This is a genomic window from Bacteroides sp. D1 (assembly GCF_000157095.2).
Taxonomy (GTDB): domain Bacteria; phylum Bacteroidota; class Bacteroidia; order Bacteroidales; family Bacteroidaceae; genus Bacteroides; species Bacteroides xylanisolvens.
Map to the genome: position 1 here is coordinate 384,100 of NZ_JH114344.1, position 57,332 is coordinate 441,431.

General features: G+C 44.1%; 34 protein-coding genes and 1 pseudogene. 9 read left to right on the forward strand and 26 right to left on the reverse strand.

Annotated features, from left to right (window positions below):
* Positions 1–373: 373 nt before the first annotated feature.
* Positions 374–562 (forward strand): hypothetical protein, encoded by a 189-nt coding sequence (locus BSAG_RS0223340; protein WP_008770498.1) that lies wholly within the window; start codon positions 374–376, stop codon positions 560–562.
* Between the two features lie 48 nt (positions 563–610).
* Here the strand turns inward: BSAG_RS0223340 and BSAG_RS07070 are convergent, their stop codons facing one another.
* Both BSAG_RS07070 and BSAG_RS07065 read right to left on the reverse strand, forming a co-directional pair.
* Entirely contained in the window at positions 611–2,368 is a 1,758-nt protein-coding gene (locus BSAG_RS07070; RefSeq protein ID WP_004313780.1) for an AAA family ATPase, read from the reverse strand.
* Positions 2,369–2,504: 136 nt separating this feature from the next.
* Entirely contained in the window at positions 2,505–2,753 is a 249-nt protein-coding gene (locus tag BSAG_RS07065) for a hypothetical protein (protein WP_232286455.1), read from the reverse strand.
* A 142-nt stretch (positions 2,754–2,895) separates the two neighbouring features.
* Between BSAG_RS07065 and BSAG_RS07060 the strand changes: the two genes are divergently transcribed.
* Both BSAG_RS07060 and BSAG_RS07055 read left to right on the forward strand, forming a co-directional pair.
* The gene (locus tag BSAG_RS07060; protein ID WP_004313779.1) at positions 2,896–5,343 is read left to right on the forward strand and encodes a glycosyl hydrolase family 95 catalytic domain-containing protein; all 2,448 of its coding nucleotides are present in this window, start codon (positions 2,896–2,898) and stop codon (positions 5,341–5,343) included.
* 36 nt (positions 5,344–5,379) lie between these two features.
* Positions 5,380–9,324 (forward strand): hybrid sensor histidine kinase/response regulator transcription factor, encoded by a 3,945-nt coding sequence (locus BSAG_RS07055; protein WP_004313777.1) that lies wholly within the window; start codon positions 5,380–5,382, stop codon positions 9,322–9,324.
* Between the two features lie 157 nt (positions 9,325–9,481).
* On the opposite strand, the gene BSAG_RS07050 is transcribed toward BSAG_RS07055, so the two are convergent.
* The 3 genes from BSAG_RS07050 to BSAG_RS07040 are packed head-to-tail and all read right to left on the reverse strand — an operon-like array spanning position 9,482 to position 15,159.
* On the reverse strand, positions 9,482–10,846 hold the full coding sequence (locus tag BSAG_RS07050; protein ID WP_004313775.1) for an efflux transporter outer membrane subunit: 1,365 nt from the start codon (positions 10,844–10,846) through the stop codon (positions 9,482–9,484).
* 12 nt (positions 10,847–10,858) lie between these two features.
* Positions 10,859–14,038 (reverse strand): efflux RND transporter permease subunit, encoded by a 3,180-nt coding sequence (locus BSAG_RS07045; RefSeq protein WP_004313773.1) that lies wholly within the window; start codon positions 14,036–14,038, stop codon positions 10,859–10,861.
* 14 nt (positions 14,039–14,052) lie between these two features.
* Positions 14,053–15,159, reverse strand: coding sequence for an efflux RND transporter periplasmic adaptor subunit (locus BSAG_RS07040; RefSeq protein ID WP_004313771.1), 1,107 nt, complete (start codon positions 15,157–15,159; stop codon positions 14,053–14,055).
* A 223-nt stretch (positions 15,160–15,382) separates the two neighbouring features.
* Here BSAG_RS07040 and BSAG_RS07035 point away from each other — a divergent pair, with 223 nt between their 5' ends.
* On the forward strand, positions 15,383–16,294 hold the full coding sequence (locus tag BSAG_RS07035) for a helix-turn-helix domain-containing protein (RefSeq protein ID WP_004313768.1): 912 nt from the start codon (positions 15,383–15,385) through the stop codon (positions 16,292–16,294).
* A gap of 87 nt (positions 16,295–16,381) precedes the next feature.
* On the opposite strand, the gene BSAG_RS07030 is transcribed toward BSAG_RS07035, so the two are convergent.
* The 10 genes from BSAG_RS07030 to BSAG_RS06985 form a co-directional block, all read right to left on the reverse strand.
* Complete coding sequence (locus BSAG_RS07030; protein ID WP_004313766.1) at positions 16,382–17,392, reverse strand: type II toxin-antitoxin system HipA family toxin; 1,011 nt, start codon at positions 17,390–17,392, stop codon at positions 16,382–16,384.
* A gap of 2 nt (positions 17,393–17,394) precedes the next feature.
* On the reverse strand, positions 17,395–17,718 hold the full coding sequence (locus tag BSAG_RS07025) for a HipA N-terminal domain-containing protein (RefSeq protein WP_008016571.1): 324 nt from the start codon (positions 17,716–17,718) through the stop codon (positions 17,395–17,397).
* Positions 17,719–17,729: 11 nt separating this feature from the next.
* On the reverse strand, positions 17,730–17,924 hold the full coding sequence (locus BSAG_RS07020) for a helix-turn-helix domain-containing protein (protein ID WP_004316118.1): 195 nt from the start codon (positions 17,922–17,924) through the stop codon (positions 17,730–17,732).
* Positions 17,925–18,732: 808 nt separating this feature from the next.
* The gene (locus BSAG_RS07015) at positions 18,733–20,772 is read right to left on the reverse strand and encodes a fimbrillin family protein (protein ID WP_008016568.1); all 2,040 of its coding nucleotides are present in this window, start codon (positions 20,770–20,772) and stop codon (positions 18,733–18,735) included.
* Positions 20,773–20,802: 30 nt separating this feature from the next.
* A complete protein-coding gene (locus BSAG_RS07010; protein ID WP_004316116.1) occupies positions 20,803–21,276 on the reverse strand; it encodes a hypothetical protein in 474 nt (157 codons plus the stop codon).
* A gap of 12 nt (positions 21,277–21,288) precedes the next feature.
* On the reverse strand, positions 21,289–22,470 hold the full coding sequence (locus BSAG_RS07005; RefSeq protein ID WP_008997653.1) for a glycoside hydrolase family 88 protein: 1,182 nt from the start codon (positions 22,468–22,470) through the stop codon (positions 21,289–21,291).
* Positions 22,471–22,485: 15 nt separating this feature from the next.
* A complete protein-coding gene (locus tag BSAG_RS07000) occupies positions 22,486–24,417 on the reverse strand; it encodes a heparinase II/III family protein (protein WP_004316114.1) in 1,932 nt (643 codons plus the stop codon).
* A gap of 24 nt (positions 24,418–24,441) precedes the next feature.
* Positions 24,442–26,256, reverse strand: a complete 1,815-nt coding sequence (locus BSAG_RS06995; RefSeq protein WP_004316113.1) for a heparinase II/III family protein — start codon at positions 26,254–26,256, stop codon at positions 24,442–24,444.
* 20 nt (positions 26,257–26,276) lie between these two features.
* Complete coding sequence (locus BSAG_RS06990) at positions 26,277–28,088, reverse strand: RagB/SusD family nutrient uptake outer membrane protein (RefSeq protein ID WP_004316112.1); 1,812 nt, start codon at positions 28,086–28,088, stop codon at positions 26,277–26,279.
* A 29-nt stretch (positions 28,089–28,117) separates the two neighbouring features.
* Positions 28,118–31,390, reverse strand: coding sequence for a SusC/RagA family TonB-linked outer membrane protein (locus tag BSAG_RS06985; protein ID WP_004316111.1), 3,273 nt, complete (start codon positions 31,388–31,390; stop codon positions 28,118–28,120).
* A 267-nt stretch (positions 31,391–31,657) separates the two neighbouring features.
* Between BSAG_RS06985 and BSAG_RS06980 the strand changes: the two genes are divergently transcribed.
* Both BSAG_RS06980 and BSAG_RS06975 read left to right on the forward strand, forming a co-directional pair.
* Positions 31,658–33,091, forward strand: a complete 1,434-nt coding sequence (locus tag BSAG_RS06980) for a sialate O-acetylesterase (RefSeq protein WP_004316110.1) — start codon at positions 31,658–31,660, stop codon at positions 33,089–33,091.
* An 8-nt stretch (positions 33,092–33,099) separates the two neighbouring features.
* A complete protein-coding gene (locus tag BSAG_RS06975; protein ID WP_008770503.1) occupies positions 33,100–37,128 on the forward strand; it encodes a hybrid sensor histidine kinase/response regulator transcription factor in 4,029 nt (1,342 codons plus the stop codon).
* Between the two features lie 213 nt (positions 37,129–37,341).
* Here BSAG_RS06975 and BSAG_RS06970 read toward each other — a convergent pair whose 3' ends face one another.
* The 10 genes from BSAG_RS06970 to BSAG_RS06925 form a co-directional block, all read right to left on the reverse strand.
* Positions 37,342–38,115, reverse strand: a complete 774-nt coding sequence (locus BSAG_RS06970; protein ID WP_004298756.1) for a radical SAM protein — start codon at positions 38,113–38,115, stop codon at positions 37,342–37,344.
* A gap of 115 nt (positions 38,116–38,230) precedes the next feature.
* The gene (locus BSAG_RS06965) at positions 38,231–40,342 is read right to left on the reverse strand and encodes a DUF5117 domain-containing protein (RefSeq protein WP_004316108.1); all 2,112 of its coding nucleotides are present in this window, start codon (positions 40,340–40,342) and stop codon (positions 38,231–38,233) included.
* Positions 40,343–40,367: 25 nt separating this feature from the next.
* Complete coding sequence (locus tag BSAG_RS06960; RefSeq protein WP_008016560.1) at positions 40,368–42,716, reverse strand: zinc-dependent metalloprotease; 2,349 nt, start codon at positions 42,714–42,716, stop codon at positions 40,368–40,370.
* Positions 42,717–42,731: 15 nt separating this feature from the next.
* Positions 42,732–44,405: a PKD-like family lipoprotein gene (locus BSAG_RS06955; RefSeq protein WP_008770504.1), complete on the reverse strand. Its 1,674-nt coding sequence runs from the start codon at positions 44,403–44,405 to the stop codon at positions 42,732–42,734.
* Positions 44,406–44,422: 17 nt separating this feature from the next.
* Positions 44,423–45,106 (reverse strand): DUF4843 domain-containing protein, encoded by a 684-nt coding sequence (locus BSAG_RS06950; RefSeq protein ID WP_004316104.1) that lies wholly within the window; start codon positions 45,104–45,106, stop codon positions 44,423–44,425.
* 9 nt (positions 45,107–45,115) lie between these two features.
* A complete protein-coding gene (locus BSAG_RS06945) occupies positions 45,116–46,639 on the reverse strand; it encodes a RagB/SusD family nutrient uptake outer membrane protein (RefSeq protein WP_004316103.1) in 1,524 nt (507 codons plus the stop codon).
* 16 nt (positions 46,640–46,655) lie between these two features.
* Positions 46,656–50,009 (reverse strand): SusC/RagA family TonB-linked outer membrane protein, encoded by a 3,354-nt coding sequence (locus BSAG_RS06940; RefSeq protein ID WP_004316102.1) that lies wholly within the window; start codon positions 50,007–50,009, stop codon positions 46,656–46,658.
* Positions 50,010–50,142: 133 nt separating this feature from the next.
* On the reverse strand, positions 50,143–51,321 hold the full coding sequence (locus tag BSAG_RS06935; protein WP_004316101.1) for a FecR family protein: 1,179 nt from the start codon (positions 51,319–51,321) through the stop codon (positions 50,143–50,145).
* 31 nt (positions 51,322–51,352) lie between these two features.
* Positions 51,353–51,862 carry a sigma-70 family RNA polymerase sigma factor gene (locus BSAG_RS06930; RefSeq protein ID WP_004316100.1) on the reverse strand — a complete coding sequence of 170 codons (510 nt, stop codon included), beginning with the start codon at positions 51,860–51,862 and terminating at the stop codon, positions 51,353–51,355.
* A gap of 43 nt (positions 51,863–51,905) precedes the next feature.
* Positions 51,906–53,954, reverse strand: coding sequence for a helix-hairpin-helix domain-containing protein (locus BSAG_RS06925; RefSeq protein ID WP_004316099.1), 2,049 nt, complete (start codon positions 53,952–53,954; stop codon positions 51,906–51,908).
* Positions 53,955–54,098: 144 nt separating this feature from the next.
* On the opposite strand from BSAG_RS06925, the gene BSAG_RS06920 reads away from it, so the two are divergent.
* Positions 54,099–54,677, forward strand: coding sequence for a DUF4294 domain-containing protein (locus tag BSAG_RS06920; RefSeq protein ID WP_004308443.1), 579 nt, complete (start codon positions 54,099–54,101; stop codon positions 54,675–54,677).
* A gap of 360 nt (positions 54,678–55,037) precedes the next feature.
* Here the strand turns inward: BSAG_RS06920 and BSAG_RS06915 are convergent, their stop codons facing one another.
* Positions 55,038–55,565, reverse strand: a complete 528-nt coding sequence (locus BSAG_RS06915; RefSeq protein ID WP_004298728.1) for an RNA methyltransferase — start codon at positions 55,563–55,565, stop codon at positions 55,038–55,040.
* 500 nt (positions 55,566–56,065) lie between these two features.
* On the opposite strand from BSAG_RS06915, the gene nadA reads away from it, so the two are divergent.
* Together nadA and BSAG_RS26080 are read left to right on the forward strand one after the other, a co-directional pair.
* Positions 56,066–57,004: a quinolinate synthase NadA gene (gene nadA, locus BSAG_RS06910; protein WP_004316098.1), complete on the forward strand. Its 939-nt coding sequence runs from the start codon at positions 56,066–56,068 to the stop codon at positions 57,002–57,004.
* 215 nt (positions 57,005–57,219) lie between these two features.
* A pseudogene (locus tag BSAG_RS26080) lies at positions 57,220–57,332 on the forward strand (transposase); the annotation flags it as partial.

A 57,332-nucleotide genomic window follows, 5' to 3' on the forward strand; every position in this document is an offset into this window, starting at 1 on the left:
TGCATACCGGAAGGGGAAGTGGGGTTAGTTAATTGACACTTGTAATGACGATACCAGCCAAGGAATTTATAATAATCAACGCCAAAACGATGGCAATACTCCAAAAGAGAGACTTGGCAACCACTGTCGGATGACTGATAAGCAGAAAGAATCTCTAAAAAACAATCAGTAGAGTCCATAAGAATAAAATTTTAAGTTCTGTGCAAAGGTAAAGCTGACTGATAGGATAAACAAGAGCCATACAATGAGTGCTTACATTAGTTTCAACCCTATTTGAAACTAAAAGTTTCACGCCGGGAAACAAAGTGTTTCACCGTATGAAACGAAGTGTTTCTCGGTGTGAAACGGATTGTTTCAAGCCTTGAAACAATTTTTGAAACTAATCGCCACAGGTGAAGAGATGGTGAAGTTATTGCACTTCACCCGCAAACTCCTTATTCATCGGAGAGACAGAGAAAAGGTGAAAGGGGAGATGGAAAGATGGAAAATAAATATCCAGTGGGGAAATTTATTCGATACTGTAATGATTCAGTACTATACCGAAATGAATATTACTTTATAAGCTCTCTACTTCTTTTCCTGATAATTAACAGCTATCGAATGCTGTATCTCAAGAATTTACCTCCTCGCAAACTCTCATTTCCATACCTTTATACACTACCACAATCTTGTGTAGTTGCGTAGTGCCAATAGCGTTCTTCACCCTGTCGGTGTCAGCATAGCGGTTGGTCTGGGCAATAGCTTCCGCCCGCAATTCCTCCACCCGGCTTTCGGGGTCTTTGTATCTGGCATACTTCAGCTCGATGATGTAGCTATGGCTCATGTCAGGGTAAATCTCCAGCATGGGAGACAGGAAAATGTCAACATATCCGGATTGCGTGTCTGCTTCGGAAATGGGACGGTAGAAACGGTTTTGCGCTGTCATGGCAAGCGTGAAGCCATGTACGAAGGACTCTCCTTTCTGCTTGTCGCGCTGAGAGGCGTAGCGTTTCAGACAATCGGCGATGTAGTCGAAGTAAGATTGCCATGCACCACGATATGCCAAGGCGGAAGATAGCTCATCTTTTTCATGGTTACTGAAACTGAGGTCGGCTTCATTGTATGTATTCAGCAGATAAGTATAGAGTTGTTCGCGCACTACCTGGTTGGGTATGATGAGTTTGGTCTTGCCTTCAAATGTTCCGCTCACGGTGAGCATGCCGAAGTAATAGAGCAGGCTCACGAAATTATCGGAATCTACAATGTTGGCAGCTGGGAAACCGTCTTTCAACTCGCCGGTGATGTATCCCTGGCTCACTAAAGTCTGGATAATGGAGGCATCGTGCGCAAACTCTTTATCCTTGCGGATAAGCATACGCAGTTTCTCGTAATCGATACGAATGTTACTTTCTATCATATTTCGCGGTGCCTTTCCGTTATTATCAATATAGTTCTTAACGAAATAGAGCACCATATTGGAGTTGTACAAGGTTGGCTGATCATAACACTCCTGCGCAAAGCAATAGTTGTCATACCACGGTTTCATAAGTTCTATCAACTCATCTACAGTGTGATGGAATGGAGCTTTAGTAGAATAATAAGTCAGCATTTCGCGGACTTCGTCCTCGGTGAACCCCATCATTGCGTTGAATTTCGGTGTGAGGGAATAGTTGGTGCCGATATTAAATCCACTGGTGAGGTCATCCATCGTGACGGGACTCACTCCGGTGATGAAGCAACGCTTGATGCTGGAATAGGTTCCGGCTTTCACCCTATTGAAGAAGGCGCGCAAGTAGCCTTCCTTGTGGGTCTCTTCCGTATATCGGTGAATGCTTTCGGCATCCGAGAGGATGGCATTGGTGAAGTGGTCATATTCGTCAATGAAAAGATATATTTGCTGCCCGGCAAGTTCACACTGATGATATAGATAATCCAACTGCTCAACAGCTCCTGCTTTTTCATTCAAGACTTCCTTAATGCCTTTCGGCAGGTATTCTGCATAAATATCACAGAAATAATCGAAGCTGGTATTGCAATGTGCATCCAACCCTTGACGGTAGTTGTGCAACTCTCCACTAATTCCTGAGAAATTGAGATACAACACCAGATAACTGTTACGGTCTCGTGTGGGATGCTTTCCGATATAGAGATCGCCAAACAGAGCATCGAACTTGTCACGTGTACGCACATCATAATAGTGTTGCAACATGTTCAGCGTAAGGCTCTTGCCGAACCGGCGCGGGCGGATGAAAAAGAAGAATCTGTCCGATTGTTCTATTACAGGGATGAACGAGGTTTTATCCACATAATAATAATTATCAAGACGAATATCCGCAAAGTTCATCATGCCGTATGGCAGCAACTTTCTTTCTGATGATACATATTCCATAATCCGGTGTATTTATGAGTTCACTTTTTATCAGTGCAAACAAAGATACGCTCTTTCCGCTACTTTCACAAACAAATGATTTTAAAAATGTTCTCTGCCCTGATACTCTTCCATGAGTACTGCAAGAAACAATAGATCAAAATGGACTCATCATCGTTGCTTTCTTACACACCTTATCTATAAACATGTTCATTTGGGTCGATATTGCAATGAGGTCCTTATATGCTTCGGCATATAATTCTTCCCGGCTCATACCTGTCAGATACATACTTGTTTTTATATAGGAAACAAAGGTAGTATTTATCTCCAGACCGGACATCATCCGTCGGAGTGTTTTTCTTTGAAAGTTGGATATACTGAATGCAAACCAGACCCGGTTCTTCATTAGAAACATCTTACCAAACCCACAAAGAAGCACTTTTAGCGATTTTTAAAAGCCTATTGGTAAAAATTGAAACCAACCCGCTAGACAGAATCTTAAAAAACAAGTACCTTTGTATCTCACATTCCTTTAAACAACACATATTATGAAAAAACTCTGCCCTCTTATTCTTTGCACACTTTTTTCTCTTTCCGCAGCGTCCATAGAGACGGTGGATTATACTCAAGGGCTTTCCGTATGGTTCGACACTCCCAACAATCTCGATGGACAAGCTATCTGGCTACGTGCCAACGGCACAGGGGCGAATCCGGACAAAGCATGGGAAAGCCGTTCGCTACCTATCGGGAATGGCAGCCTGGGAGCGAATATCATGGGCTCCATATCCGCAGAACGAATCACACTGAATGAAAAAACTCTCTGGAAAGGGGGGCCGAATACCGCCAAAGGCGCCGAGTATTATTGGAACGTAAACAAACAGTCGTCAGGTGTACTGAAAGAAATCCGGCAGGCTTTCCTGGACGGGGATTCTAAAAAGGCGGGGTATCTCACGCAGGAAAACTTCAACGGGCTGGGAGCTTATGAAGAAAAAGACGAGACTCCGTTCCGCTTCGGTGCTTTTACCACGATGGGAGAGCTTTATGTGGAAACCGGACTCAGCGAAATCAATATGAGCAATTACCGCCGCATCCTGTCGTTGGATTCGGCGATGGCTGTGGTGCAATTTTACAAAGACGGGATACGGTATCAACGTAAATACTTCATATCCTATCCAGACAGCGTTATGGTCATGAAGTTTACTGCCGACAAAGGCGGAAAACAGAATCTTGTACTTAGCTATTGTCCCAACAACGAAGCAAAAAGCCATCTGGAAGCAGATGGAAACGACGGATTAGTATATACCGGCGTTCTCAATAACAACGGAATGAAATTCGCTTTCCGAATCAAAGCTATCCACAAAGGGGGAACACTGAAAGCAGAAAACGACCGGATTATTGTGAAGGATGCTGACGAAGTGGTATTCCTGCTTACGGCAGATACCGATTATAAGATGAACTTTGCCCCAGACTTCAAAGACCCGAAAGCCTACGTCGGCAACGACCCGTCACAAACGACTCTGGCTATGATGGACAATGCCCTGAAAAAAGGTTATGACGAGCTTTATCGTAATCACGAAGCCGATTATACCGCGCTGTTCAATCGGGTACGTTTTGAAATCAATCCGGAAATCGGCACTCCCAACCTGCCGACCTACAAACGACTGGCTAGCTATAAGAAAGGCGTGCCGGACTATCAGCTCGAACAATTGTACTATCAGTTCGGACGCTATCTGCTCATAGCCAGTTCGCGCCCCGGCAACATGCCAGCCAACCTGCAAGGATTGTGGCACAACAATACCGACGGCCCGTGGCGGGTAGATTACCACAATAACATCAACATTCAAATGAATTACTGGCCTGCGTGCCCCACCAATCTCTCTGAATGTACATGGCCTTTGATTGACTTTATACGCAGCTTGGTAAAACCCGGCGAGAAGACAGCACAAGCCTATTTCAACGCCCGCGGATGGACAGCATCCATCTCTGCCAATATCTTCGGATTCACAGCTCCCTTATCCAGCAAATCTATGGCATGGAACCTGAATCCTACCGTCGGTCCGTGGCTGGCAACGCATATATGGGAGTATTATGATTATACCCGTGACACGAAATTCTTAAAGGAAATCGGCTACGACCTTATCAAAAGCAGCGCACAGTTTGCGGTAGACCACTTGTGGCACAAGCCCGACGGGACTTACACCGCCGCTCCTTCCACTTCTCCCGAACACGGCCCGGTGGACGAGGGAGTCACTTTCGCGCATGCCGTAGTACGTGAAATATTACTGGACGCCATCCAGGCAAGCAAGGTGCTCGGAACGGACGCCAAAGAACGCAAACAATGGGAAAACGTACTGACCAAACTGGTTCCGTACCGTATAGGACGCTACGGTCAGTTGTTGGAATGGTCTACCGACATAGACGACCCGAAAGATGAACACCGCCACGTCAACCACCTGTTCGGATTGCATCCGGGGCATACCATCTCTCCCGTGACTACCCCCGAACTTGCACAGGCAGCCAGAGTGGTACTGGAACATCGCGGAGACGGCGCTACCGGTTGGAGCATGGGTTGGAAGCTCAACCAATGGGCACGACTGCAAGACGGAAACCATGCGTATAAACTATACGGCAACTTATTGAAAAACGGTACACTGGACAACCTCTGGGATACCCATGCGCCTTTCCAGATAGACGGAAACTTCGGCGGTACGGCAGGAATAACCGAGATGTTATTGCAAAGCCACATGGGATTCATCCAACTTCTTCCCGCTTTGCCGGATGCATGGGCAAACGGCTCAATAAGCGGAATCTGCGCCAAAGGAAATTTTGAGGTTTCCATCTCCTGGAAAGAGGGACAACTGGAGAAAGCTATCATCCATTCCAAATCCGGAATCCCCTGTAACGTAAGATACGGAGACAAGACGCTCAAGTTCAAGACCGTAAAAGGGAAAAAATACGAAATCACCTTAAAAGGGGACAAGTTAGCCGTATTATAAAGAAGGCATCTGTCCTCATAAACAAACCTGCTTTACATGAAAACCAAATACGCTGTTCTGTCAAGCCTTTTCTTTATCATACAGTTAGTCGGTGTTCTCCCTCTCCGGGCAGAACACTATTACTTTAAACAAATCTCTCTGAAAGAAGGGCTGCCTTCCAACGTGCGCTGTATTCTCCGGGATGAGCAGGGTTTCGTATGGATAGGTACCAAATCGGGACTGGGAAAGTTCGACGGGCACGAACTGAAAAGATACAAACACCAGGCAAACGACCCGAACTCGCTTCTCCACAACCTGATTTATCAGATTGCCGAAGACAAGCAACACAACATCTGGGTACTGACTGAAAAAGGTATTGCCCGTTACCAACAGCAGAGCAACGACTTCACGTTCCCCACGGACGAGGACGGGAAGAATATCACCGCCTATTCCTTCTGCCTTGTCCCGGACGGAATCCTCTTTGGCGGTAAGGACAGGATTTACAAATATAGTTATAACGATTCTTCTCTCCGGCTTCTGCAATATTTCAACGCCAACTCTTTTAAAATCAACGCTCTCAGTATGTGGGATTCAAAGACGTTGCTTTGTTGCAGCCGTTGGACAGGCATATACCTCGTAGACCTGCATACCGGAGAGCACAGACGGCCCCCTTTCGACTGCGGGCCGGAAATTACCACCATGATGACCGACAGCCGGAAAAGAATATGGATTGCCCCTTACAGCGGCGGACTTCGTTGCTACTCATACGACGGCAAACTACTGGCTTCGTACTCCACCCGCAACTCCGCCCTTAGCAACGACATCGTCCTAAGCCTCGCCGAAAGGGAAGGGCAACTGTGGATAGGAACAGATGGCGGCGGAATCAATATCCTCACCTCCGAAACCGGGGAAATCTCCCAACTGGAATATATCCCGGGACGTGAAAACTACTCTCTCCCCGCCAACTCCATTCTCTGCCTGCACAACGACCACAATAACAATATATGGGCAGGAAGCACCTGCAACGGATTAATCAGCATCCGGGAAGTGTTCATGAAAACCTACACCGACGTAGTCCCCGGCAACGACCGCGGACTAAGCAACAGCACCGTGCGAAGCCTTTACCGCCAATCGACCGACAGTATCTGGATTGGTACGGACGGCGGCGGTATCAACCTCTTTAACCCGCGTACCGAGAAATTCACCCATTATCTTTCTACCTGGAACGATAAAATAGCGTTTATCAGCGGATTCACTCCCGGAAAACTACTGATTTCCCTTTTCTCCAAAGGAGTATTCATATTCAACCCCGCAACCGGGGAGAAACAGCCTTTTACCATTGTCGACAAAGAAACTACGACACAACTTTGCAACCGGGGAAAATCGGTCAACTTATATCAGAACACCCCCAACACCGTGTTATTACTGGGCGACCATGTCTACCAGTATCACCTGAAAGAAAAGAAATTCGACAAGGTCACCGGAGAAGAAGGGAAAAGTATTGTCGGCACGCTCGTCCCCTTCAAGCACGAGAACAACCGGACTTACATCAACGATTTCAAACATATCTACGAACTGCACGATGGGGATTCCTTGCTGCAAACAACCTTCGAATGTTATCAGGATACCGTAATCAGTTCGGCGTCACACGACGAGCACGGCGATTTCTGGATAGGAAGCAATTTCGGCCTTATCCACTACAACCCCGTTTCCCAAAAGCAGACGCACATCCTTACCAACCTGTTTACCGAAGTCAACATGGTGCAATGCGACCAGAGGGGCAAAGTATGGATAGGTGCGGATAATCTGCTTTTCGCCTGGCTTATACAGGAACAGAAGTTCGTTCTCTTCGGAGAGTCGAACGGAGCTATCCAAAACGAATATCTGCCCAACGCCCGGTTGGTAAACAATGAGGGGGATGTCTATATCGGCGGTGTAAAGGGTATGCTGCGCATTGACGGCCAGCTGCTGCTGAATACATCGGAAATGCCGGAACTGCAACTGTTGGATATTATCATCAATGGTGAGCCTGCACAGAACAAACTATATAGTCATCCGGCAGCAATCTCTGTCCCATGGGACAGCAATATCACTATCCGAATCATGTCGAAAGAAGAGGATATCTTCCGCAAGAAAGTCTACCGCTACCGGATAGAGGGGCTGAACGACCAGTATATCGAATCGTACCAGCCGGAATTGGTAATCCGGTCATTACCGCCGGGCAATTACAAAATTATGGCTTCATGCACAGCGAAAGACGGTAGCTGGATTCCCAACCAGAAAATACTGGAACTAACCGTACTCCCACCATGGTATCGCACGTGGTGGTTCATTCTCGGTTGTGCCATTCTCATTGCCACCATAATCATCGAAACTTTCCGCAGAACATTGAAACGTAATCAGGAAAAACTAAAATGGGCGATGAAAGAGCATGAGAAACAGATGTACGAGGAAAAGGTACGTTTTCTTATCAATATCAGCCACGAACTACGGACTCCGCTGACGCTTATTCATGCGCCACTCAATCAGATTTTGAAGTCGCTCTCTTCCGGAGACAGCCAATATCTGCCGTTAAAAGCCATCTACCGGCAGGCACAACGGATGAAGAACTTGATTAATATGGTGCTCGACGTGCGGAAAATGGAAGTAGGGGAGAGTAAACTGCAAATTCAGCCTCATCCGCTCAATCAATGGATTGAACACGTTTCGCAGGATTTTATCAGTGAGGGGGAAGCAAAGAATGTGCATATCCGCTATCAGCTCGACCCACGGATAGAGAAAGTTAGTTTCGATAAGGACAAATGCGAGATTATCCTAAGTAACCTGCTTATCAATGCTTTGAAACACAGTCCGCAGGACACGGAAATAACGATTGCTTCGGAACTGCTGCCCGAAGAAAACCGGGTGCGTATCTCCGTCATCGACCAGGGATGTGGACTAAAGCAAGTGGATACGCACAAGCTCTTTACCCGCTTCTACCAGGGAACGGGAGAACAGAGCGGAACAGGAATCGGCTTGTCTTACTCCAAGATTCTGGTGGAACTGCACGGCGGCTCTATCGGCGCACAGGATAATGAAGAAACCGGAGCCAGCTTTTTCTTTGAGTTGCCGTTGAGGCAGGAACCGGAAGAAATCATCTGCGAGCCAAAAGCTTATCTGAACGAGTTGATGATGGATGATAACAGCGGGCAGCCGTCCGCGAAAGAGGTATTCGACACCACTCCATACACTATTCTCGTAGTGGATGACAATCCGGATATGACAGACTTTCTGAAAAGAACGTTCGAAGGATACTTCAAACGGATAATTATCGCCGGAGACGGGGTGGAAGCCCTTCAACTGGTCAGAAGCCATGTCCCTGATATTATAGTCAGTGACGTGATGATGCCTCGGATGAACGGGTATAAACTTTGTAAAACGATTAAAGAGGATATCAATATCAGTCACATCCCAGTCATTCTGCTAACTGCCAGAGATGACAGGCAAAGCCAAATAAGCGGTTACAAGAATGGAGCGGACGGCTATTTAAGCAAACCTTTCGAAGTGGAAATGCTAATGGAACTTATCCGCAACCGGTTGAAAAACCGGGAATATACCAAGAAAAGGTATCTGAATGCAGGATTAATCCCCACACCGGAAGAAAGCACCATCAGCCTGACAGACGAAACATTCCTGATTAAACTGAATAGTATCATCCAGGAAAATATAGAAAATTCCAATCTGGGCATTCAGTTTATCTGCCAGGAAGTAGGATTGGGCCGTTCTTCGCTTTATAACAAACTGAAAGCACTTACAGGCATGGGAGCGAACGAGTATATCAGTAAGCTCCGTATAGAAAAAGCTATTACATTGATATCCGGCACGGATATGCCCTTCTCTGAAATTGCAGAGAAAACCGGGTTTACCACTCCGAGTTATTTCAGTACGGCTTTCAAGCAATATACCGGGGAAACACCCAGTCAATATAAAGAAAGAAAAAAGAAAGGTCTGGCTGGTAAATAATACCATCATTATTCTTTATGCTGGCTGAAGTTTCCGGCTGCAAGCCAATTCGCCGCATATTGACCGATATTGACCGATTAACAAACGGGCTGCCACAGAATCACTTCTCCGGCAGCCCTTCTTTCATTAAATTAAAAAACAGAGAGTATGATACAGTTTATTCCTGACCTCCTCCTAAAGCACGGTATAGGTTAATTAAACTTTGTATTTCAGTAAAATGATTGGCCGTCTGCGAGAGTTGCGCACTAAGCAACGACTGCCGGGAGGTAAGCACTTCCAGATAGGTTGTATTACCATGCTCCATCAACAGAGTAGTGCTTCGCAAAGCCGTTTGCAGGGAAGTGATCTGTTTATCCAACAAGATTCTTTTTCCCTGACTGGTTTGATAGGCAATCAACGCATCATTCACCTCACTACCGGCATTGAGCAACGTTTGCTGAAAACCGAGCGCCGCTTCTTCCTGTTGCGCACGGGCAATGCGGTATTGTGCCACCACCTGTCCTCTGTTAAAGAGCGGCTGCGTAAGCGAACCTACCGCCGACGCGAGAAACTTACCCGGATTGATAATCATCGCCCCGGCGGAGTTTGTCCATCCGGCACTCCCGCTCAAAGTGATGGAAGGATAGAAAGCCGAACGTGCCGCATTGGTGCCATAGAACGCCGCTTCCAACGTCCGCTCTGCCGAACGGACATCCGGACGGGAAGAAAGCATCCGTACAGGAATTCCTATCGAGAAGTCGGCAGGAAACTGTTGCTTTGCCAATACACCACGCTCATAGTTGCGTGGCGTCTCCGCCAATAATAAGGCAAGACTGTTCTCCACCTGATTGATCTGCTGCTGCAAATCGAGGACCGAACCCTGCACCTGATAATAGGCCGCCTCCATCTGCGACACAGCCGATTCGTTTGCCAATCCGGCATTCATTAATGCACGGGTGGACGCAACGGTTTCTTTCCATGCCTCTTCCGTCTGACGGGAGATGTCGAGTTGTTCGTCCAGCATCAACAGGGTGTAATAGGTATTGGCGATACCTGCTATCAACTGCGTACGGACTGCCTGACGGTAATCCTCGCTTTGAGCATAAAGCACTTTCGCCTGTTTCTTGGAGTTGCGCATACGCCCGAAAACGTCCAACTCCCAACTGGCAGTAACGGGCAACGAATAAGTCTGCGTAGCCTTCTGCGTATCGAAACTGCTCACTGTTCCCTGCGGAGCAAGCGCAAAAGCGGGCAGAAAAGCAAGTTTGGCGGACATCAGTACGGCCTGTGCTTCTTCCACACGGAGCTGGGCAGACTGATAGTCGGTATTGGTCTGCAATCCCACTTCAATGAGAGACTGCAAATAAGGGTCGGTGAAGAGTTCCCGCCAGTCCATATTACCCAGACCGGCAGTGTCTTCGGTCACCACTTCCCCGCCGTAAAGATCGTCGGGAACGACAGTGGCGGGTTCGTATTTGGTATAGATGCCACAACCGCTCAACGACAGACTGATGGCAACTAATGTGATGATATTCTTCTTCATTCTTTCTTTCATTTATTTACGTTCGCGTTCAACTTCACTCTTTTCTTTCTCTAAAAGCACCTGCACATCTGGTTCCTCTTCCATCGGTTTGCGGATTTTCTCCTGCAAAAACTCAAAGATGATGTAGAAAACCGGAACGACAAAGAGCAATGCCAGTGTCCCGACAGCCATACCGCCCACAACACCCGTACCCAGCGAACTGTTGCCATTGGCACCCGCACCGGAGGAGAACATCAGCGGAAGCATACCGAAGATCATCGTCAACACCGTCATCAGGATAGGACGCAAGCGGACTTGTGCGGCAGAGTAGGCAGACTCCACGATACCCATTCCCTTGCGGCGACGTTCTATGGCGTACTCCGTAATCAGAATGGCCGTCTTAGCCAGCAAACCGATCAACATAATCACACCCGTCTGCAGATAGATATTATTCTCCAACCCGAGTATTTTGGCGAAAAGGAACGACCCCATCAGCCCGAACGGCACGGAGAAGATAACGGCAAACGGTATGAGGAAACTTTCGTAAAGACAGGCCAGAATCAGATAGATAAGGAAGATACAGATGGCGTAAATGAAAACCGTCTGCGCACCACCGCTACTTGCTTCTTCGCGTGCCATACCACCATATTCATATCCGTAGCCTGCCGGCAAAGATTGCGCAGCCACTTCTTCAATCACTTTCTGCACCTCGCCGGAGGAGTAACCGTCGGCAGGATTCACATTGGCGGTGATGGTGCTGTAAAGATTGAAACGGTTGGCCGTTTCCGGTCCCAGCACTTGTTTCAGCGTCACGAACTGGCTCACCGGAGCCATCTGCGTACCATTGCGTACAAACATATTATTCAATGCCTGCTCGTCGAGGCGGTATTCAGGCGAAGCCTGCATCATCACACGATATACTTTACCATACTGGTTATAGTTGGAGATATACGCGCCACCACAATAACTGCCCACCGCATCGAGCACCGCACTCGGCGAAATTCCTGCACGCTTACATTTGGCAGCATCCACTTCCACCGATATCTGCGGGAAGTTGATAGCATACGATGTATAAGCCATCGCTACCTCCGGACGCTCGTTCAGAGCACCAAGGAACTGTATAGCCGCTTCATAGAACGTAGCCAATTCTCCACCCGTCATGTCCTGAAGGTTCAGTTCGAGGGAGTTACCCATACCGTAACCCGGAATCATGGCAGGCTGGAAGCTGAATACCTGCGCTTCCTTTATCGCCTGGAATTGTCCGTTGAGGCGTGACACCACAGCATCCGAGCTATGCTCCTTGCCCTTTCGTTCGCTCCAGTCTTTCAGGCGGATAATGATCGTACCGTACGAAGTTCCCTGACCGGATATCAGTCCATATCCTGCTACGCGGGCGTAGTGTTCTATTTCGGGCGTATCTTTCAGGATATTTTCCAGGCGGTCCATCACTTTCGTGGTTTCTTCGAGCGTGCTTCCCGGTGAAATGCTGACATTCACCATAATGACACCCTGGTCTTCCTGCGGCACAAGTCCCGTTTTAGTGGTACTCATCAGGTAAACCAGCAAAGCAACGGCAACAGCCAGTGAAGTCCACACCATCCAGCGATGGCGGATGAAGAACATCACACCTCTCTTATATTTACCCAATACGGCATTGAACGAAGCATTGTAAGCTGCACGTACCCGTCCGTTGATGCTCTTGGCGCTCTTGGTTCCGTCCGACGGACGCATCATGATGGCGCACAAAGCGGGACAGAGCGTCAAAGCCGAAATCATCGAAATACCTACGGCAGTTGCCATCGTGATACCGAATTGTGTATAGAACACGCCCGAAGTACCTCCCATGAAGGTTACAGGAATAAACACAGCCATAAATACACAGGTACAGGAGACAATAGCCATCGTCACGTCGCCCATTGCATCTTTCGTGGCAAGGTAAGGAGACTTATATCCGGCATCGAACTTGGATTGCACGGCCTCCACCACCACAATGGCATCATCCACCACCGTACCGATGGCAAGCACCAATGCAAACAGTGTCAGGATGTTCAGGCTGAAACCCGCAGCCACCAGACAGGCAAACGTACCCACCAACGACACAATGATAGAGATGGAGGGAATCAGCGTACTCTTCAGATCCTGCAAGAAGAAATAGACCACGAGAATGACCAGAATGATGGCAATAATCAGCGTCTCCACCACATTGTGTATGGAAGCGAAAAGGAAGTCATTCGAACTCATCATCGTGACGAACTCCGTTCCTTCCGGCAGATTCTTCTCCATCCGCTCTATCTGCGTAGTGATTTCTTTGTTGACAGCGGTGGCATTGGAACCGGCTGTCTGGAATATCATATAAAGAACGGCAGGCTGACTGTCCATCTCACTGCGGAAACTATACGTCATCGTACCCAGTTCCACCTCTGCCACATCTTGCAGGCGAAGTATCGAACCGTCTTCCCGCGAACGGACAACCGTGTTCCGGAATTCTTCTACGCTTTTGAGGCGTCCGCGATATTTCATCGTAAACTGGAAAACATTCTTCGAGCTTTCGCCCAGTGAACCGGTAGGAGCTTCAATGTTCTGCTCACCCAATATGGCGGTAATGTCCGACGGAACCAGTCCGTATTGCGCCATCCGTTCCGGTTTCAGCCAGATACGCATACTGTATGTATCGCCCAGCTCCATCACGTCTCCCACTCCTTCGATACGTTTAATCTGGGGAATGACATTGATGTCCAGGTAATTGGCAAGGAACGTCTGATCGTATCGACCGTCCGTGCAGACCAAAGCACCAATCTGCAAGAAGCTGGTCTGCCGCTTCATCGTGCTCACGCCGACTTTCGTTACTTCAGCCGGAAGCAATCCCTGTGCTTTCGCTACACGGTTCTGCACGTTGACTGCCGCCATATCGGGGTCCGTGCCCTGCTTAAAATAAACCTGTATAATGGCCAAACCTGCATTGGAAGCACTGGAACTGACGTACATCATGTCTTCCACACCGTTGATACTCTCCTCCAGTGGCATGATGACACTGTTCATCACTGCCTCGGCATCGGCACCCGTATAACTGGCAGTTACGTATACCGTTGGAGGCGCAATGTCAGGATATTGCTCCACCGGCAGCGTGAAGAGCGAAATAAGCCCTATGGCCAGAATCAGTACGGAGATGGAGATAGCCATCACCGGCCGTTTTATAAACACATTTCCTTTCATAATCAATCTCCTTCTTATTTAACTTGCGTGCCTTCGCGCACCAGTCCGGCGCCTTCCGATACGATTTCATCACCTGCTTTCAGTCCGTCCAGCACCACATATTCGCGTCCGTCATTGTTTTCGGCCACTGTTATCAGGGTAGAGACAGCCTTCCCGTCCACTACCTTATATACAATCGTCTTATCCTGCATCTTCACGGTGGCCGTCTGCGGGATGGCGATACAGTCTTTATAAATGCTCGGCACTACCACCGTGCCCGAGGCTCCGCTATGAAGCAACCGCGATTCGTTGGGAAACACCACGCGCGCCACCACAGTACCCGTTTGCCGGTCGATGACGCCGCTGATGGATTCGATGACACCTTTCTTATCATAAACCGAATTATCATTGAGGCGCAATTCCACTTCCGGCATGTTCTTCAAGGCTTCGTCCATGTCACCATACTGGCGGGTGAGGGCAAGCAACTGATTCTCGGTCATGGAGAAATAGACATACATATCTGAATTGTCGCTGACCGTAGTAAGCGGATAGGGCATATTGGCACTTACCAATGCGCCTGCACGATAAGGCAATGCACCTACGACTCCGTCACTGGGACTTTTCACTTCGGTATAAGAGAGATTGTTGCGGGCACTGATCTCCTGGGCTTCGGCCTGCGACAGTTGAGCTTTGGCGGTGAGATAAGAATTCTCGGCCGTTTTCAGACTGAATTCCGAAACTACTTTCTGCGCATACAGTTCTTTGTTGCTTTTGTAGGTCAGTTCGGCAGTACCCAGCGCGGCACGTGCTGCTTCCACATTAGCAGTGGCGGTTTTCAGTGCGGCCTTGTAAGGCACTTGGTCGATAATGAAAAGCGATTGCCCGCGGCGTACTTTTTGCCCTTCGGTCACACAGAGTTTCTCAATCGTTCCCGACACCTGCGGATAAATATCAATATCCTGCCGCCCACGTATGCTCGCCGAATAGGAAGAAGAAAATTCCTTATCCACCGCTTCTATCTGCATTACTGCATAAGAAGAAGATTTCACTCCCGCATCCGATGCCTGCTTGCAAGATGCCATCCACACTGTACAACCGACAATCCCTATCAGCCGTATCCATTTTTTGCTTACTGTAATCATACTTTCTCTTTTGGTCTTTTGTTAAATCCTGGACAAAAGTAGGAGAAAAGAACAAGGCAAGAGTGACCAATTTCCCTCCATAAATGTCCTATTTTCGCCATTTACGTTTATTATAGCTAACTATTTGGCAATAAACGACATATCAAACAAATCTGAAGAAGTATGGGACATTCTGTTTTCCCGATTATTCACCAACTTTGCAAAAAGTAAAAAAGGAAAGAACATGGAAAAAGAGAACATTATTACGGTGGATATAGAGGATTTTAAGGACAGTCAGCACGTCCTTGATTATATCGATGATGACTTTGCGATAGTCAACAGTCTGGAGGGGACTCCTTATAGTAATGATACAATCAAACTGAATTGTTTTCTCATCGCGGTTTGTATAGAAGGGTGCATCCAGTTAGACGTCAACTACCGGACCTATAAGTTGCAGGCGGGCGAGCTGCTGCTCGGTCTGCCCAACACGATTATCAGCCATACGATGCTTAGTCCTAAATATAAAGTCAGGCTTGCCGGGTTCTCTACCCGTTTCCTGCAACGTATTATTAAAATGGAAAAGGAAACGTGGAATACTGCCATTCATATCCACAACAATCCGGTGAAGTCGGTTGACAACGGGGAGGATCAAACAGTCTTCGGATTCTACCGGGATTTAATTATAGCCAAGATAAACGATGAGCCTCATTGTTACCACAAAGAAGTGATACAACATCTCTTCTCCGCTATCTTTTGCGAAATGATGGGGCAGCTTCATAAGGAAATCGAAGCTTCCGGCAACATGGAAGGTTCGAAAGAAGGCATCAAACAGGTGAATTATATTTTGCGGAAGTTCATGGAACTGTTATCGAAGGACAAGGGTATGCACCGTTCGGTGAGTTATTTTGCCAACGAGCTTTGCTACACTCCGAAGCATTTCTCGAAAGTCATCAAGCAGGCATGTGGCAGGACTCCGTTGGATTTGATTAACGAAACTACCGTGGAGCATATCAAATACCGATTAAAACGTTCGGAAAAGTCTATCAAGGAAATTGCCGAAGAGTTCAACTTCCCCAATCAGTCCTTTTTCGGGAAATACGTAAAAGCGCATTTGGGAACATCACCGGCCAATTATCGGAACAGAAAAGAAGAATGACAAAAAGAACAGATTCTTATGTTAGACAAATCTTTTTGGGGATCTTGTTCATCTTAATATAAAAAAAGAGTAATAATGTGCACATTATTACTCAATAACACTAAGATAGCTCCCGACTCTTGACTTATACATAAGTCTATATTGCTTTTTCAATTCTTTAGAGAGAAAAGAATGTTCAATCAGTTGATCAGTCAATTCATATATCTTACTATATTTTTCGAGACAAGAGTTTACCAAACGCTCGGGTAGACCTATTTTTAAGCCAAAGTGATAAAAAGTCTTCCCAGTAACCGCCGATGCACCACCGAAATAATCCGGTTCAGGATTAACAAACAAACCTTTGCTCATGGCAAAGATACCATCGTTTATATGGAGATGAGTATTCAATAAATCGTAAGCAGGAGATAGGCGGAATCTTCCTTTCTTCTCTTCCAATAAAGAAAAGTTCTTTAAATGGGCATCGCCGTTAGAATAGACAAAGTTGAACAAGATAAGTTCAAAAAAACGCAATTTATCCACTTGGGGGACAGAGCTGTATTTATCTATAATTCCTGCAAACTCTTCATAGGCCAGATTGTCATATTTATAATCGGAACCTCCATTTTTCCTGGTAAGCCCGGCTAAAGAAGCAAAATCCTCCTTTTGTAACTTTCCTTTCTCCGACAAATCAAAACGTCGTACAAAATAAGCAGGGGTTCCGTCCTGAAAAAAGCATAATCCATTAGGAGCTGTCGGAATCCCATATACTTGCGCAGCTATCTGCATTGTCAAATGTTCGTTGGCAGGACAAAACTCCTTGTTACGGAGATTATTGGGAACAGGCTTTAATATGAACTCGCCCTGTTCTCCCTCTTTGGTCAATCGCAATATCCCGTCATCGGCAACTAAAGAATACTTAATCTGGACTCCAGAAACGGATATGCGTTTGCTATTGTTATTGAAGAGATCAATACCGACATTATCGTCAAAATGCCTGTAAGGTAATTCACAAGATATATTTTTCCCATCAGAAAGCTGCTTCAAGGCTTTGGGTGAATATCCGCTTTCTCCACCAGTCTCCCGTAAAAGTGAGGGACAAATATGAATATCAGTTCCCATTATCACATTTTTTTAATTGTTATTGCTCCGATTGTATCTGTATGGGCAGTAGCCAGAAGAATACCAAAATCATCCTCTTCATCAATATGCAGGTTTCTAGCTTGAATAATCCGATTATCCCCTTCAGATGTCATATTAAAAAAGACAGGGAAAAGATAGGAAGAAGTATATTCCTGCTGTGTCTTGGGCATGGTCAGTGAGACAGCTGGGAGTTGTGGATTATTATAATAGTCCGTATCATAACAGAATGAATAGTGTTCACGATCTATTTCTGTTAACAGACCGGCATAAACACCTTTTATATAGACTTTGGCAGATCGACTCATATGTGTGTCTATTATTGAATATGAATACTAAGTCCTAAAGTTTTCAGGACATTAAAAAGAACATCGAAGCGGGGATTACCACTTCCACGTTCCAAGCGGACCAAAGCGTTAATCCCTATTCCTGCAAGAGTGGCCAACGTAGACTGATCCAACCCCAACTCCTTACGCCTTTCGCGAATATGTTTTCCTATCTCTATTAAATCCATAATTCACCATATATAGAAACTTTCTCACAAAGATAGAATCTTTTTAGTATAAAAACAAGTAAATTCACCATATACAGTGAATTTGCACATAAATAGCATAGTATTAAAGCATACTATCATGCTTTTCACCATATATGGTGATTTAAAAGAGATACATGCTTATAAAGGAAAGACATTGATTGCTGAAAGAAGTGCCAACATGAAGAATTGTATATTTTACCTATCCTGCTCTTTATATTTCGAGCCCTTCCTTGCACTTCATGAAAAACGCCCTCCATTTAGAGTTACAGATTTCGCAAATAACACAAAATAGGCATTATTAGCAAACAAGTTACAATAAAAGCAGTTAATCAAAAGCATAAATAGCTATCATATCACAAAGGATATATCAGATTGCTATTTATAAATAGGCAGTAGAAAAAGACAAACCAGCTCAATATATCCTCTTCAAAAACCAAGTTTAGCTTCCTTTAAAAGAAACCGATGGTTTGATTATAGCAAACGGACGGTTTGTTTAAACCAAACGGAGGGTTTGATTACGGCAAACGGATGGTTTAGTTACACCATATCGTGCATATTTCAAGGAAATAAATACAAGATAAAGAGAGATAATGCATATTCTTGCAATTGTTCATGCAGTTTATTTTCTGTTTGGCCCTTTTCTTTCTTTCCTTTTTTCGTGAAGTTCTTAAAAACAGAACAGATTCCCCGTTATATGAAAGTACCTTGTATCCGGAGACAGGCAGAAACTTTCATATAACGGGGAATTCTATTTCATATTCTCAATGAAGAGAATCCATGAAGAGAATCAACGATTCTCGGTATCTTTCATACAACGCACGGAGAATGCATGGGAACGACCGGAGGAATGTGTCCAGGTCTTATCGGAGACTTTATAATACAGAGAAGTAGCTCCCTGATCCTTGTCATTTCCATAACTGCTAGCCGATGAGTTAGACCAATAGCAAGCGGCTCCCTTAGCGGTATCCAATCCTGTATTATTACCATTATTACCACCGTTGGAACCCCACTTACAACCTGCCAACGGCCAATATGCGTAATTCGTACCGTCATAGCAATATTTAAATACCGCAGTTGCGCTCTGTTTCACAAATTCTCCTTTCTGCTCTATCTCATCCAATACTCGGGGAGATACAACCCGGTAGCCTTTCGGACAAGGATCATAAATAGATTTATGACCGTCAGAAGGATTGAGATAAGTGCTCGATTCATTCGGGTTACCCCAGAAGTCATCTTTACGATCGGTACGTGCACCAGTCCATGCACCCAGATACCAGTCGGATTTTGTATTCTCCACATTATTGGTATAAAGCAACGCACGGGGATTTTCTATAGAGAAGCGGACGTTGGTGGCTTCGGTAGGTATATTAGTACCCACGGATCCCGACCAGCCGACCGGCGTAGGACGTCCCCATTGGAAGTAAACACCGTTTTGCTTCCAGTTGTCTCCTTCACACGTCATATAAGTACCCAGATTACGATCCAACACTACATATCCCGTATTACCATAAGGGTGTTCTGCCGGAGTAGGGGTCATCCAGATAATAAAACTCCAGATGACGGTAGTCTGATCCGCTCCATAGATAGCCACCTGACCGCAACCGCCGTCATAGCCTCCGCTTACTTTATAGGCATTGATCGTAATATTGTAATCACTGCCAATAGGGGAGATGTCCGTAGTAGAGCCATTTACGGCAATCATCTTATGATCCTTATTCAAATCGCAACCTAGAATAGTCTTGGCATACTTGGGTTCTTCCACTTCCATGAAGTTACCACGTGCCTTCACACTAATCGTATTGCTCACGCCACTGGTAGAAATATTCGTCAACAGACAGTTGGACTCGCCATAAGCCCATCCTCCTGCCAATAAACGTGTCTCTACCGGCTCATACCATTCGCAGGAGTTATCCGAAAGTTTCAGGTTGTTGACAGCAATCGTATTGACAGCATTGGCTTTCAGTTGCTTTCCTTCTTTGAGAATAGGAATGGTAACAGTCTGCTGGTCATTCTCCAGAGTGATGACAATGTACACTTCTTTGCCACTTAAATCGGCAGGATATGTAGTCAGGTATATATCCTGTGCGGAAGCGAGCAGTTCGGGAGTAGTCAGTGAAACAGTGGCATACGGTTTCACATCCGGACCGTAAGTCAGTTCGTCCGTATCCAAATCTGCTGTGAATACACCGGAAAGAGGAGTTTTTGTCTCCTTGTCATATAAAGAAACGCTCTTGAGCTTGTACGTAGAAAGCTCCTGGGATGAGATGCTGAACTTCACATACGCCATCGCATGGTTCAACGTAAATTTAGCAAGCATATCCGGACCGCTGACCGTAGCCTTGGCAAACGCAAAACCATACTTTCCAATATGATGGCTATCGCCGGGACGGCTTTGTTCCTGCTCAACAGACAGGGTAGAAGTTATCTTGTTGCCATTTTCGGCCAGTTCCGTACTTGCCCGGTAAGGATAGTAAATAAGAAGCTCCGTAGCTCCTTCTTCCGCCATCTTCACGTCGTCCGAAGTAAAGACGCCGGAGTTCTGCCCGATCGACTCATCACTTAATAAAGACTGCACATTATTGATGTCGGTCCCTGCCGTACGGGAGAAAACACCCAAGGCATCCCCTTCGCTCCAAATCACCGGATAAACGTCACCTGTTTTGTCACCGATAGAAATACGTGTCTGCGGAGACGAGAGTCCAACCAATGTCAGACATGAACCTGCCGTTGCCGGTTCTTTGCCGTTATCGGACGAAATAAGTTCGTCCTGCGTGCAACTTGTCATCATGAGAATCATTGCACCTATTGCAAATAATCTATTTTTCATACCATTCATTCTTTTGAGTTACACCATTCTTTACCATTCATTCTCTTCCAAATCACCGGCAGAACCGCCGTCACTCCATGCTCCTTCCGTTCCTGAAGCTTTCCAGGTCTGGAAAGCGGAACACACGGCACGCCCTTCGGCATTATAGGCGATAATCGCACTGATGTAATTCACTCCCGGACGTAATCCTTCGGTGATTTTACGCGTATAGGGCAGAGATACGGGTTCTCCGTTCTCTTCTACAAATTTCACCAGTTTCACTTCAATGTTATAGTCAAAACCGATGTCGGCCACGGGATAGAATTCAATGACTTTCGCTCCGAACGTAGTTCCTGTTTGCTGCTCGGAAGTAATCAGAGCCGTATTGTCCGCAATCTCCGAAACTGTCAGGTTCATGGTGGGAATGACACGCGGAGCCGAATCATCCTTGTCCGAACAGGAGGCAGTTATCAGCAGTAGTACGAAGATAAATGCCATGCTAATATGTAAGTTCTTCATAATCATATTGTATTAGTTTTATTTTTGTAGATTCTTATACCGCAGCAACGCTTCTAAAAAGTAATAATCGGCATACGTCAGGGGGACATCCACTTCGCTTTTATCAGGAAGTGCACCCACGCTGTGCTTCAGGATGAAACATTCGTTCGTACCCGGTTCTGCCAGATACTCTTTCGAGGCAAGCGTACGGAGTTGCTTTTCTGCCATGGCAAAATAAGATTCCTTGGCTTCCGTGCCGGGGATATAACGGCTTAGTTCGATAAAGGCGGAGGCCATGATAGCCGCAGCGGAAGCATCCCGATAGGTCTGTTCTTCTACCGGAGCGTCGAAATCCCAGTAAGGAATACCGTCGGCAGGCAAACGGCGGAGCAGCATATCGGCAATATGTCCGGCTTGCAACAGATAGTTCTGATACCCCGTCAAGCGGAACATCATCGTATAGCTATACAAGGCCCATGCCTGTCCGCGGCTCCAGGAGGAATCGTCCGAGAAGCCCTGCACCGTTTGTTTGCCGCGCACTGCACCCGTTTCAGGATCATAATCCACCAGATGATACGTGGAATAATCATCCCGGAAGTGATGCTGGATAGTGGTATTGGCATGCGTACAGGCAATGTTCTGCAAGGAGTCGTCGGCGTAGGCTTTCGACATGGACAACAGCAGTTCAAGGTTCATCATATTGTCAATAATCACCGGGAACTTCCAGTCGCAACCTTTGCGTACAAAGTCCCAGCTACGAATCACACCGGCAATAGGGTTGAAGCGGGTTGACAAGGATTTGGCGCCCTGATAGAGCACTTGTTTATAAGCCTCATTACCTGTCAACCGGAAAGCATTCCCGTAACTGCAATTCAACTGGAAACCGACATCATGATCCCTGGTCACGTATTGTATAGAGTCGAGTTTCAGCGTGTTCTTCTCGGCCAGTGTTTTCACTGCTTCATTGCCTGTATATTCGTAGATATACCAGAGGGAACCGGGATAGAAGCCGCTGCACCACCAATAAATATTCGAGGGAACAAACTCACCGTCGGCAGAGAGTGTGCGGGGAAGTGTCTTTTCTGTCAAGCGGGTGTCCATAGTCGTGTATTGTTGCTCTGCAACGGTAAATACACGGTCAATCAATGCCTCCATCGGCTCCTGCTTCGTGCAGGAGGCCAATGTCAAAAGTCCGAGTATAGATATTAATAGGATTCTCATACGTTCCATTCTTTTTTATTTAGGGGACAGGGTTGTGGTAAATGTGGCGGTCTGATTGGCGGTGACCGTTGCTTCAAAGCCGACCATATAGGTGCCCGGATTAGCCTGGTCATAAGAGTTCTCGCTGGTAGTACTCCATTGCTTGTAGGTAGGCTTCACGCTTCCGCTGGCTGTGAGATACATCACTTTGCTTCCGTTCGTTAGTACGATGCGGTTACTTTCCACCGTCGGAACGGCAGGCGTTACCATACACCAGCGCACTTTAGCGGATTTATCTGTTCTCGCCTTGATCTCATCCATGACTACTAAATCTTTATCGTTCACGATTTTCACGGTACGGGTAGCGGACGCCGCCTGATCGGACACTACTTCAGTCAGATCGAAAGTGGCTCCCAATTCCGTAGCGGTATTGATGGTAGTAGTCAGTGTAGCCACCCCATTTACCCGGTGACGGGCGTCGTTGATTGAAATCGTGCTATGATTCAAGTTATTCAGGCGGAATACATCCCAACGCATCGAGTTCTGTCCCATATCCCAAAGATTACCACCCAAAGCTGACAATTTCGACTCGAGCGTTGTATAACTTTGCAGACCGAAATCCATCGACCAGCGCACTCCATACGCGTCGTACACAAACGAACCGGCATCCATGTGTCCGTGGCTCGAACCTGCCTTGCCACCTTTGATTCCGAGGTATTTATCCGTATCAGTGTACGTCCAGTCGGTATGTACCATCACTACGGGCGTTTCCCCTTTTCCACTCCATAATTTATTGGAAGGAGCGGAGATTGCGTCCAGATTCAGATTATTGGCAAACGCCATAATCATCGGTAACAGGCGGTTTTCGGCACAGGAAGCGTATTCACCGTTCTTCAGCATTTTCAGTTCATTATATAATAAGGATGGATTACTGTATTTATCGGCAAACCACCACGAAGCCAATGCCGCAGTAGAGGAGGGGGCACAGTCGGAATAATTAAAGAACTTGCTGTTCAAGCCTGTCATATACAGCATATATTCTGCCGTTTTAGAGAATCCCGGTGTATCGGAAAGCCCGTTATCCGTGCCGAGCGTACTGTTGAGGGCGGCAAGCATCAATACCTGATAGAGCGTGCCGTAACACCAGTAACCGCTGCCCTCCGGATAGTTGCCGTCGGGAGAGTACATCACTTCCAATGCAGGTTTGTTGGATTCCAATGCCTTTTCAATCATGTCCTTTGCTTCGGAAGGATTGTTTTCATAAGAAGCCAGTGCCGCACAGACCAGTCCGCCATTACAAACCTGGTTCCAGTTGTTGGTGGCTTCGTAGAAGTTGAGGTTCCAGTTCTTGTTCTGCGCCTGTTGGAAGGCAAACTTCAACAGTGCGTTGGCCGCTTTTGTACGGGTGGCTGCACTTAGTTCGTTGTAGAGCCAGTCGTAGCCGAACGCAACAGCCGTAGCCATTTCGCCCACATCGAGAAAGTGACGTTTCGAGTTCCAGTCGGGAAAGTTGCAGACAGCGTTCATATCCGTTTCCGCTTTAGTCAGGTATTTGGTATCGCCGGTCATCCGGTAGGCATAAGCACAGGTGAAAATACGCAGTAACGCGTCGCGGGACACATCGAGGATACGTTTGTTGCTGGCATCCAATTTATAAGTCAGTGCCGTGGCGTTCATCCCTTTACTGTTGCATACACTCATAATGGTATTATGGAGCAAGGTCAGATTGGCACTCGAATTGGCATCCACTTTGGCTTTCAACGCAGTGAAGGCCTCGGCGTTCATCAACAGGCGGGGATGATTGTCCGCAGTCAGTTTGGAATAATCCAGTCCGCCCTCCGGCTCCGTGGGATTCGGTTTCTCATGGGTAGATCCCGGACGGAATCTGTTCTCATCTTCATCGGAACAACTAACGGCTGTTCCTACAAAGAAAGCTATGATGATTGTTTTAAAAAGAATCGTTTTCATGGTTCAATGAATTTATTTGTATTACTACTTCAAAGGAATAAGTCGTACTTTCAGTTGCGAGGCACGATTGGCAGGAATCACCGTCTCAAAACCCACGCGGATGGTTCCCGGATTGCGGAAATCATATTCATGCGGGGGCACGTTCGACCAGGTTTTCATTTCTACTTCCGTATCGGCATCTACCGTCAATAGCATCCGTTGTCCGTCTTTGGTTAATTCCATCCGGTTCTTGCCCGTTATTTTGGCTTCCGCCGGAGTGACCATGATCCAGGATACGGCAGCTTCCTTGTCCCCCGTCTCCAACCGGTCGGTTACTTCCAGATGGTCTTTCTGATCCAATATCACGGTGCGGACGACTTTCTTCACGCTGTTGGCAAACACACTCGACAGGTCTACTTCCGCCCCTTTCTGTTTCTTCGACTCGAAAGTACGGGTGATCGGAGCATTACTCTTTACCAAATGGCGTTCGCCGTTAATCGTCAGGGTGTTGTGAGCGATATTGCTTAGCCGGAATACTTCCCAGCGTTGTCCGTTCTGCGACATATTCCACAGGTCTACTCCCTTACTTTCGAGCGTGATGTAACTCTGCATACCCAAGTCCATCGCCCAACGCACCCCGTCTCTCTCGAAGATAAACGAACCGGCATCCATGTGCGCATGAGAGGTAGAAGGCGAACCGCCTTTCACTCCCAGATAGGTATCTTCCTTGCTGTCCCATCCGCCACGGTAGATAAACACAGGCGTATCTCCTCGACTGAACCAAAAGTTTCTCTTCGGCTTGCCGATATGCTTCAAATCGAGCTGCGAACAGAACACCAGCAGGCTGGGCAGTAAACGGTCTTCGGCAAACTGCATATCCGGCCGGTCGAGATACTGACGTTCGATCCACAACAGGGAAAGGTCTTTCGCTTTGCCTGCAAACCAAAACATCATCATGTTGCACTCCGCCTCTACCGGAGAGTCCGAGAAACAGAAACAATCTCCGCCCGGAGCCGTCATATACTGCATGAAACGGGCAGACTCCATGAAACCGGGGGCTTGGGAGAGCCCATTGTCTGTGCCGAAAGCACTTTCGAGCGCAGCAATGAGCATTACCTGAAAACTTGTCCCGTACCCCCAATATCCGAATCCTTCGGGATAACCTCCGTCGGGGCCATAACCTACCATCGCTTTCGGATTTGTCTCCATGCATTTCTCTATGATGCCTTTCGATACTTCCGGAATCTCTTCAAAAAGAGCCAGCGCGCCATACGCCAATCCACTATTACATACGGAATTCCAGTTGTTCTTAGCTGTATAGAACCAGGCATGACGGGTGTTCTTTGCCGCGTCGAAGCCTTTCGCGATGATTGCTTCGCGCACTACCCGGCGGGTGTCGGGCTGCAAAGAATCGTACAGCCAGTCATAACCGATAGCCAATGCCATTACCATCTCACCCACATCCAGGAAATGAGTGGGGTTCCAGTCGGTGAAACGACTGACGGCCAGCATCTCCTGTTCCGCACGGTGAGCATATTTCTTATCTCCCGTCATACGGTAAGCGTATGAGAGGTAATAGATACGCTTCAATGCGATGCGCGAAATCGCCAGCAGGCGTTTACCCTCTTTGATACGTTCCACAGGCTGTTCCGTAAGTGTCCGGTCGCAAAGTTCCATGATCCGCTGGTGAACAGTGGCCAACGGGGGATACTCCGCAATGGCTTTCCTGATGGCTTCTTCTCCTCCCGCCGGCAATAACAACCGGGGATGAGGCGCTATCTTGCCATAATCAAACTGTTGCGCAACTACACCCGTGTAACCGGATACAAAAATGAGTAATAGTAAAAGTATTTTCTTCATCCTTATTCAAATCTTTATGATTAATACGCCCAACCGCTTCGTTTAGTCAGGTTCGGGTTCTTTTGCGTTTCAGAGATAGGAGCAGTCCATGGCCACATGTAATCGGTGTAATACCAGTTATACTCTGCCAGTTCGCCCCACCAGGATTTGCCGCCATTGATGTCTTTCCCCTGGAATTTGGTTTCTTTGTAGGTTCCCCAACGTACTTCATCGAAGAAGTTGATTCCTTCCAGGCAGAATTCCACGCGACGTTCGTAACGTATCCTTTCGAGCATGTCTTCTTTTCCGTTCACTGCGCACGGACCGCTTCCACCCTCTGTCAGTGCAGGCATGTGGGCACGGGTACGTACTTTATTCACCAGGCGGATGGCTTCTCCCATCTGATCGGTCTGCGCCAATGCTTCGGCATACTGCAACAATACATCAGTATAGCGAATCAACGGCCAGTCGGTATGGCAACGGCTCCGGCTAATCAAACGGCCTTTCTCAAACTCATTGTACTTGCGATAGCAGTAGAAAGCAGAAGTACGTTTATCGAGCCAGAAGTCTCCACCATTCGTGCCCTGTTCCTTCAACGGCCAACGGAGTTGTTTACCGATCTGGTTGGCATCTCCTGCATAATTAGGCTTGTAGCAGTCTACCGGCACATAAGGAGTGACGACGGTCTGTTGCAGACGCGGGTCACGACTGTTATACGCCTTTTTGATGCGGGCTTCATTACCGCTGTTCAGGTAATATTTCTGATAGATATCTTCGCCTACCCGTTTGATAAGCGCATTCTTTTGTGAGGACATGGATTCCAGTCCGTCACGGCAGAAGAAGATTTCACGCTGTTTTGGAGTCAGCAAGTCCCAGTCTTGCAGGCCGTCTACTTCCGACCATTTGAAGTCCGATCCGTCGGCGTTCTTATAGTAGTCCACAAAGTCTGCGGAAGGTTTTATTTCCGTCCAGCCATCATACGTATCGCGAGCGCCAGTCATTTGCTGAATGTTATCACAATAACCGGTTTCTTCGCTGAACTGGAGCGAGAAGATCATTTCTTTGTCTTTCTCGTTTTCATATTTGAAGAAGTCGGCATATTCGCCTGTCCACAAGCCATAACCACACGTTTCCACTTCTTTGAAATCGTTGCCTGCTTCCTTGTATTGCTTCTTCCACATATATACCATACCACGCAGGGCATAAGCGGCACCTTTAGAAGGACGGCCGTAGTTTTCATTCAGCGTGTTATTGGGGAAATCGGGATTGTTGATGCAATACGTCAAATCATCCAGAATCACTTGCCATACCTCATCCACCGAAGATTGGCCACGGGTACAGTCTTCATTATTGATGGGTTCCAGATAAACGGGAACACCCTGATAAAGCATATTCAGACGATTGTACGCCCAGGCACGGAGGAAACGGGCTTCGCATTGGTAACGTGCCAGTTTATTAGCGCTCATATCTGCTTTATGCAGATTGGCAATCGCATCGTTACACGCATGGATGATGGTGTAACAGAACTTCCATTCATACCACACCTGAAAGTCATTGGCAGGCTTGGTAGCCAGCGAAAGCAGTTCCACCGGATAGTTGTTGGAATAATAATCGGTTGCAAAGCTCATGGCTTCGATTCCCTGACGGTTCAGTCCGTCGGCACGGCGAAGCTGGGTGGAGGAGAGTTGGGTGGCATAGAACGGGAAGTAGAGTCCTGCCATTCCCTTGTCGGCAAGCTCCTCCGTGGTCCACATGTTTTCACTTGCTATTTGGTCTTCCGGAGCCACATCGAGAATATCCATGCAGGAGGTAGCCGCCAGCGCCATCGTTAAAATCATTAATATCTTTTTCATATCAGATTCTGTTTTTTAGTTCTACATCATTAAAAGGTAATCTGTCCGCCAAAAGAGATCTGACGCATCAACGGATAACCGATAGCAGTTCCTATTTCCGGATCGAGTCCCGGATAACTGGTGATCGTCAGGATATTGTCCATCGACACGAAAGCACGGAGCTTATTAACAAAGAACTTGCTGGAAATCCGTTGCGGCAACGTATAGCCGATCTGGATATTCTTCAACTTGAAGTAGTCGCCCTTATATTCGTTCCAGTCGCTCTGGATTCTGTTATTATAGGTAGTACCGTATGTCAGGCGGGGATATTTGCCCCACTGGTTGGTACGCGGATCGTCCGGGTTGGAAGGATCGAAGAAGTAATGGTTATCGGCGATATGCTCAATAATGCCATATCCGTGGCTGACCAGCGTCGAGTTGTAGTAATCCGTATTCCAGTTGAGGTAATGCCCGAAAGCTCCCGACCATAACATGGAGAAATCAATGTTCTTGTAAGAGAAAGCACAGTTGAAACCCAGATTGAATTTCGGGACACTGGTGTGTCCGGAGAAATCCCGGTCGTTGGTATCGCCGTAGTTCATATCACCGTTGCTGTCGGCATAGAGTATGTCACCATACCAAAGCTGGTCTTTGGCAACCGTCTTCATTCCTCCGAACGAATAACCGGAGTCAATCATGGCCTGCACCCATACCATATCTCCTTTCGTACGTATCATTCCGTCCTTCGGTCCCGCATGGATATCCACCGCACCTCCGGTATAGCCTTCGCCGGAACCTCTGTACACCTTATACATATAGGTTTCTCCCAGTTGGCGGCCTTCGCAGATGTAGCCTCCGAAACCAGATTCAGACACATCACTGAAGTTGTTGACATAGCTCACTTTGTTTCCCTGTGCATCATACGTCCAGTATTTCTGGAGTTCGCCTTTGAACTTCATCACTTTGTTGGCGTTGAAAGAGAAGTTCATACCCACTCGGTATTCGAAATCTTTTCCGATACGGTCGTTCCAGTTGAGGGTAAATTCAACACCACGGTTGCGCACTTCACCCAAATTCTCGGGAGCAGAGCCTACAACACCCATCGAAAGATAGAGTTCGGGATGGTAGAGAATGTCCGAAGTATACTTATTATAATAGTCTATCTCACCCGTCAGGCGGTGGTTGAAGAAGCCGAAATCAAGTCCGATGTCGGTGGTGGCGGTACTTTCCCAATGCAGCTTGTCGTTGCTTAGTTTCTTGCGTACCAATCCTTTGGTTCCTTCACCGTCGATTACAACATTGCCTGTGGCGTAGTTTGCCTGCCAGTCGTAGTTGCCCGTTGAGTTGTTACCTGTCTTTCCCCAGGAAACACGGAGTTTCAGGTTAGAGAGATAGTCCGATGCTCCCTGCATGAACGATTCTTCCGAAATACGCCATCCACCGGAGAACGAGGGGAAATATCCCCAACGCTGGTTCACACCGAAACGGGAGGAGGCATCGGCACGAAGGTTGGCTTCGAAGAGATAACGCCCTTTATATCCGTAGTTGACACGGCCGAAATAAGAGAGCAATCCCCATTTGGCAGGTGCCGAGCTGGAAGAGCTGACGAGCGTCTCGTAAGTGCTTAGTTCGTTCAGCGTCCAGTCCGTAGCGCCTTTACGGGAAACGGCAAAGCTCTTGCTGTAATATTCCTGTGCAGAATATCCGAGCAGTGCGCCCAGATCGTGGTCTTTCTTGATGGTTGTATTGTAGCGTACCAGTATTTCGGCACTCTGACGCCAGGTGCGTGCGCTCGTATTGGTGATGGAAGCGTTCTCCAACGCGCTTTCGCTGACACGCTGGTCGGTGACGTAGTCCCAATAACCATTTTGGCGGCTATAAGAAGACTTGTCGGTGAATGTCGGCGAATAGTTGAAAGTACCTTCAATGTTGAGCCCTTTATAGGGAGTGATAATTCCGTAGACTGATGCGTTGAGACGCCATACGGTATTGAAACCGGTGGCTCCTGCCATCTGACCGAAGATATTATTGGCATTGGAAGATTCTTCGCTGGCTAGCGCGGCACGTCCCCAGTAGTTCGGTTCGCCGGGATATACACCCGGAGTGGTCTGATAGAGATACTTGAATCCGTTGCTGATATTAGCCATCCCGTAATCTTGCTTTTGTCCGTAGAGACGGGTGCCGACGGTCATCCATTTCACTATCTTGGCTTCCAGGTTGGTACGGAAATTGATTTTCTGCGTACTTGAGTCGAGGTTCCAGCGGTTCATGACTCCCTGATTGTCGAGATAGCCTAAGGAAAGCATGTATTTCACTTTCTCCGAACTGCCGGAGACAGACAGGTTGTGCTCTTGCGAATATCCGGTGTCGAATACTTCGTCGAACCAATCGGTGTTGGGATAAGCCACGTAATTGGGTACTCCGTACTCGTTCAACCCGTTCGGATCGGCAGAAGCAGCCCTCCAGCGGTCGATGCTTTCCTGCGAGAAGATGCCTTTGGTATTCACATTGTCGCAAGCCTCGTTCACCAGTCCCATATAACGGGCATAGTCGCTTACGAAAGAGAGGTTGTTGTAGGGCATCTGCACGACTCCCGAATAAGAATAGGAGATTTGCGGTTTACCTTTTCCGCTTTTGGTGGTGATGAGGATCACTCCGTTAGCGGCACGCGTACCGTAAATAGCTGTTGAGGCAGCGTCTTTCAGTACGGAGATACTTTCAATGTCGTTGGGGTTCACGTTGTCCATGCTCCATTCAATACCGTCTACCAGTACCAATGGGGAGTTGGTATTGAACGTACCGTTACCACGCACGCGGATGGTGGCGCCGTCCGATCCGGGTTGTCCCGAAGCCTGCGTCACGTTCATACCGGCAGCGAGTCCCGAAAGAGCGGAAGAAACACTCATGATGGGACGTCCCTCCGTCTGGTCGGCAAAGTTGATGGAAGTCACGGAGCCGGTCAGGTTCACTTTCTTCTGCACACCGTAACCCACTACCACTACTTCATCCAGTATTTTCGTTTCCACCTTCATCTGGACGTCGAGTTTCGTGCGTCCGTTCAAGGGAAGCGTGGTGGTCTGATAACCAATGTAACTGAAAGAAACAGAAGGTTTGGCAGAAGTTGTTTTTAAGGTGTAGTGCCCGTTCAGGTCTGTCAGGACACCGTTCGTTGTACCTACTTCGACGACGGAAACACCCGGCAGGGTTTCTCCATTCTCATCGATCACTACTCCACTTACTGTAGCAGATGTCTGTGCCCACACCACATCTGTCAGTAAAAAGAGCGAAGCCAATAAAAATAATAGATAGTGCTTCTTTTTCATTTTATTAAATTTAATGAAACAATTAGGTTGTTAAATACTCACAATGCAAAGAAATGGGATATTTAACCAACCTAATAATACTGTCTAGGCGATTGATGCCACTAATTAAGAAAATTCGGCGGAGAATGGAAAGGAAAAACAAGCTTTTAAGATTTCGACCAGCTTTTATCAGAAAATGACTAGCTAGTTTTATTCCATATTTAAAAATAGGTTGTATTTTTGCCTGATACCTATATAATTATTCGTCGAATATCTAATAAAAACAGTATGAAAAAACATTTTCTACTTCTTATTTTATCACTTTTATTCCTGCCGATTGCACAAGGCAAAGTAAAACTCCCTGCAATGATGGGAGATCACATGGTACTTCAACAGAACAGCTCCGTTAAGTTATGGGGGTGGGCGGACGGCAAAAAAGTAACCGTCACCACTTCGTGGAACAACCGGACTTATCAGGCATCTACGGATAAAGACGGGGCCTGGCTGGTAAAAGTAGACACTCCCGAAGGGGGTTATACACCTTATTCTATTACTATCAGTGACGGCACTCCGGTCACTCTCTCGGATATACTGATAGGGGAGGTGTGGATCTGCTCCGGACAGTCGAACATGGAAATGCGCATGATGGGAAATGCAGCGCAACCCATTGACAACTCGCTTGAAACGTTACTGAACTCGGGAAATTATCGTGACCGTATCCGTTTTATTACCGTACCGAGAACCAATGATACAGAGCGCCGCACGGATTTCGAGAAAAGAAAATGGGAAGTATCGTCACCCGAAACGACCATTGATTGCAGTGCCGCCGCCTATTTCTTTGCCCGCCAACTGACTGAAAGTCTCCATCTCCCGGTAGGGCTGGTTATCAACAGTTGGGGAGGTTCGGCGATCGAGGCATGGATGGATGAACCGACATTGAAAACCGTTGAAGGTATGAATATTGAAGCTGCCAAAAATCCTAAAAGAGGAGTGCACCAACGTCTGGAATGTCTGTACAATTCGATGTTATGGCCTGTTAAGAACTTCACGGCAAAGGGTTTCCTCTGGTATCAGGGAGAATCGAACATATCCAACTATCAATTCTATGCTCCGATGATGACTGCCATGGTGCAGCTATGGAGAAATGTATGGGAGGCTCCCGATATGCCTTTCTATTATGTGCAGATTGCTCCTTACAAATATGAAAACAGCAGCAATACGGGGGCTGCTTTATTGCGTGAAGCACAGATGGAAGCACTGAAAACGATTCCTAATTCGGGCATGGTCCCCACTACGGATATCGGTGATGAATTCTGCATCCATCCGCCACAGAAGGATGTAGTAGGGCTTCGGTTGGCTACACTTGCATTGACTAAAACATACGGTATCCGCCGATTGCCATCCAACGGTCCGACGATGACCAAAGTGGACTATGCGGACAAAAAGGCTATAGTGACATTTGATAATGCACCTGTGGGGTTGTTTCCTACTTTCTCCGAACTGGAAGGATTCGAGATTGCGGGAGCGGACAAGAAGTTCTATCCGGCGAAAGCAAAGATTGTTGGACGTACCAACACAGTAGAAGTGTGGAGTGAAGAGGTAGCCCAACCGGTTGCCGTGCGCTATGCTTTCCGTAATTATGTGGGAAATATCACGCTGCGGAATACTTTCGGATTGAGTGCTTTCCCGTTCCGCACGGATACGTGGGACGACGTGAAATAAAGGAAATTATGAAACGATCCATCTTATCTATATGTATACTGCTGACATCGGTTTCTCTGGTCTTCGCCAATATCTACAAGAAATATGACGTTAGATCAGGGTTATCGGGCAATTGCGTCCGGAGCATCCTCCAGGATAGCATCGGCTATATGTGGTTTGCAACGCAGGACGGGCTGAATCGTTTCAACGGTATCGAGTTCACCAACTACGGACATTCGTCAGAAAACGGCGGAAACAGCTATATGAATATAGTAACGATTTGCCGCCATCAGGATAACAATCAGATTTGGGTGGCAAGTACGGAGAAGCTGTATTTATTCGATTCGTGGGAAGAGAAGTTCTCCGTATTCGATAAACAGACGGAAGACGGGGTGTCAGTCAACAGCGTCTTCGGAATGGCATACGACAATGACGGGCAGTTATGGATCGGAACAACCAACGGGCTGTTTGTCTACAACGAGAAAAAAGGTACGTTGAGGCAATATCTGCATTCTCTTTCCGATCCTCATTCATTGCCGGATAATCACATATGGGTGATTTATAACGACTCGTTCGGGACTATCTGGATAGGTACCCGGAATGGGCTGGCGAAATACAACCAACGTACGGACAACTTCACAGGATATATATCCGAGGGCACTTCTTTCGGACGTCCTGCCTGCAACGAGATTATCTCTTTGATGGAAAGTTCGCAGGGAGTATTATGGGCGGGTACATGGTACGGGGGACTGGCACGTTTCAATAAAGAGACAGGGCAATTCCGCTATTACTTCGGAGAAGGGGACACGCTTACCATTCCGCGCATCCGCACCTTGTTTCAACGGACAGCCAACTCTTTCTATCTCGGCTCCGACGACGGACTTTATACATTCAACACCACGACAGGAGAATGTCTGCCTACCGACGACGGACAAAATAAAGAAAGTATCTATGCCTGTTATCAGGATAGGGAAGGGGGAATCTGGATCGGGACTTATTTCAGTGGAGTGAGTTACCTGTCTCCCAAGCATAAGGATATCGAGTGGTATTATCCCAATGGTACGGAAAATTCTCTTTCGGGAAATGTAATCAGCCAATTCTGCGAAGATCCCGATGGCAACATTTGGATTGCTACCGAAGACGGGGGACTGAATCTCTTTGATCCCCGCACGAAAAAGTTCAAGAACCATCTGTTGAGAAGCAGTAACCCTAACATCGGTTATCACAATATCCATGCACTACTATACAATGAAGGAAAATTGTGGATTGGCAGTTTCTCACGGGGATTATATATCCTGGATACTCAAACGGGAAAAATGAAAAACTATCGCCATAACCGCGCAAACCCACATTCAATTCCTAACGACCATATCTACTCCATCTATCAAACGAAGGATGGCAGCATTTATCTGGGAACGCTTTCCGGATTCTGCCGGTATGACCCGGAAAGTGACTCTTTCCGGACATTGGAACCTTTAAGCCATATCTTTATCTACGATATGGTTGAAGACCAACATGGGGACATGTGGCTGGCAAGCAAAAGGGACGGCATTTGGCGTTACAACCGCCAAACCGGTAAATTGCACAACTATCGCAACGACCCAGTAAATCCTGATTCTCCTTGTAGCAACTGGGTAATCCGTGTGTATATCGATCATAAGCAGCATCTATGGTTCTGTACCGAAGGCGGTGGCATCTGCCGTTATCACTATCAGGAAGACCGTTTTGAAAACTTCTCTACCAAAGAGAATCTGCCGAACAATATCATCTATGGCATACTGGACGATCAATCGGGTAACTATTGGCTTTCTTCCAACAGGGGACTGATCCGGTATGAGCCGCAAAACAAACGGGCACAACTCTATACCATCGAGGATGGATTGCAAAGCAACCAATTCAATTTCCGTTCTTCCCTGCAAGCCAGTGACGGGAAATTCTATTTCGGTGGGGTGAACGGGTTTAATTGTTTCTATCCGTTCAAGTTATCTATTAATAAGGTAAGACCTACGGCGTCTATCTCGGCGGTATATATGCACAGCCCCGACGACAAAGTAAGCCTTAGCAAGCGTATACCTGCTCTTAGCGGACAAGTAACGATTCCTTATCAGGTAGTATCGTTCGACATCGCATTCGAAAGTCTTAGTTATGTGGCTCCCAGCAAGAATTTATATGCCTACAAACTGGACGGTATTCACAAAGAATGGATATATACGGATAAACATAACGTATCTTTTCTCAACCTGCCTCCAGGTGAATATACTTTCCGTGTGAAAGCCAGTAACAACGATGAATATTGGAGCAATGACGACTGTTGCCTGCATATTGAAATTCTTCCTCCACCCTGGAAGACCATTTATGCCAAGATTTTCTATTTACTAATAGCGTGTGGCCTCGCATATTTCCTGATACAGCTTTATTTGCGTAAACAGCAGGCTGTGAAAGCAAGAAAGATGAAAGAGATGGAACAAATCAAGAATCAGGAATTGTTCCAGTCGAAAATTACATTCTTCACCCAAGTGGCACATGAAATCAAGACTCCGGTTAGTCTTATCAAAGCTCCGCTGGAAGCGATTTTGGAAACACATGAATGGAACAGTGAAGTGGAAAGCAACCTGTCTGTGATACAAAAGAATACCAACCGGCTGATGGAGCTTATCAAACAATTGCTCGACTTCCGCAAAGTGGACAAGGAAGGTTATACGCTTTCATTCAATGAAGTGGATATCAACCGGATGATAGAGGACATCATCGACCGTTTCCGTGCCATCTCCCTGACCGGAATCTCTTTCAGTGTCTCCCTGCCGAAAGAACATCTGCAATATAATGTAGACCAGGAGGCGCTGACTAAAATTGTCAGCAACCTGCTGACGAATGCCATGAAATATGCCCGCACCCGCATTATGGTGATTTTGGACGAACATCTGTCTGCAGAAGGGCGTACGCTCTCCTTGTGTGTACGCGACGATGGTCCGGGTATTCCGCAAGAGGAATGCAGCAAGGTTTTCGAACCGTTTTATCAAGTGGGAAACACAGGAAACAACGGTTCGGGAGTAGGAATCGGATTGAGTCTCGTCAAATTGTTGGTGGAAAAGCATAAAGGAAAGGTTTATATCAATCCCGGCTATACGGAAGGATGCGAAGTATGTGTGGAAATTCCGTATTTGGAGAAAAGCATCTCTGTCAGCCCCTCCATTACTTCCATGCCCGACAAGGTTCCCGCTTTGGAGGAAGAAGGCGAACCCGCCGGTTACTCTCTTTTAGTAGTGGAAGACACAACGGATATGCTGGAGTTTCTGGCTAAGAATCTGGGAAATACCTACACCATCCATACAGCCGCCAATGGCAAGGAAGCCTTGGAATGTCTGGAGACAACGACAGTAGATCTTATTATCAGTGACATCGTCATGCCTCACATGGACGGATTCGAATTATTAAAGTCCATCCGTTCCGACAATATGCTTTGCCATATCCCGTTTATCCTGCTTTCGGCACTCGACAGCATCGATTCAAAAATTGCGGGTCTTGACTATGGCGCGGACGCTTATATAGAAAAGCCTTTCTCGCTAAGTCACATGAAAGCCACCATCAATAATCTGCTGGAAAACCGGCGCATGCTGTTCAACCACTTTACAACTGTTCCGAATATGTCATACGACCAGACATTAATGAACAAAACAGACGTGAAATGGCTGAACACGATCAATGAAATCATTACCCGCAATTTCACCAATGAAGAATTTACCATCGATAAGATGGCAGAGGAGATGGCTATCAGCCGTTCCAACTTACAGCGCAAATTGAAAGGGCTGACCGGAATGCCGCCCAATGATTATATCCGGTTGATACGACTCAAAACAGCCGGAGAACTACTGCGTGAAGGAGAATACCGGATCAATGAGGTTTGTTTCATTGTAGGATTCAATAATCCTTCGTACTTTGCCCGTTGCTTTCAGAAGCAGTTCGGGATATTGCCGAAAGATTATGTGAAGAAAGGAAACATTATCAGGGAAGTACACATTCTCAAGCATTCCCACTGCGATGAGAAAAAATACTCATAGTAATGAGAAAAAACTCTCACTGCAATGAGAACTTTTTCTCATCGAAGTGAGAATATACCCTTGTCAGAATAGGCTGAAACAGCTCATGAAGCCAATAAAAGGGCGAGCAATAGAATAGGAAGTATAAAACTTCTGAATTCTATTAGTTCGCCTTCTTATATTAATTTTCTTACGTATTATCAAGAAGAAATATATCCCTGTTTAAATTATATTTTAATAAGAAGCTGTTGCCGGAATACCTTCCTTTTCCAATAAAGCCACAATACGGTCTAACTCTTCATGCGTAGCCTTTTGCAAATCGTGGTCGGGAGTCTCCCGGTCAATCGTATAAATCATCACTTGACGGGGAGCGATTTCTTTCACTGCTTCTATCCAGGGGAGCACATACTTGTCGGATGTATTATCCATGTCTTTTCCCTGATAACCTCCTTTCAGGAACATCGTCTGTACGATGCAGTTTCCTTTGAACTCTTTCATTCTTTCGATGATCTTCTTAACAGAATATTTTCCGTTAGGACGGTCCAACAGATGAATGTATTCTTCATCCACCGTATCCAGTTTCAGGATATTATTATCTATCTTGTTCAGTGCTTCGAATACGGCAGGACGGTCGATAAATGTAGAGTTACTCAATACGCTTACTTTTGCTTTTGGGAAATACTTGTCGCGAAGCGCAAGTGTATCTTCTATGATTTCCGGGAAATGGGGATGCGCAGTCGGTTCACCGTTTCCGGCAAATGTCAGTACATCGGGAGCGGGGCCGTTTGCCTGCATGTCTTTTAGTTTCTCTTCGAGAGCCGTGCGGACTTCTTCACGGGTAGGAAGAAGTTTCTTCGTACGATGTTCGGCATTGAAACCACACTCACAATAAATGCAGTCGAATGAACAAACCTTACCGTCGTCCGGCAATAAATTGATTCCCAAAGAAACGCCCAAACGGCGGGAATGAATAGGGCCGAAGATGGGTGAAGGAAAAATAATAGTCATCTTATTCTAATTATTTATTCATAAATCATAGCAAAGATAACCCAAAACTTATAGGTTATTCTATCTGTACGACCATTTTTTCATCATCCCAAACAAATTATTACTCTAACGCCACTCAAGAAACCACACGGAAATATTGATCCATTCTTCTCAAAAGCAGAATATACATATCACGTACTTCCCTTTGGGAATGTGTCGTGCTAAGCTCCTCCAGTCTATCGTGCAGACTATGCAATTCGTTCGTTAAACGTTTCTTTATACTATTATGTTCAGTAGCTTCCTGCATAATATCCAGCCACGCTTCCAAACATATCAGCTGAATATCCATCTGTTCATAACTAACGGCAGACTGCGGATCAAAACCATTAAACAACCCCTTATAAAGATCCCGGAAAAAATCAATATCGTCATACCCCTTCCGGTCACTCTGCAACGCCTGCAATCGAAGAGCTGAAATTGTCTTTACACTCAACAATTGTTTGAACAACCTCGTCAGTTCCGGATACAGAAGATTGTTTCTTGTTTCCAACAAATTCTCTTTTACATAGGTACATTCCATCTTTTTAACAGAATGAAATAAATAGTTGTCCAAATCAAGCATTGCCTGACGCTGCGCATCTGCCGGTTGAGAACTACCCACCACCTTTGCCATTTCCATCAGATAACTCCCATACAGACGAATAGCTTTTCTGTATATATCAGTGAGCGAACTCCCTTTATCGTATTTCTTCCCCTTATACACAATCTTATCCAACCGACTCACTACAGTCTGTAAATCCGATATTTTGACCGCATAATCTTCTGGAAATGAAGAATTAGAATTCTCCTTCCCTGATGGTTGGAATAAACGAATGTGATCTGGTAAATTATGATCTATCCATTGGCGGAGCTTCTCCCGTTCATCATAACAATTTTGGTCTCCTTTGAAAGGATGATAGCCAAAATAAATAGTCCGGCAATCATCATCTCCAACTTTTAAAGTCTTTCCACACGAGCTTTTCGATAAACTTCTGCGCAAACCTAAAAGATATCCAATTTCTTCCGTTATTTCATTTTGCAACAATTCTTTTTCCACTTCTTTAGAATAACGGTCAGCCAGAATACGCGAATCCGAGGCACCGCAACTTAACAGATAGTCGTCTAATTTTCCTTTTAGGAATCCATGTCCGATATTCAGACGACATGAAAGTATTTCTCCGGTACGAGGATGACAGATAAAGTCACTTTTGATCCCCGGTATTCTTAAATCATAAGATATAAAAGCACGTTGTTCCGCCGGAATTATCTTTCGGTCTGCATACCTTACTTGTAAAGCATCATGAATACCTGCTTTATGGAAGGCGGTATTCCATGCTTCCACTCCTTCCTTTACTGCCTGGAAGTATTCCTTCGGAAAAAGAGTGTCTACATAGAAAGTAAGCGGTTGTGACATATCCCAACGAAGAATCAATGAATCTTCTACCATACAATAAGGATTTTGCGAGTAATCTTTGAAACTCAATGTCCGGTAAGGTATTCTGTAATCTGCCAAGCGGATCTGATCTTTTTTCAGAGGTAGCAAGCGTACTGCACAAGTGACTTCCAAAGGCATACTACCTTCAGGCAATATAATGGCAGAACTGGACAGCATATATCTTTCCGCTTCAACTCCATGATAGCGCCTGACCGTAAACGACACACCTTCCTTAAAAGGATGTATTTTCATTATTTCCGACAGTTCCGGAACCAAGGAACGAATAAAACTATCATTATAGCTGAACCAGTCATCGCCAGTCATCAGATACTCTGTTATCCGAATAATAGCTCCCTGCTCTTTTGAATAGGCCACCACTGGATAACTTTTACCGGCAGGTTGCATATTTGACAACGAGAAAGATTGCTGATATGTGCTTTTTTCATCTAAAATACGCTCTGTATAAAACGGTTTTTGAAAGCAAATTGTAGCTTTATCCGGAGATATAATACGCACTACTCCCAGTCCGTCAACCGGACGATTCAACAAATCAAACCCTCGGTCTATCTGTCCACTGACTTCAATTTCCCGCCCGATATATTTTTCGGGTATTTCCAAATAGATTTCTTTTTCCGCTACATACACAGGAAACACACCGTCGATCTTATCCATCCCGGCAACAAAAAACTCGTCAAATGACTTGACGGAATCCTGTGCCTGAAGCAAAGCTGTGACACACAACAATATACCAATCACATATCTTCTTCTCTTCATGAATTTCTTTATTTACTTTTCATCATTAAAACAAAATACTATCTACAAGAAACATTGCCCGTTTTTTGGCAACCGGATCCGTAATCTTATGGCTATAATCAAGACTTTCCTCCTTTATTCTATTCAAAGCCTGCATGATGGAAACCAATAATCTCGACGAAGTTATCTTTTCTGATCTATCCAACAATTTAACAAGTTTACTCACATAAAGCAGCTGCACTTTATACTTGGCGTCACTTACAGGAATATTGTCAGCCCATTCGGTAAATAATTCTTTATGTATGCTTTCCAAAAACTCATCTACAGACAACATATCCTCACAAACATTCTCCGTTCTTTCCACTTCCCGGAGGGAACGAATCATTTCCGACATCAGCTCTTCATAAAAGCGATCGAACTCCCGACTACCGTTTATTTCTAATTTAGCGGTAAGTTTTTCATCAAACATCCACACAGGCGGTTGTAATATATAAGCCTGTATAAAGCTCATAACCTTCTTATTGTAATCGGCTTTTTCGGGTATGTAAATATTCTCATCATCCGGCTCAGCAAGACGTTTCCCGCCCAAATGAGACAAAACGTGCTGTACCCACTGTTTATAATGCTCCAATACCGCTTCATAACGCCCCTGTAATACACGCAAAGACGTTTTATCCGTCACATTCCAGACATCCGGATGTTCACACAAATATTTCAAGTTCTCTATTCCCTGTGTATTAACCATAACATGGTCATTACCCAAATCTTCTGCCTGAGCCCTTACATCCATTCTGCCCGAAAAATGTAATGAGGGATCTTTCTGTTTTTCCTGATTCCAAAGGCTCCTGTTCTTTTCTCTTTCAGAAGCATCTTTACCCGGAAATATACGATAGCCCCATTCAATAGCCCACTTATCATATTCACCGACACGTACCCTCCTGTTTCTCAAATCAACTTTATCTTGAGGACGCAAAGCATAATTACACCGCACATAATCCATTATGGAACTACCAATACTATATTGACTTAAAAAGTCATTATCACGTAATTGATCGATGGAGTAATGAGAACTACCCAGAAAGTTATGTTCCAATCCTAATGTATGACCCACTTCATGTGTCAGCACTTGTTTTATCTGTTCGTATTGCAAAGAGTCCGGCAGCTCTATATTCCATGCCTGCGGATCATTCGCTCCACATTGAGCAAAATACCATTTCTGTTCCAAATTCAAGACACTGCAAAAAATACCGATGTGGCAAGCAATAATCTCACCGGACCGGGGTTCGCATGGAGTCGGTCCATAAGCGTTATTTTGTCCTGATATCTTCCATGAGATGAACGGATAAGTACTGTCATAAATACTAAAATCAGGATTTTCCTCAACGGTAGGAGCCAGCCGCGCATCAATGGCGTTCTTAAATCCAGCTTTCTCGAAAGCCGGACGCCAGTCACGCACCGCTTCAATGATACAGTCGATGTACTTTTCCGGTGTATTACGATCTATATAAAAAATAATAGGTTGTATGGGTTCTACCAGTTCCCCCCTCATGTATCTTTCTTCATCTTCCGCCCTTATTTCCAGCCGCCATCGTTTGACAACAGATTTCCGAATAGCAGGCTGATTCCCTTGAAAACACTCCTTGCTGATAGAAAAATAAGCTCCGGTATTTGCAGCAACTGCCTCCAACGGTCTTTTTGACAGTAATTTTATGCAGATACCTGTATCCCAGTCTCCAATATAAGGAGGTGCAACAGGCTTACCTGGTATTTTCATTGACGAACTTCGATAAACTCGTGATGCGTGTATCAACAAGCGGTTGTCATATCCTTTAATTTCCTTGATATAATCTTTCTCTCTTAAACGCGTACCTATCAATAAATCAAAAGATACAATATCAAGAGTAAACAAAGGAAAATCTTTTAATACTTCACCAATCTCTATCAAGCTGCTTCCCTGATTCCTAGCTTTAATCGGTAATATCTTATAAAGCCTTTCGTTCCCACGTTGGGCGGCGATTTTTGCATACGTTCCTTCAGGATTTTCTATCACCCTCTCATATTGTGGATCCATCATCCACAACTCGTCACCCTGTTTACGGAAACTGAAAAATACCGGACCTATCATGTCACCCGCATATCCGAATTTCTTTTCCATATCCCGGTCCGGACGGGCAGGAGCTGTCAGGATAGTTGTCGTTACGGCAAACTCACGTCCAATCAATGAATCCGGGATTTCCCAATAGATATGTTTATCACTTCGGTAGGTAGTAAACATACCGGGAATAACTTCCACTGGTGCTTCTTCTTTAATAAAAGTTGTAATACTTTGCTGTTGCCCGTACAGACAAGTACAGACAACAGCAAGAAATACTGCACCGATAATTCCTTTTAGCATAAAGACCGGTTTATACTATTCATAATTATAGCTAATATCAACAATCTTCCCAATAGGCTGATCGGGATCTTCGTAAACACAAATGCTGTTTTCTTCACGAGCTACATCGCCCGCCACTGTCAATTGCAATTCGACAACTACACCTTTGTCAGCAGTATTGATACCCAACCCGAGAGACATACCTAGTTTCTCCTTATATTCGCCTATTTCCTCATCGTCATCTTCCTCTCTCACACTTTCAGGGTCCTTAAATTTAAAACTAACTATCTGTGCTGACGGATCAGTTTCATAAGTATAAAGTTCAATTGCCCTTCCGCGACCAAGATCAATGCGATATAATTTATTACCCGATGTCATAAATATAAGGTTTGCCGTATACGCGTAAGAAGCTGCAAATTTTGCTGTTTCTACATTTACTTCGGACGGTAAAGCAATCGTATACCGGGCAGCACAAATCGGATCTTCATCTTGCGCACTGAATTTAAACACAGTCAGCTCTTTTCCGTTATGGGGAGCAGCAATTGCATAAGCAAAATTTCCCCCGTTTCCTCCCGTAACAATGTCATGCACTTCTAAAGACGGATCAATCTTATTTGGATCAAAGACATTTGATTCATCAGACGACATTAAATATGTCCTGACAGGTTTCTGATCAGTCCATTTAGTTCCATAATTACGTATATCTTGAGTAGCCGAATTCGGTACCATATAATCGCTAAAACCCAGAATAGAGGAAGCAAGAAAACGATGATTTTCAGAATCAAAAAACAAATAGCCTCCTCCATACGAACCATAAGCGGAAATGGCGGGAAACTCACTTTCCTTTTTTACTGAGAATGGTACACAAAATCCATCCATAGGAGCACAATATACTTTTCCACTATTCACAAACAATTCACCATGAGTACTCATCTTATAGAGCTCGATATTCAACGGTTCCCCTTTTCCAGTCGGTTCAAAAAGTATTTTATTCGATGGATATCTCGTTATTAAAGTACTTGGAGTCAACAAGGCCAAGTCCCGATCGGTTACCACCATTAACGCCGGACTTACTTTAAAACCAAAAAAACCCAGCATACTACTTAAAAACGAATCCCCATAGTTTTTTCTTGCACTTACCGCCAAAGGTTTTCCTTCTAACGGAAATGACTGATTCAGTTCTGATTTAAAGACATCCGGATAAACATAATATCCTTCCGGAGTACCCTCTATCGCTCCTAATACTCCCTTTCCTTCTTTTTCCTGCAATACAAACCAGCAAGGATTTAAAGGACGAATAATTGCAACTTCACCTATCTGATACCAGGTTGTTCCATTCTTTTTATCCGTAATGACCAACATCAAACCTATATTTTCGGATTCATAAGGCTCGACTGTTACTTTACATTCTTTGCCTACGGAATAATCTTTATAATCACTAAGTCTGTCCGACCCCGCTTTCTTTCCTTCGATTGTTTTCTTCCATTGAAATACAAGGTTTTTCTCATTTTGCTCCAAAGTCTGAGAAATCTCGGGTATAATTGAAACTTCGACTGCTTCCTCTTTAGGCATACGTACCTTCGTTTCAGGTATTACGATATCCATCGTATTTACATCATGATAATCGTAATCTCCCTTGTCATCGTAACAGCCTGTTTGCAATAAAGCCGCTCCGATAAAACTTACTATACAGATGATATATTTCCTCATAACGTTTCTTTTTAATCTTATTCATATTCTATTTCATCACCCTCTTCACCTAAAATCGGTGGATTTCCCTCCTCCTTATATTCTCTATAAGCTTGCTTGATTACATCAATATCTTCATCTTCCAAATCATCCCATACACGTTGACATACATCCATAATAAACATATATTTAGCATCGCTATAACTGCCAAATCCCACATAATCACTCCATTCGGTCGGTTTCAACTCCCATCTGACATTTAAAACGATTTGATTCTTTTCTACCAGACCTTTATCAAACTGATGAAGAGGGTTATTCAAATCAAACTCCAGATAACAACCATAAACATTTCTACCTGCCTCTACTTTCGGACGATTTATTTTATAATAGAATATCTGGCAAACTGTATCAAGGTCAGTATATGTATACTTGCTTTCCAATAATACATCCACTGAATTCTGATAATCATTATTCGGAGTTACTTTCACACAGAAATCACGATTCTCTTTCAAAAAATCTCCTTGTATTCTTACCTCGAAACTGTCTACAGCATAAGGTTCTTTCTTCACATAATCCGTATCAACCAAAGTACGGACATGCGTAGTGCTACCATAGAAATTGATACGAGGTGTCTGGTCATATAAGTCTATCTCGTTTTCACTGCATCCTACATAAATGCCGCAAACAAGAATAGCTAAAACAAAATATATAATACGTTTCATAATGCTTCATCATTTAGAGTTGTTTCCAAAAATATACTCGTCATCCGGCAACGTCATCTGATAATGGGCTTCAGTCATCGTTTCAATCCCACAACCATAATAAGTGCTATAATTATGCGCTTTCAAGAAATAGAAAAGTTGACCTTCCGCGAAATATTCTTTTCTATATTCTTTCATTATCTCATTAATACGTTTAGTCTGGTTTTTGTCTTCTTCCGAAGTATTATCAAGGTCATCATATCCGGTAGTCGGTATTTCATCACTATAAGAGATACCACGTGCAAAACGTACGGTATTTAACGCGTCAGCACTTTCCGATGCAGAAGGAACACATTCTGCTACAATATAATACATTTCGGGTAAGCGTATCAAAGGGATAGCGTCAGCACCGGAATAAGCATATCCGCCATTCAAAGGTTTCTGATTATATTTTCTACAAAAAACATCTGTCCGACTTGCCCCATTAATAACCTCAAACATTTCCGTATTTTTTCTCCAGTCAGTATTCCCTGCATCGGCAGTTTCATAGAAGAATTTAAATTTATCTCCATCCAGATAGAAATGTTGCTGAGTATTGGTATTCTCCATATCCATATAATTTCCAATAAGCAAATTGGAGAATTCATTGACTGTTATTCCAAAGATTTGCTCTGCGTAGCGTATGGAATTGTAATTGGAAGCAGTCTGCGATTTATACAATGTAAAATACTTAGAGGCAGCAATCACTTGTTTAGCGTACTCTGTGGCCAATCCTTTACTTTCCGCATCACCTTTGTAACAATATACACGAGCCAGCATAGCTTTAACCGCATATAGATTCATACGAAACTCACGATTGACAAGAAAATGATTTTTATCTATAAAATCTTCATCCGTCTGATCGGTAAAGAAATCAAGAGGATCACTCTCTTTCAGTAATTTTTCAGCGTCATTCAAATCTTTGAGAATAGCGTCAACCACTTCGCTGGCTGGTAAAACAGGAGTGGCATCCTTATCAAAAGCAATACGGTAGGGTATAGCTTTGGATGCAGGATGTTCTTTATAAACAGGACCGAACATACGCAACAAATCAAAGTGAAGAAAAGCGCGAAGCCCGAGTGCCTCTCCCTTCATAGTTTCATAATAGCGTTCGGTAACTAAAACATCTTTATTTTTGTCTACGTACTCCAAGAAGTTATTAATATTGGCTATGATGTTATACATCGTTGAGTAAATCCCATTCTTCTTACTCAAAAACATGTTCTCATAATCGAACACGATACTTTGGTCGAAAACAGCATTTGTATTATACCCCGGATAATCGGAATATAATCCTGCCAACTCATCCAAATAAGCATAAGTCAAGTCTCCGGCATATAATGTCGTGGTTCCCAACTTCAAATAAATACCTGTAAGCGCATCCTTAAATCCTGATTCCGACTCAAATTGCTTGTCGGTAGGAATAGAAGTCTTCGGAGATACATCCAACCAGTCGCTGCAAGACATAAGTCCCAGCATTGTTGTTGTTAATAGTATATATATTATCTGTTTCATACAAATAGGTTTTTAATTAGAAAGCAACATTCAGAGCAAATGTAAACTGACGGGAATACGGATAGTACAAACCTCTTTCGCGTTTCACTGTAGACCAATAGAAAAAGTCTTCCATATTAAACGTCACTTTAGCGGAACTCAATCCCCAATGACTAATAAATTTTGTATTAGTACGATCCATACGATAGTAAACAGACAACGAACTTCCCTGGAATATATTTTCATCCATTATAAACCGGGAAGTGGCTTTCGTTTCCAAACCGTTAGGATTAAGAATACGGAACTGTGCCTTATCACCCGGTTTCGCCCAACGTAGCTGAGTTACCCGTCGATCTACATTATATTTCAAATTAGCATTTTCCACCTTGTCAAGCAAGGTCTGATTATATACCTGACCGCCAAACTGATACCTGAAGCTGACATCTGCTCCCCAACCTCTGTATGTAAAGGAAGAATTAATATATCCTTGCCATTTAGGTTCTGTATTACCAATAGGTACTACATCATTCGCACTCCAGTTAACGGCACTCGTCATCTCCCCGTTACGTTTCAATAATATTTCATCTCCGGAAGCCGGATCAATACCTAATGAACGTACTACCCAGATACGGGAAAGAGATTCACCTTCTTCATAACGTGGCAACGGCGTATCTTTTAAATCTGATGCACTTTTATCATTTCTGTATTTCATCGCTTCCGATATTTTCAATAGTTTGTCAGTATTATGAGAACCGTTTACTGTAATTGTCCAATAAGCTTGTTTAGCAGTGTTTTTATAAGGAATAGCCGAGAGAGAAATTTCCCAACCCTTATTCTCTATCTTTCCCAGATTTTCCGGATAACTGCTGAAACCAAGAGAAGGAGCAAGACTTATATTGGCAACCATATTATCTGTTATTTTCCGATAATATTCCACACGTGCAGTAAAACGCTGATCGAAAAACCCGAGTTCCAAGGCAAGATTAGTACTTTTCGTTGTCTGCCATTTTAAACTCTCATTATGCATAGCCAAGATTTCCGAACCTGTTGCATCAGATGAGTAATAAGGAAGCAGCAAATTAGAGTATGTATAATAACCATGTGCCTGATAAGGATCAAAACCTTGCGAACCGGTCGTACCGTATGTACCCCTCAAAATGAAATCGGAAATAAAAGATACATCTTTCATGAAGTTCTCTTTTTTCAAATCCCAGCGCAATCCTGTTGACCAGAAAGGAGCCCAACGGTTATTTTTTCCAAACTGTGAAGAACCGTCCAAACGTATATTAAAGTCGAACGAATACTTATATTTATAAGAATAACCTCCGGCAGCCACCCAACCGATAGAGCGTGTTGTCCTCTCATCGCCCGTCACTTTCTCGTTATATTTCTTACCAAACAACAAGTTATCCATATTATCATTCGGGAAACCGGTCACATAGTTTCCATAAGTCTCCGAATTATTCTCCAATACACTCATGCGTGCATTAGCAGTCAGATAATGGTCTTTCAATTGCTTGTTCCAGCTTCCTGTCAAATCGATTCCCCAACTGACAGCTTCACTCTGGCTTCTGCGGTAATCACCTCTTAAGGTAGGATCGGTCACATTATCAAAAAGCGTATGTTGTGCAGGACGGAAAATATCACGATGTCCTACACTTTTGGACAAATTAAAAGCTCCTTCAAACCGTAATTCATTAGTAGGATTATATTCTACCCTGAAAAGTTCACGTACTGTGAAGTTCTTACTCTGATCTTTGCTGTTGAATGTCGTATTATACATCGGATTCAGGTAGCTCGACTCACCACCCACTCCTTCAAAATTATCAAGCCGTTTTTGTATTTCTCCGTTCTCTCCATACGGACGCAGATAAGGATTCAAGCGGGTATATTCACTAAAACTTCCCCACGGAGACTCATTAGCCACCGAATTATCCAACGTAATACTATTCTTTAACAACACCTTTTTCAGACGATACTGAAAATCAAGTGAACCGGTCAGTACATCACGTTTGCTGTCTTTCATCACACCCGGAGAACTATTATATCCGACATACATCCGATAGCGTAAGGCTTCATCACCACCTTCCAGCGTAACCGTATGTCGTTGTTGGAAAGCTGTTTGCAAAGGCTTGTCCAGCCAATAAGTATTTACTCCTGCCAGCACTTCACGCAATTTAGATTGATAGAGCTGCCATTTTTCAACTGTTTCGCCGCCGTATGTATAAAGTCCGCTTTGCAACTCTGCATCTATCTTCTCTCTTGCATTCATCAAGTTATACCCGGTCATATCCGGAGCTTCAATACGAAGTTCCCCACCATAAGTCACCCAAATCCGTCCCGGTTTGGGAGTCTTGCTTTCGATAACAATTACTCCATTTGCCGCACGCGAACCATAAATAGCCGTAGCTGCCGCATCTTTCAACACAACGATGGAAGCAACACGGTCGGGATCCATATCAGCAAGTGTCTGTATACTGATTTCAAATCCGTCCATGATAAGCAGCGGTTGATTGGCATAGGTCTCATATTCGCCCTGAACTGCCAGCACATCATTACTGGCAGAATTTAAATCTACCGTAGCCTGTGCATTCAAATCCATATTTGCACCGCCACGCATACGCATATCAGGCAGATTATTCGGATTAGACCCCATATTGATATTATCCATGATACGAAGCCCGGGAGCGACAGCAGCTATCGCTTTAGCCACATTATTCGTACTATACTTTTTCAGTTCTTCACCCTTGATAGTAACAGCAGAACCAGTGAATCCCTCTTTCTTTCTATTAAACATACCTGTCACCACCACTTCATCGAGTGCTTTTGTATCAGACTTCATCACTACCGACATATAGGATGAAGGATTCAAGAACTGAGTCTCCAAACCTACATACGATATTCTAACCCGACTATCTTTCGAAACATTAGAAAGCTGAAAATTACCATTATTGTCCGTGATAGCCCTAATATTATTGGCATCTTCTACGATAATAGTGGCACCGATAACAGGAAGTCCGTCTTCCTCGGAAAAAACTTTTCCTTTTACTTGTGAAAAAAACTTTTTAGAATCCTCTTTTGTGATATTGATGAATTGTCCGTCAATGTGGTATTTCAACGGATTTTTCCCGATAATCACTTTCAATGCTTCATCGACTGTAGCTTTTTCTACTTTTCCGGTAGAAGTATAAGAACTGATTTCATCGTAGATAAAAAGAACTTTATATCCCGATACTTTTTCAAAACGTTTAAAAATAGAGGGTAATCCTTCATTTTTAAACTCCATTGTTATTTGCTTTTCCTTACCTGTTTGCGCTTCAACACGCCATGAATAGGCAAAAAGGAAAAACAAGAACAAGACAATGAACTTTTGTGCTTGATTCTTTTTCATAAGCCCGAATAGTTAAATAATATTTCATTCTTTTAATTATATACGAAGTTTAAAAAAGAATGGTTACCCTTAAAAGAATTTATTTTTCAGAAATATATATTTCTATTCAGATTTATGACTTTTTGCTCGTTTTTTATTCAATAATTAGTTTTCCTGTTTCAAAATGAGCATGTATCCTCTCCATTCGATTCAATAATTCAATCAAGTGAAAGATGTCTTGGTGACGATTTGCAAAGAAATGCATACGAAGATCCATAATTTTGCTATTGCGGAACTCAATATCTATATTATACCAACGCCCTATTTCTTTCATCATGTCAACCAGGGCAACATCGTCAAAATAGAAAAATCCTTCCTTCCAATATAAAAATGATTCAATGTCCACCTCGTTCACAGCAAACGTTCCGTCAGAAGAAAGCTGTGCACTTTGTCCCGGCATCATTTCAACACTATGAATTCCACAAGTATCGCTAACAGCCACTTTTCCTGTAATGAGCGTAACACGGACATCAATAGGAGAGTAGCTACGCACATTAAATTCCGTTCCTAATACGCGAACCTGTAGATTTCCACTTTTCACAATAAAAGGATGTTTTGCATCTTTAGTAACTTTAAAATAAGCTTCACCTTCCAAAGAGACGACTCTTTCTTTTCCTTTAAAAATCGTAGGGTAAGCTAATCGGCTGTCTGAATTCAAGAAGACTTCGGTTCCTTCGGATAAAACAACTTTGAATGTCTCTCCCCTGGGAATACTTAATCTATGTATCTGTACTTTCTGCTTTCCTACTTCCTTGGTTTCTGTCTGAAGAAGAGCACGACTATAATCTATTTCTTTAGAAGACAACTGTGCAGTAGAGGAAGACGAAAGAGATTCTACCACTTCTTTTAGTGGTTTTATTTCCTTCTCATCATTCACTTGTAAAGTGACTTCTTGGGCAACATGATTGGCTTGAAACACTTGAATGATTTCCGGTTGCGACGAAATCATCATTGCACGCAAAACTAAAATTATGACAACAGCTGCCGCTACACCTGTGATACTGGCCCACAACAGCATGCGTGTATTTTTTCTTCGATTGTTTTTAGAATGTTTATTATGAAAATCTGCCATTTCATTCCGGACATCAATTGCCAGCATATTTTGTTTTTTCTGCATCTCTATCACAATTTCTGCCAAATCAGAACATGCTTGCAAGCATTCCTCATCTTCTTTCAAATTATGTAATTGATCAGCAGTTATATGAGAACGATTCTCCATAATTTCCAGGAGTTCTTCTTCCGACTTGCTTATATTTATATTCTTTTCATCCATAAATAATGTATTCAATATATATATTTACGTTTTAAAGTCTATTCCGGTTACCCTCTTGACCCAATTCTTCGCGAAGAATACGCAAAGCCTTTACTATATTCTTATGAATAGCCGCAACACTTACATTCAATTCTTCGGCCACTTCTTTATATTTCTTATTATGAATATAGCATGCTTCCAATATATGATAATTATAAGGAGTCAACTTTTCCATAGCTTTACGAATACGCAAAACACGAGAATCAGAATGTTGCGAATCGCTTTCTATCATTTTATCAGTTAATTGCGAAGTAAACTCTACATATTCTTCATGGATATTTTGCTTGCGAAGATAGTCAATGCAACGTGTACGAATGATTGTATAAAGATAAGTTTTAGCCGTCGCCTCTTCTATCTTTTCATAATTACGCCACAAATACTCAAAAGCATCACTTACGATATCTCTGCATACCTCAGCGTCATTTATAAAATAATATGCAAAATATACAAACTGTGCATACCATTCATTAAACATTTTGTCAAAAGTAGCCCTGTCATCCATTTAATATCGTATTCTTCTATTATTTTTGGCAGACAAATATACATTAAAACTTAATACGCAGCTGCATTTGTACATCTCCTTTTTTATTTCCACAGATCAAATCATTGCCCGAACCGATCTCATTCCGATCTAAATAGACTGTTTCGCCAAACTTGGTTATGAACAACCAGTGCTTATTCAGTTCATATCTGAGACGGACGCTACAGCGAAATCCACGACCTTGGAAGGACGGTGTGTAGAACGTATAAAGCAATCCGCTTTCCGAAGCATATACGCGCGAATCATAATCCTCTGTAAAAAAGTAACTGCCCTGAACGTCAGCAAACAGCCTGGCCCAAGGCAGTTGGGAGGATATCATTTGTGTAACCTGATATCCTATATTAGCAGCTCTGTCCTGAGAATGAAAATGATTATAATCTAAAGTTGTACGACTGCTTAACACATCTCCTAAAGAATAGTTCAAACGATAACGAAGTTGATGGTGAAAAATAGGAAGTGTTAGTGATCCTTTACTACCTGTCCAATCCCGTTCTTTGCGTTTATAGCGGTACTTCAGATACATGGATAGATAGCTGCGTGGAGTGAAAGTGGCTTGAAGCAATCCGTCTGTTCCGCGAGAGGGTTTATTTACTCTGTATTTTTTCCACGGAAAAGAAAATAAATCGAATGAGGCGAAGAATTTCCAATAGGCAAAAGGAGAAGTCTCCATGCCGATATAATATCCCTGTTCATTTTGTGTCGTACTTCCTTCACCAAAAGAATGGGCAAACATGGCCCAATAGTTATAAGAATAAAACCGGTGTATCAACATGATTTGAGTGTTTTGAACCGGTGAATATTGCAAACGGTTCAAAGAGGCCCAACCTTGTTTTCCGATGGCCGTCTCTCCTTGAAAAGAAAAACGATGCCAGCGGTAAGCATAATCAATCCCCAGATTATAGAAGTTGTTTCCATGAAGATTGTATTTGGAATAGCCTGTTAATTCCGGTTCGTATGGTCGGTTGAAAAGGTAGTAAATACCGGTGATACCCAGTCGAATACGGTTGTGTTGATAACTCACGTGTCCACCTGTTAATTGCATGGTGAATAGGTTCTTTTTATCCGCTTCTTTTTGACTTCGGTGCAGTCCGGTTTTATAGATAGAGGTGATTTCTCCGTCAGTGATTACTCCATCTAATGAACGGTGTGAATAGAAACCGGAAAGATCCCAATCTTTAGATAAAGCAACAGTGGCGGCCACTCCCCGAAAATAATTGTATTCATCGCTGGAAGAGTGTTTCTTTATTCCGCCACTGCGATTGTTGAAAGAAGAGGCATAAATTGTTTTTCCCATCAGATAATCAGTGCTAATCACTAATCCTTGTCCGAAACTAAGCCGATAGTTACCAATAGCTAATGCTTTTAATCGTCCACAATCTTTTAATAACAGATAAAAGGAATAATAATCATAGCCGTAGCGATTGTGTAAAGCTCCAAAAGGTTCTCCAGCATCTTTTTCAGCAACGACTCCTGCATAGAGTCGGTCACTGTATCGGAAACTGTATTTCACAGAGTTATAAACAGAAGGTCCTAAATAGGTATGTTCATAACCTTTTCGCCTATAAAATGGTATATCAAAGCGAGTTAACAGCTCATTTTTTCCATATTTCGCTGCGCTTTTCAACAGACTTTTCCACCGAAAAGCAGGTTCATTGTTAATAGCTTTTATACAGACAAAAGGTAGTAAATACTGGATTGTTTGCCTATCCATCTCTTCTACCAGTTGAAGTTCATAGATGGTTTTCATCTGTCCGTGTATATAGATGTAGGCCAGCAAATGTTCAATCTGAATATCACTAAGGAAAGGAAACTGTTCGAGTTGTTCACGGGTAGCAACATTCAAATTAACTGGTTCCTGCATACGATTGGAAAGTTCTTCCAATTCATTTTCCCAATTAGGAGTATTAACAGAGTTATCAGTTCCGTTATTAACGGATAAATCTTCAAGAACATCTTCTAAAAGACTTTCAGAAAGGTTTTGAGCACTACAAGCAGGAATTATTAACAGGCTGTTTATAATACTTATCAACCGTAAAAGTTGAATAGTTTTCATCAATAAAATGGTTTATTCTTCCTGCTTTTTAACAGATAAGGCCGCAAAGATACTTTAAATAGGTTAACATCGAAGAGAAATGTCTGAATAATAAAATTTTAATTCTATTTTTGTATCGTGAAAAGAAGGCTTAACATAGTAGTAATGACGCTGTTTGCTATTGTTTGTTGTTCGTTGCGCCTGCAAGCTCAAGATAAACAAAGCATCAATGGATATTTGGTTCCGATGTGTATCTACAATGGAGATACCATTCCATGTGTCCAGTTAAGAACTGTGTATATTTTCCGTCCGTTGAAATTCAAAAATGAAAAGGAACGCCAGGAATATTACCGACTGATCCGCAATGTGAAAAAGGTATATCCTATCTCCAGAGAAATTAACCAGGCCATCATTGAAACTTACGAATATCTTCAGACTTTACCCAATGAGAAAGCCCGCCAAAAACATATCAAACGGGTTGAAAAAGGATTGAAAGATCAATATACTCCCCGAATGAAAAAACTCTCGTTTGCACAGGGAAAACTGTTGATTAAATTAATAGACCGCCAAAGCAATTCTACCAGTTATGAACTGGTAAAAGCATTTATGGGACCTTTCAAAGCGGGATTCTATCAGACTTTTGCTGCATTGTTCGGAGCCAGTTTAAAAAAAGAATATGATCCGCAAGGTGAAGACAAACTAACGGAACGTGTAGTGTTGATGGTGGAGAACGGACAGATCTAAAATCAATCAGCTTATAAGTTTATAAACTTTATAAACTAATTGATCACTACTCAACCATACTAGTTATCATTTCAAGAATTAACAAGCTTCCTGCAAGGTATTAATTTCCGGTTTCTCAGAAGTTAATACTTGAGTTCCCAGCTATTAATACATATCATATAGGCTGTTAATACCTGAAAACTCAAGTATTAACAGCCTGAAAACGAACTATCAACAACTATAATAATAATTACCCAACACCCATAGAATCAACATGGCTCCATATAGTTATAAACAGAACATAGTTATTGATTATGAATGAATTAACTAAGCTATTAACTCGTTATAAACAACTTATTAACCAATCCTGTATTATGACTATTAGTGTAACTTTTTGAACAAATCCCAAATCACAATACCAGTAGTTACGGAAACATTCAACGAATGTTTGGTACCATATTGAGGAATCTCTATACAGCCATCCGAATGGTTAATAACCTCCTGCTGTACCCCTTTCACTTCGTTTCCCATAACGATAGCGTACTTCTTGGTTTTATCCAACTGGAGCTCATCAAGCATGATGCTTCCTTCCGCCTGCTCTACAGAATAAACGATATACCCTTCATTTTTGAGGTTATCAACAGCATCAACAGCGTTATTAACATACTTCCAGTCGACAGTGAACTCTGCACCCAGCGCAGTCTTATGCATTTCAGGGTGCGGTGGGGTAGCTGTTATACCACACAGATAGATACATTCAATACGGAAAGCATCCGAAGTACGGAACACAGAACCTATATTGTGCAAACTACGAATATCGTCCAGCACTACCACCAAAGGCAGTTTTTCAACCTGTTTAAACTCTTCGGCACTGATACGGTTCAGCTCTGTTATTTTCAGTTTACGCATACGTCTTTTCTTTTATTATGTTCTTGTCCACAAAGGTAATTCTTTTCAGTTAACAAGGTGTTGATAACGGTTTAAAACCTGTCAAAACTATCGGCAAAGATTTTGAAAAATAATTCTTGCATTATTCAAAAGAAGATATAAGAGGCCTTCATTATGAACATTCCAAAAAACTAACCCAAAACTTTCTACACAGACATAAACATATTTTTCAGCACTTATCTACCTGTTTATATCCATAAAGTTTTTAACTTTGCACTTTATCAACAGGGAGTTAATAGCAAACTTCCATTTGACGGCATTTAACGATGCTTTCATTGATAATGAAGCAAGTAGAATAGGATATCTTGCCCTTTACATCAGTTCATAACCGACTCATAAAGCAGAAGTATGGACTAATAACTTATCCGGCAAGAAAAATCGTATTTATTTGCTAACATTATTAACAGGCTATCATCACCAACAAAAGATTTTTTTAAAAGGAAAGAAATAAGAATATTATTATGAATGAACTCATAAAGGCTATTAACGAGCTAAAGAAAGAAAAGAATGCAATCATTCTGGGACACTACTACCAGAAAGGGGAAATACAAGACATCGCCGATTACGTTGGCGACAGTTTGGCATTGGCTCAATGGGCAGCCAAAACGGAAGCGGACATTATTGTGATGTGTGGCGTTCACTTTATGGGGGAAACGGCAAAGGTGCTTTGTCCGGACAAGAAAGTGTTGGTACCCGACATGGCGGCAGGTTGTTCGTTGGCGGACAGTTGTCCGGCGGATCAGTTTGCACAGTTTGTCAAAGAACACCCGGGATACACCGTTATTTCGTACGTCAACACGACGGCTGCGGTGAAAGCGGTAACGGATGTGGTGGTGACTTCCACCAATGCGAAGCAGATTGTGGAAAGCTTCCCCAAAGATGAGAAAATAATCTTTGGTCCGGACCGGAATCTGGGGAATTATATCAACTCAGTTACGAACCGGAATATGTTGCTTTGGGACGGTGCCTGTCATGTGCATGAACAGTTCTCTGTTGAAAAGATTGTGGAATTGAAGACGCAGCATCCCGAAGCATTGGTGCTGGCACATCCCGAATGTAAGAGTACGGTTTTGAAACTGGCGGATGTGGTAGGGTCTACGGCAGCATTGTTGAAGTATGCAGTGAATCATCCGGAAAACACCTATATTGTGGCTACCGAATCGGGTATCTTGCATGAGATGCAGAAGAAGTGTCCGCAGACGACGTTTATCCCTGCTCCGCCGAACGATAGTACGTGTGGATGTAACGAGTGTAGCTTCATGCGATTGAATACGTTAGAGAAGCTCTATGAGTGTCTGAAGAATGAAGCACCGGAGATTACAGTAGATCCGGAGGTGGCTAAGAAGGCAGTGAAGCCGATTCAGCGGATGCTGGAGATTTCGGCTAAGTTGGGATTATAAAGAAATTTGGTTTCTATTATTGTTCTTGAATGAATAACAATTAGAAGCTGTCTTAAAATAATTTAATTCTTTAAAGATAAAAAGGGATATTCCTAAAATAATAAAATTTAAGGCAACTAATTCATTGCGAGTTAGTTGCCTTTTTTGTATCTTTAAGCATTCCCCCCAAAAAACGGTTTGACGGCCAAAACGGGGGTAATCTAAAATAAAAACACATGGTAAAGATACAAAAAATCTCAGAAATCGAACCTCTTTTAGGTTTTACTGAGTTCGATATGCTAAAAAAATATCGTCAAAGTTTTGCAACGAGTGAATTAGGTCGCCTCCA

Excerpts from the sequence above, each read along its gene's own strand:
- BSAG_RS07070 (WP_004313780.1), bottom strand. The coding sequence starts at position 2,368 with ATGGAATATGTATCATCAGAAAGAAAGTTGCTGCCATACGGCATGATG.
- BSAG_RS07065 (WP_232286455.1), bottom strand. The coding sequence starts at position 2,753 with ATGAAGAACCGGGTCTGGTTTGCATTCAGTATATCCAACTTTCAAAGA.
- BSAG_RS07060 (WP_004313779.1), top strand. The coding sequence starts at position 2,896 with ATGAAAAAACTCTGCCCTCTTATTCTTTGCACACTTTTTTCTCTTTCC.
- BSAG_RS07055 (WP_004313777.1), top strand. The coding sequence starts at position 5,380 with ATGAAAACCAAATACGCTGTTCTGTCAAGCCTTTTCTTTATCATACAG.
- BSAG_RS07050 (WP_004313775.1), bottom strand. The coding sequence starts at position 10,846 with ATGAAGAAGAATATCATCACATTAGTTGCCATCAGTCTGTCGTTGAGC.
- BSAG_RS07045 (WP_004313773.1), bottom strand. The coding sequence starts at position 14,038 with ATGAAAGGAAATGTGTTTATAAAACGGCCGGTGATGGCTATCTCCATC.
- BSAG_RS07040 (WP_004313771.1), bottom strand. The coding sequence starts at position 15,159 with ATGATTACAGTAAGCAAAAAATGGATACGGCTGATAGGGATTGTCGGT.
- BSAG_RS07035 (WP_004313768.1), top strand. The coding sequence starts at position 15,383 with ATGGAAAAAGAGAACATTATTACGGTGGATATAGAGGATTTTAAGGAC.
- BSAG_RS07030 (WP_004313766.1), bottom strand. The coding sequence starts at position 17,392 with ATGGGAACTGATATTCATATTTGTCCCTCACTTTTACGGGAGACTGGT.
- BSAG_RS07025 (WP_008016571.1), bottom strand. The coding sequence starts at position 17,718 with ATGAGTCGATCTGCCAAAGTCTATATAAAAGGTGTTTATGCCGGTCTG.
- BSAG_RS07020 (WP_004316118.1), bottom strand. The coding sequence starts at position 17,924 with ATGGATTTAATAGAGATAGGAAAACATATTCGCGAAAGGCGTAAGGAG.
- BSAG_RS07015 (WP_008016568.1), bottom strand. The coding sequence starts at position 20,772 with ATGAAAAATAGATTATTTGCAATAGGTGCAATGATTCTCATGATGACA.
- BSAG_RS07010 (WP_004316116.1), bottom strand. The coding sequence starts at position 21,276 with ATGATTATGAAGAACTTACATATTAGCATGGCATTTATCTTCGTACTA.
- BSAG_RS07005 (WP_008997653.1), bottom strand. The coding sequence starts at position 22,470 with ATGAGAATCCTATTAATATCTATACTCGGACTTTTGACATTGGCCTCC.
- BSAG_RS07000 (WP_004316114.1), bottom strand. The coding sequence starts at position 24,417 with ATGAAAACGATTCTTTTTAAAACAATCATCATAGCTTTCTTTGTAGGA.
- BSAG_RS06995 (WP_004316113.1), bottom strand. The coding sequence starts at position 26,256 with ATGAAGAAAATACTTTTACTATTACTCATTTTTGTATCCGGTTACACG.
- BSAG_RS06990 (WP_004316112.1), bottom strand. The coding sequence starts at position 28,088 with ATGAAAAAGATATTAATGATTTTAACGATGGCGCTGGCGGCTACCTCC.
- BSAG_RS06985 (WP_004316111.1), bottom strand. The coding sequence starts at position 31,390 with ATGAAAAAGAAGCACTATCTATTATTTTTATTGGCTTCGCTCTTTTTA.
- BSAG_RS06980 (WP_004316110.1), top strand. The coding sequence starts at position 31,658 with ATGAAAAAACATTTTCTACTTCTTATTTTATCACTTTTATTCCTGCCG.
- BSAG_RS06975 (WP_008770503.1), top strand. The coding sequence starts at position 33,100 with ATGAAACGATCCATCTTATCTATATGTATACTGCTGACATCGGTTTCT.
- BSAG_RS06970 (WP_004298756.1), bottom strand. The coding sequence starts at position 38,115 with ATGACTATTATTTTTCCTTCACCCATCTTCGGCCCTATTCATTCCCGC.
- BSAG_RS06965 (WP_004316108.1), bottom strand. The coding sequence starts at position 40,342 with ATGAAGAGAAGAAGATATGTGATTGGTATATTGTTGTGTGTCACAGCT.
- BSAG_RS06960 (WP_008016560.1), bottom strand. The coding sequence starts at position 42,716 with ATGCTAAAAGGAATTATCGGTGCAGTATTTCTTGCTGTTGTCTGTACT.
- BSAG_RS06955 (WP_008770504.1), bottom strand. The coding sequence starts at position 44,405 with ATGAGGAAATATATCATCTGTATAGTAAGTTTTATCGGAGCGGCTTTA.
- BSAG_RS06950 (WP_004316104.1), bottom strand. The coding sequence starts at position 45,106 with ATGAAACGTATTATATATTTTGTTTTAGCTATTCTTGTTTGCGGCATT.
- BSAG_RS06945 (WP_004316103.1), bottom strand. The coding sequence starts at position 46,639 with ATGAAACAGATAATATATATACTATTAACAACAACAATGCTGGGACTT.
- BSAG_RS06940 (WP_004316102.1), bottom strand. The coding sequence starts at position 50,009 with ATGAAAAAGAATCAAGCACAAAAGTTCATTGTCTTGTTCTTGTTTTTC.
- BSAG_RS06935 (WP_004316101.1), bottom strand. The coding sequence starts at position 51,321 with ATGGATGAAAAGAATATAAATATAAGCAAGTCGGAAGAAGAACTCCTG.
- BSAG_RS06930 (WP_004316100.1), bottom strand. The coding sequence starts at position 51,862 with ATGGATGACAGGGCTACTTTTGACAAAATGTTTAATGAATGGTATGCA.
- BSAG_RS06925 (WP_004316099.1), bottom strand. The coding sequence starts at position 53,954 with ATGAAAACTATTCAACTTTTACGGTTGATAAGTATTATAAACAGCCTG.
- BSAG_RS06920 (WP_004308443.1), top strand. The coding sequence starts at position 54,099 with ATGACGCTGTTTGCTATTGTTTGTTGTTCGTTGCGCCTGCAAGCTCAA.
- BSAG_RS06915 (WP_004298728.1), bottom strand. The coding sequence starts at position 55,565 with ATGCGTAAACTGAAAATAACAGAGCTGAACCGTATCAGTGCCGAAGAG.
- nadA (WP_004316098.1), top strand. The coding sequence starts at position 56,066 with ATGAATGAACTCATAAAGGCTATTAACGAGCTAAAGAAAGAAAAGAAT.